Source organism: Pseudomonas matsuisoli, assembly GCF_014647635.1.
In the GTDB taxonomy this organism is placed as follows: Bacteria; Pseudomonadota; Gammaproteobacteria; order Pseudomonadales; family Pseudomonadaceae; genus Pseudomonas_P; species Pseudomonas_P matsuisoli.
The window spans coordinates 189,845-247,515 of the sequence record NZ_BMPO01000005.1 but is presented as its reverse complement, the minus strand read 5'-3'; the positions used below and the strand labels follow the sequence as shown (position 1 = coordinate 247,515).

50 protein-coding genes and 3 pseudogenes (2 of these 53 running past the window's edge) are annotated in these 57,671 nt (G+C 59.8%); 18 read left to right on the top strand and 35 right to left on the bottom strand.

From position 1 onward, the window contains the following. Together IEY47_RS12755 and IEY47_RS12750 are read left to right on the top strand one after the other, a co-directional pair. On the top strand, positions 1-190 hold the 3' portion of the coding sequence (locus IEY47_RS12755) for an acyl-[ACP]--phospholipid O-acyltransferase (RefSeq protein ID WP_188983625.1). It extends 3,278 nt beyond the left edge of the window; only the last 190 of its 3,468 coding nucleotides appear in the window; its start codon lies off the left edge, out of view; it ends in the stop codon at positions 188-190. A 420-nt stretch (positions 191-610) separates the two neighbouring features. Then, positions 611-829, top strand: a complete 219-nt coding sequence (locus tag IEY47_RS12750; protein WP_188983624.1) for a hypothetical protein — start codon at positions 611-613, stop codon at positions 827-829. Positions 830-1,007: 178 nt separating this feature from the next. On the opposite strand, the gene IEY47_RS12745 is transcribed toward IEY47_RS12750, so the two are convergent. From IEY47_RS12745 to IEY47_RS12665, 18 genes and pseudogenes are all read right to left on the bottom strand, one after another. After that, positions 1,008-1,409 carry a hypothetical protein gene (locus tag IEY47_RS12745; RefSeq protein ID WP_188983623.1) on the bottom strand — a complete coding sequence of 134 codons (402 nt, stop codon included), beginning with the start codon at positions 1,407-1,409 and terminating at the stop codon, positions 1,008-1,010. Between the two features lie 482 nt (positions 1,410-1,891). Next, positions 1,892-2,326, bottom strand: a pseudogene (locus IEY47_RS20815) (methyl-accepting chemotaxis protein); the annotation flags it as partial. Between the two features lie 153 nt (positions 2,327-2,479). Continuing rightward, positions 2,480-3,154, bottom strand: a pseudogene (locus tag IEY47_RS20810) (PAS domain-containing protein); the annotation flags it as partial. A gap of 171 nt (positions 3,155-3,325) precedes the next feature. Beyond that, positions 3,326-4,258, bottom strand: a complete 933-nt coding sequence (locus IEY47_RS12735; protein ID WP_188983621.1) for a 2-hydroxyacid dehydrogenase — start codon at positions 4,256-4,258, stop codon at positions 3,326-3,328. Between the two features lie 146 nt (positions 4,259-4,404). Beyond that, the gene (locus IEY47_RS12730) at positions 4,405-5,007 is read right to left on the bottom strand and encodes a TetR/AcrR family transcriptional regulator (RefSeq protein ID WP_188983620.1); all 603 of its coding nucleotides are present in this window, start codon (positions 5,005-5,007) and stop codon (positions 4,405-4,407) included. A gap of 457 nt (positions 5,008-5,464) precedes the next feature. Further along, positions 5,465-6,265, bottom strand: coding sequence for an HpcH/HpaI aldolase/citrate lyase family protein (locus tag IEY47_RS12725; protein ID WP_188983619.1), 801 nt, complete (start codon positions 6,263-6,265; stop codon positions 5,465-5,467). A 59-nt stretch (positions 6,266-6,324) separates the two neighbouring features. Beyond that, positions 6,325-7,515, bottom strand: coding sequence for an MFS transporter (locus tag IEY47_RS12720; RefSeq protein WP_188983618.1), 1,191 nt, complete (start codon positions 7,513-7,515; stop codon positions 6,325-6,327). A gap of 57 nt (positions 7,516-7,572) precedes the next feature. Then, the gene (locus tag IEY47_RS12715; protein WP_188983617.1) at positions 7,573-8,967 is read right to left on the bottom strand and encodes an MFS transporter; all 1,395 of its coding nucleotides are present in this window, start codon (positions 8,965-8,967) and stop codon (positions 7,573-7,575) included. Between the two features lie 91 nt (positions 8,968-9,058). Further along, on the bottom strand, positions 9,059-10,390 hold the full coding sequence (locus IEY47_RS12710) for an amidase (RefSeq protein WP_188983616.1): 1,332 nt from the start codon (positions 10,388-10,390) through the stop codon (positions 9,059-9,061). Between the two features lie 69 nt (positions 10,391-10,459). Next, on the bottom strand, positions 10,460-11,227 hold the full coding sequence (locus IEY47_RS12705) for a GntR family transcriptional regulator (protein WP_188983615.1): 768 nt from the start codon (positions 11,225-11,227) through the stop codon (positions 10,460-10,462). Positions 11,228-11,229: 2 nt separating this feature from the next. Continuing rightward, a complete protein-coding gene (locus IEY47_RS12700) occupies positions 11,230-12,414 on the bottom strand; it encodes a CaiB/BaiF CoA transferase family protein (RefSeq protein WP_188983614.1) in 1,185 nt (394 codons plus the stop codon). Then, positions 12,411-13,562: an acyl-CoA dehydrogenase family protein gene (locus IEY47_RS12695; RefSeq protein ID WP_188983613.1), complete on the bottom strand. Its 1,152-nt coding sequence runs from the start codon at positions 13,560-13,562 to the stop codon at positions 12,411-12,413. The genes IEY47_RS12700 and IEY47_RS12695 overlap by 4 nt, the downstream gene beginning before the upstream one ends. Before the next feature lie 39 nt (positions 13,563-13,601). Next, the gene (locus IEY47_RS12690) at positions 13,602-14,993 is read right to left on the bottom strand and encodes an MmgE/PrpD family protein (RefSeq protein WP_188983612.1); all 1,392 of its coding nucleotides are present in this window, start codon (positions 14,991-14,993) and stop codon (positions 13,602-13,604) included. 11 nt (positions 14,994-15,004) lie between these two features. Continuing rightward, positions 15,005-16,276, bottom strand: a complete 1,272-nt coding sequence (locus IEY47_RS12685; protein WP_188983611.1) for a TRAP transporter large permease — start codon at positions 16,274-16,276, stop codon at positions 15,005-15,007. A gap of 16 nt (positions 16,277-16,292) precedes the next feature. Continuing rightward, entirely contained in the window at positions 16,293-16,877 is a 585-nt protein-coding gene (locus tag IEY47_RS12680; RefSeq protein ID WP_229779412.1) for a TRAP transporter small permease, read from the bottom strand. Beyond that, entirely contained in the window at positions 16,877-17,866 is a 990-nt protein-coding gene (dctP, locus tag IEY47_RS12675; protein WP_188983610.1) for a TRAP transporter substrate-binding protein DctP, read from the bottom strand. The genes IEY47_RS12680 and dctP overlap by 1 nt, the downstream gene beginning before the upstream one ends. Positions 17,867-18,054: 188 nt before the next feature. Further along, positions 18,055-18,570: a MaoC family dehydratase gene (locus IEY47_RS12670; protein ID WP_188983609.1), complete on the bottom strand. Its 516-nt coding sequence runs from the start codon at positions 18,568-18,570 to the stop codon at positions 18,055-18,057. Positions 18,571-19,374: 804 nt separating this feature from the next. Then, entirely contained in the window at positions 19,375-19,995 is a 621-nt protein-coding gene (locus IEY47_RS12665) for a DedA family protein (protein WP_188983608.1), read from the bottom strand. A 437-nt stretch (positions 19,996-20,432) separates the two neighbouring features. Here IEY47_RS12665 and IEY47_RS12660 point away from each other — a divergent pair, with 437 nt between their 5' ends. Beyond that, on the top strand, positions 20,433-21,998 hold the full coding sequence (locus IEY47_RS12660; protein WP_188983607.1) for an alkaline phosphatase D family protein: 1,566 nt from the start codon (positions 20,433-20,435) through the stop codon (positions 21,996-21,998). A gap of 90 nt (positions 21,999-22,088) precedes the next feature. On the opposite strand, the gene IEY47_RS12655 is transcribed toward IEY47_RS12660, so the two are convergent. Further along, positions 22,089-22,301, bottom strand: coding sequence for a hypothetical protein (locus IEY47_RS12655; RefSeq protein WP_188983606.1), 213 nt, complete (start codon positions 22,299-22,301; stop codon positions 22,089-22,091). 249 nt (positions 22,302-22,550) lie between these two features. Between IEY47_RS12655 and IEY47_RS12650 the strand changes: the two genes are divergently transcribed. After that, a complete protein-coding gene (locus IEY47_RS12650) occupies positions 22,551-22,853 on the top strand; it encodes a DUF6482 family protein (protein WP_188983605.1) in 303 nt (100 codons plus the stop codon). Positions 22,854-22,911: 58 nt separating this feature from the next. Here the strand turns inward: IEY47_RS12650 and IEY47_RS12645 are convergent, their stop codons facing one another. The 5 genes from IEY47_RS12645 to IEY47_RS12625 all read right to left on the bottom strand — a co-directional run bounded on the left by IEY47_RS12645 (position 22,912) and on the right by IEY47_RS12625 (position 29,151). After that, positions 22,912-23,625, bottom strand: coding sequence for a substrate-binding periplasmic protein (locus tag IEY47_RS12645; RefSeq protein ID WP_188983604.1), 714 nt, complete (start codon positions 23,623-23,625; stop codon positions 22,912-22,914). A 13-nt stretch (positions 23,626-23,638) separates the two neighbouring features. Further along, a complete protein-coding gene (locus tag IEY47_RS12640) occupies positions 23,639-24,961 on the bottom strand; it encodes a GGDEF domain-containing protein (protein ID WP_188983603.1) in 1,323 nt (440 codons plus the stop codon). A gap of 3 nt (positions 24,962-24,964) precedes the next feature. Continuing rightward, complete coding sequence (locus tag IEY47_RS12635) at positions 24,965-25,723, bottom strand: substrate-binding periplasmic protein (RefSeq protein ID WP_188983602.1); 759 nt, start codon at positions 25,721-25,723, stop codon at positions 24,965-24,967. 409 nt (positions 25,724-26,132) lie between these two features. Further along, a complete protein-coding gene (locus tag IEY47_RS12630; RefSeq protein ID WP_188983601.1) occupies positions 26,133-28,169 on the bottom strand; it encodes an NADH:flavin oxidoreductase in 2,037 nt (678 codons plus the stop codon). Between the two features lie 85 nt (positions 28,170-28,254). Next, positions 28,255-29,151, bottom strand: coding sequence for a glycine betaine ABC transporter substrate-binding protein (locus IEY47_RS12625; RefSeq protein ID WP_188983600.1), 897 nt, complete (start codon positions 29,149-29,151; stop codon positions 28,255-28,257). 168 nt (positions 29,152-29,319) lie between these two features. On the opposite strand from IEY47_RS12625, the gene IEY47_RS12620 reads away from it, so the two are divergent. Beyond that, positions 29,320-30,243, top strand: a complete 924-nt coding sequence (locus IEY47_RS12620; protein WP_188983599.1) for a LysR substrate-binding domain-containing protein — start codon at positions 29,320-29,322, stop codon at positions 30,241-30,243. Between the two features lie 202 nt (positions 30,244-30,445). After that, positions 30,446-31,588: an alpha/beta fold hydrolase gene (locus tag IEY47_RS12615; RefSeq protein ID WP_188983598.1), complete on the top strand. Its 1,143-nt coding sequence runs from the start codon at positions 30,446-30,448 to the stop codon at positions 31,586-31,588. Positions 31,589-31,815: 227 nt separating this feature from the next. Here the strand turns inward: IEY47_RS12615 and IEY47_RS12610 are convergent, their stop codons facing one another. Further along, positions 31,816-33,072: a D-mannose isomerase gene (locus IEY47_RS12610; RefSeq protein WP_188983597.1), complete on the bottom strand. Its 1,257-nt coding sequence runs from the start codon at positions 33,070-33,072 to the stop codon at positions 31,816-31,818. Next, on the bottom strand, positions 33,065-33,925 hold the full coding sequence (locus tag IEY47_RS12605; protein ID WP_188983596.1) for an SDR family oxidoreductase: 861 nt from the start codon (positions 33,923-33,925) through the stop codon (positions 33,065-33,067). The genes IEY47_RS12610 and IEY47_RS12605 overlap by 8 nt, the downstream gene beginning before the upstream one ends. 305 nt (positions 33,926-34,230) lie before the next feature. On the opposite strand from IEY47_RS12605, the gene IEY47_RS12600 reads away from it, so the two are divergent. Next, positions 34,231-36,513, top strand: coding sequence for a YgiQ family radical SAM protein (locus IEY47_RS12600; protein ID WP_188983595.1), 2,283 nt, complete (start codon positions 34,231-34,233; stop codon positions 36,511-36,513). Positions 36,514-36,806: 293 nt separating this feature from the next. On the opposite strand, the gene IEY47_RS12595 is transcribed toward IEY47_RS12600, so the two are convergent. From IEY47_RS12595 to IEY47_RS12570, 6 genes are all read right to left on the bottom strand, one after another. Then, a complete protein-coding gene (locus IEY47_RS12595) occupies positions 36,807-38,153 on the bottom strand; it encodes an amidase (protein WP_188983594.1) in 1,347 nt (448 codons plus the stop codon). A gap of 8 nt (positions 38,154-38,161) precedes the next feature. Continuing rightward, positions 38,162-38,845, bottom strand: a complete 684-nt coding sequence (locus IEY47_RS12590; protein ID WP_188983593.1) for a DUF2848 domain-containing protein — start codon at positions 38,843-38,845, stop codon at positions 38,162-38,164. A gap of 35 nt (positions 38,846-38,880) precedes the next feature. Then, a complete protein-coding gene (locus IEY47_RS12585) occupies positions 38,881-40,167 on the bottom strand; it encodes a TRAP transporter large permease (RefSeq protein WP_188983592.1) in 1,287 nt (428 codons plus the stop codon). Beyond that, positions 40,164-40,784 carry a TRAP transporter small permease subunit gene (locus IEY47_RS12580; protein WP_188983591.1) on the bottom strand — a complete coding sequence of 207 codons (621 nt, stop codon included), beginning with the start codon at positions 40,782-40,784 and terminating at the stop codon, positions 40,164-40,166. The genes IEY47_RS12585 and IEY47_RS12580 overlap by 4 nt, the downstream gene beginning before the upstream one ends. Before the next feature lie 62 nt (positions 40,785-40,846). Beyond that, positions 40,847-41,884, bottom strand: a complete 1,038-nt coding sequence (locus tag IEY47_RS12575) for a TRAP transporter substrate-binding protein (RefSeq protein WP_188983590.1) — start codon at positions 41,882-41,884, stop codon at positions 40,847-40,849. Positions 41,885-42,310: 426 nt separating this feature from the next. Beyond that, the gene (locus tag IEY47_RS12570) at positions 42,311-43,213 is read right to left on the bottom strand and encodes a LysR family transcriptional regulator (RefSeq protein ID WP_188983589.1); all 903 of its coding nucleotides are present in this window, start codon (positions 43,211-43,213) and stop codon (positions 42,311-42,313) included. A gap of 312 nt (positions 43,214-43,525) precedes the next feature. On the opposite strand from IEY47_RS12570, the gene IEY47_RS12565 reads away from it, so the two are divergent. From IEY47_RS12565 to IEY47_RS20800, 9 genes and pseudogenes are all read left to right on the top strand, one after another. Further along, complete coding sequence (locus IEY47_RS12565; RefSeq protein WP_373293580.1) at positions 43,526-44,542, top strand: branched-chain amino acid aminotransferase; 1,017 nt, start codon at positions 43,526-43,528, stop codon at positions 44,540-44,542. A 364-nt stretch (positions 44,543-44,906) separates the two neighbouring features. Then, positions 44,907-45,506 carry a hypothetical protein gene (locus IEY47_RS12560; protein WP_188983588.1) on the top strand — a complete coding sequence of 200 codons (600 nt, stop codon included), beginning with the start codon at positions 44,907-44,909 and terminating at the stop codon, positions 45,504-45,506. Positions 45,507-45,588: 82 nt separating this feature from the next. After that, positions 45,589-45,981 (top strand): hypothetical protein, encoded by a 393-nt coding sequence (locus tag IEY47_RS12555; protein ID WP_188983587.1) that lies wholly within the window; start codon positions 45,589-45,591, stop codon positions 45,979-45,981. A gap of 95 nt (positions 45,982-46,076) precedes the next feature. Continuing rightward, on the top strand, positions 46,077-47,594 hold the full coding sequence (locus IEY47_RS12550) for an RNA-directed DNA polymerase (RefSeq protein ID WP_188983586.1): 1,518 nt from the start codon (positions 46,077-46,079) through the stop codon (positions 47,592-47,594). Between the two features lie 427 nt (positions 47,595-48,021). Then, a complete protein-coding gene (locus tag IEY47_RS12545) occupies positions 48,022-48,819 on the top strand; it encodes a restriction endonuclease (RefSeq protein ID WP_188983585.1) in 798 nt (265 codons plus the stop codon). A gap of 89 nt (positions 48,820-48,908) precedes the next feature. Then, positions 48,909-49,343, top strand: coding sequence for a hypothetical protein (locus IEY47_RS12540; RefSeq protein ID WP_188983584.1), 435 nt, complete (start codon positions 48,909-48,911; stop codon positions 49,341-49,343). Positions 49,344-50,003: 660 nt separating this feature from the next. Then, positions 50,004-50,597, top strand: coding sequence for a cupin domain-containing protein (locus IEY47_RS12535; RefSeq protein ID WP_188983583.1), 594 nt, complete (start codon positions 50,004-50,006; stop codon positions 50,595-50,597). A gap of 255 nt (positions 50,598-50,852) precedes the next feature. Beyond that, positions 50,853-51,623, top strand: a pseudogene (locus IEY47_RS20805) (PAS domain-containing protein); the annotation flags it as partial. Positions 51,624-51,716: 93 nt separating this feature from the next. Next, a complete protein-coding gene (locus IEY47_RS20800; RefSeq protein WP_373293587.1) occupies positions 51,717-52,166 on the top strand; it encodes a methyl-accepting chemotaxis protein in 450 nt (149 codons plus the stop codon). 192 nt (positions 52,167-52,358) lie between these two features. Here IEY47_RS20800 and IEY47_RS12525 read toward each other — a convergent pair whose 3' ends face one another. Next, positions 52,359-53,225: an aldo/keto reductase family oxidoreductase gene (locus IEY47_RS12525; RefSeq protein ID WP_188983581.1), complete on the bottom strand. Its 867-nt coding sequence runs from the start codon at positions 53,223-53,225 to the stop codon at positions 52,359-52,361. Between the two features lie 95 nt (positions 53,226-53,320). Between IEY47_RS12525 and IEY47_RS12520 the strand changes: the two genes are divergently transcribed. Further along, positions 53,321-54,244: a LysR family transcriptional regulator gene (locus tag IEY47_RS12520; protein ID WP_188983580.1), complete on the top strand. Its 924-nt coding sequence runs from the start codon at positions 53,321-53,323 to the stop codon at positions 54,242-54,244. An 18-nt stretch (positions 54,245-54,262) separates the two neighbouring features. Here the strand turns inward: IEY47_RS12520 and IEY47_RS12515 are convergent, their stop codons facing one another. Continuing rightward, the gene (locus tag IEY47_RS12515; protein ID WP_188983579.1) at positions 54,263-54,604 is read right to left on the bottom strand and encodes an FKBP-type peptidyl-prolyl cis-trans isomerase; all 342 of its coding nucleotides are present in this window, start codon (positions 54,602-54,604) and stop codon (positions 54,263-54,265) included. Between the two features lie 88 nt (positions 54,605-54,692). Between IEY47_RS12515 and IEY47_RS12510 the strand changes: the two genes are divergently transcribed. Next, on the top strand, positions 54,693-56,657 hold the full coding sequence (locus IEY47_RS12510; RefSeq protein WP_188983578.1) for a UvrD-helicase domain-containing protein: 1,965 nt from the start codon (positions 54,693-54,695) through the stop codon (positions 56,655-56,657). A 445-nt stretch (positions 56,658-57,102) separates the two neighbouring features. On the opposite strand, the gene IEY47_RS12505 is transcribed toward IEY47_RS12510, so the two are convergent. Next, positions 57,103-57,671 carry the 3' portion of a glutathione S-transferase family protein gene (locus tag IEY47_RS12505; protein WP_188983577.1) on the bottom strand. 130 nt of this gene lie beyond the right edge of the window, so the window shows 569 of its 699 coding nt (coding positions 131-699); its start codon lies off the right edge, out of view; the stop codon is at positions 57,103-57,105.

The following is a 57,671-nucleotide window of genomic DNA, read 5'->3' as shown; positions in this document are numbered from 1 at the left end:
GTTGCTGCACGAGCAGCAATTGGATACCGCTGCGCTGAAGCGCGCGTTACTAGAGGCCGGCCACAATCCGCTGATGTTGCCGAGCGAATGGCTGAAGGTGGATGCGCTACCGAAATTGGGAACCGGCAAGGCCGATATCGCTGGAGCGAAAAAGCTGGCTGCGGAGAGCAGAGTGGTAGAGGTGGAGTGAGGTGAGCGGGGCGGTTGGACAGATGTGGCAACCGTCCCCACCTTGGATCTATGTGCAACCGCGGGCGACTAAAGTCGCCCCTACAGAGGGCATCGATGACCTGCTCAAAACTAATAAATCATTCCAATTAAAGAGTTATAGACGTTAAAGCGGAAATTTCAGGCGTCTCGAGTTTTTCTGTAGGGCGGCCGGGCGGCGATCCGCTTTAGCCGCGAAGGCGACCGAGGTCGCCCGACCTCAGGTGCAGGTGTGACCATTCAGTCAATGCGCACAAACGTAGTTTTGAGAGAGCCCTACAGGGTAGTGGCGTTTTTATGGCCGGCTGTCATTGAAGGCGTTTTGCGAGTTAAAGACGCAGCATGTTGCGCCGACACACTGGACAGGCAGTTGCTGCCTCTATTTCGTTCAGGAGTTCAGGACATGAAAGGCGTCAATACGGTTGGCGGTTCCATTGATATTCATAGGAACCTGCTCGATATCCTGGCAGACCAGGTCATGTCCACGCTCACGTTGCAATCCGATCCGAACGCCCCAAGTGATTGCCAGCTGACGGGCGAAAGCTTTTTCTTTTCCAGCCGCCAGCTTCCTTGTAGCTGCGAAGAGTGCAAGGCCTACCGGCGCGTGCTTGCCTCGCTCTGAGTCTTTCTCCCGCCCGCCCGAATGAGTGGACGGGCGTTTCCACGCTTTCCATCTCAAATGCCGTGGCGCCGCCTCGCATACACGGCGGTTGGCCGGTCCTTTTGTGTAAACGGTGGAAGACCTCTGGGATTCCACCCTACGTTTGCCATTTCGAGGCCGACGATTTGTCCGTTTGGCCCTAGGCGTCCTTCAGCAAATCGTTGGCGTTCAGCAGGGCGTAGGCGATTTCTGGATTGCGCTCGAGTCCGCGGCGAATCGCTGCAGGGATTGACTGACGCGTCTTGCGGCATAGCCCAGGGCGCGGTTCAACCCCAATGTTGATGCCGCGCATGCTGCGCACTTCGGTGAAGCCTGGGGCGATATGCACGCGTATGCCGAGCTGCTCGTAGATCCGTTGCTGCATGCGTTCGAGATCGGGCAGGTCTTTCAGGTTTTCCAATCGTTCGAGCAGCCGTTTCTCCTCCTGACGCGTGAGCTTGAGGACGCGCAGGTCGATACCGGGCAGGCTATCCAGCTGATCGCGTTGGCAATCACAGGCGCCGGGCGGGCAGGGGCTTCGGGAGGGGGCGGTTGCGCTCATGGCTACTGATCATAGCGAGGCAAGGCGTTGTTGTCCGCTTGGGAAGAGGAAGGCCGGGCGAGTTTTACTGCCATTACTGGTATCGGTAACCCCCTCCATAGTTACGCCGCCTTCGGATAAGACGCTTGGCGTAGCGCGCTGTCTCGCAGGGTCACTGTAGGGGTGGCCGGGCGGCGATCCGCCTTAGCCGCCAAGGCGACTGAAGTCGCCCCTACACGGGGCATTAGGCGTACGTGGGTTTCGCCCCGCTTACGGTGCTCGATGCGTTTGACGATCCGGGCCAATGCGCAAGTTTCGCGGTGTTGCGGCGTCACTGTAGGGGCGGCCGGGCGGCGATCCGCTTTAGCCGCCAAGGCGACTGAAGTCGCCCCTACACCGAGCAGGCAACGTACGTGGGTTTACCCGGTTCACTCTATTGCGTGGTACGCCCGTACGAGGACAAGAGCGGAGCTTCCCGACAGTCAAAAGCACCGCAGCCCTGTTTAGCCTGAGTACTGATTGGCGAACTGGCTGACCGCGTTGACCACGGATTGCGCCCCGCTTTGGATCTCCTTGATCACTTCACCCGCCTCGGTGGACAGCGCCAAGGCCTGGTCGGCTTGCGTGCGGCTTTGCGTGATCACTGAAACGGCGTCGGCGGCCATGTTCTGGTTCTTCTGGATGACCCCAACGATTTCCTGCGCCGCCGTCGACGTGCGGGATGCCAATTGACGAACCTCGTCCGCGACCACGGCAAAACCGCGGCCTTGCTCACCGGCGCGTGCGGCTTCGATGGCGGCGTTCAAGGCCAACAGGTTGGTCTGCTCGGCGATACCGCTGATGGTCTTGATGATGCTGGCGATAAGCGCGCCTTGCTGGTCCAGCGCTTCGATCGAAAGGCTGGCCTTCTGCATCTGCTCGGCTAGCTGTCGAACCGTTTGTAGCGTTTCATTGATGACTTCCGTTCCGCGCTGAGAGGTCGCGTCGGTCTGCTGGGAGGTCGAATAGGCGATCTCGGCGGCTTCGGCTACCGCACGTTCCTGATTCACTTGGTCGGTAATGACTGTCGCGAACTTCACCACCTTGTAGAGGTTGCCCTGAATGTCGGAGACCGGGTTGTACGAGGCCTCTAGCCAAACGTCGTGCCCACGGCTATCAATCCGCTTGAATCGATCGGCAACGAACTGGCCGCTGCCCAGTTTTCCCCAGAAATCCTGATAGGCGCGCGAGCTGCTCTCCTCGTGTGTACAGAACATTCGGTGATGTTTGCCGCGAATCTGCTCGAGGGAATAGCCCATTGCCCCCAGGAAACGGTCATTCGCCGTCAGAATCGCTCCGTCCATGCCGAACTCGATGACTGCGGTCGAGCGCAGCAACGCGCCCACCATATTCTCGTGCTCACGCGAGTTCTCGATGGTCTGGGTGACGTTACTGCCGTACATGGCATACGACTCGATACTGCCGTTTTCGTGGATCAGTGGGACGAGCACGATGCGCAGCCAGGCCTCTTTGCCATCCTTACGCAACATACGCAGCGCACCGCTGAAGGTATTCCCTTTTGTCAGGGCGTCGGTGATGCGCCGATGGTGCTCATCCCGGACGACGTGCTTGGGCACGAAGTCGTTCAAGTGGCGACCCGATACATCGTTGAGGCTATAGAACAGCTCCTTCTCGAACTCACGGCTGATGGCCGTGAACCGGCCTGACGCATCGAATTGAGCGGTCAGCAACTGGTCGTTCAGTAGCTCGCGTGCGCGATCGTACATGTCGAGGCGTTCTTGCAGCCGGGCGATTTCGTCCTTGGAGCGAGAGAAGAACATAGCGGTCACCGATGCGGTGTTAGTTGATATGTCGGGTTATCGGCTACGACCTGAAATGCTTAAGCCAAGCAATCCACTCAAGCATTCCGTTGATCGGCAGGAGTGCCATGCCCAGCGCTAGACTGGCGTCAACACCGGCTCGCCTTTGAAGTGCCGGCCGATGTTTTCGATGAACAGGCTCAACGACTGCTCCAGCGCCTGCGGCGAATTGCCCCCGACGTGAGGTGTGAGCGTAATGTTGTCGAGATTGATCAAGTCCTGGGGCGGGTTCGGCTCGCTTTCGTACACATCCAGCGCGGCGCCTAGGATAGTTTTGTTGCGCAGTGCGACGGCCAGGGCTTCGGTATCGACGACGCTACCGCGCGCGACGTTCACCAGGTAGCCGTGTGGGCCGAGTGCTTCAAGCACGGCGGCATTCACCATATGTTCGGTTGCAGCGCCTCCGGGAATGGCGACGACCAGGCAGTCTGCCCAGCGAGCAAGCTCGACGACATCGTCAAAGTAGCGGTATTCGCTTTCCGGTTTGAAGGTGCGTTTGTGATACGCAATGTCCATATCGAACGCGGTGGCGCGCTTGGCAAGCTGCTCGCCGATCGAACCGAGGCCGAGCAACCCGAGGCGCTTGCCACTGACGCTGTCCGTCATCGGCAATTTGTCCCGCCAGACGCCTTCGCGGCATGCCGTATCCAGGCGGCGAATATCGCGGATCTGCGCGAGCAGCAACGCCATGGCGTGGTCGGCGACACACACCGCATTACTACCTGCGCCATTGGTTGTGGTGATGTTGCGATCACGCGCGGCGTCCAGTTCCACCTTTTCATAGCCGACGCCCAAGGTAGCGATGAATCCGAGCTTGGGCATCCGCGCCATTTCGGCCGCCGTTAGCCCCACGGTGCCAATAGTCAAAACCGCCTCGACCTCGGCACCTTGCTCGTCGACGGCCTTGCGACGGCTTTCCGAGTCGGGGGCATAGAGGGTGTCGTAGCGTTCGGTAATGCGGGCAAGACTTTCGGCGGACAGCGGATTGAGTATCAACAAGCGCGGTTTCATGCGGACTAGACCTCCAAAGTGACCTCCGACCGAGTCTAGGTCGACTCGTGCACGGATGCACGGGGTGAAATGCCCGGATGGCATTTAGCGCGCACGGTTTATGAGTAATTGCTACGTACCGACGCTCAGGAGCGGTCGCAAATCGGCTAGGCGTTTGCACTTTGCGAAGGCCGTAGCCACTGCCTCAGGATCAATTGCTCAAGATCCACTTCCCACCCATCGAGCCGCCGGACTTCCTGCCAGCGTGGTTTCAATTGAGGCGTGCCGTTGAGCAGGCCGATCATATGCTCCGTCATGCCTTTGGGGTTTGGGTGGGCGGGGTTGGCGGGTAGCGCCTCTTGCAATAACGCAGCGTATTGGCGTTGCAGCTCGATGATCTCGTTGCATTGCTCGCGCGGCAGGTGCCGGGCTTCGATAGTCGCAAGGAAGTACCAGGCGGCGTGTTCGGTCTGGTAGTCCAAGTGGTGCCGGATCAACGCCCTGAGCGGCTTGGCTGGCCGGGGCTTGGCGTAGAGCACCTGCCGCGCGCTTTCGATCAGCTGGTCGTAGCCGTCCTCGATGAGGTCACGCAGCAGGCTTTCCTTACTGTCGATGTGCGCGTACAGCGAGCCCGCGCGAAGCCCGAGTTCGGATGCCAACTGGCGCAGCCCGACGGCGTGGTAGCCCTGCTCTGCGAAGCAGCGCAGGGCGATGTCCATCAAACGTGCGCGGACGGGGCGGGTTTCGTCACGGGGGATGGCGGTGAGCATCAGGGGCGTCCTCCAAACGGATTTATTTTTGTAGTCGTCGGCGATTCAAGGTGGATCGTGCACGATCTTCGACAGCATTGCCGATGGCTAGGTTTATAGAAGGGCTGTGCAGAAGTCGTCGGGGTTCGCGAGTGCGGTGGCAGGATCGGCCTGGCTTTCGCCATGAAAACTATGTTGACCTTGCCATCGCATTCGCGGGCAAGCCCGCTCCTACAAAATAAAGCTGCGTACTTACCGTTGAGCGTATTTTCAGGAAAGAGTGGGCGGCAATCGGCTCGGTCGCGAATGCGGCTTCAACAATAAATGCTATGTCAGTCACAACATCCATTCGTGCGGCAACTCAATACCTGTAGGAGCGGGCTTGCCCGCGAGTGCAATGGTAGGGACGACGTGATTTTTTTGGCGGAAACCGCTTCGCTGCTAAACACATCGTCGCCCGGCTCAATCTACACACGCATCAAACAGCACTCTCCAAAATCCGCCGAGCCCGCAGAATCACCGGCAAATCAATGAGCTTGCCATTGAGACTGACAGCGCCGACGCCTTTGTGGGATTCGAGGGTGTCGAGCACGGCCTTGGCCCAGCTGACCTCGCTGTCGGCGGGGCGGAAGCCATCGTTGATCGGTGCGACCTGTTTCGGATGCACGCACAGCTTGCCGCCGAAGCCCAGCAGGCGCGCGCGTTTGACGTCTTCTGCCAGAAGATCGAGATCGGAGAGGTCGATGGTCACGCCATCGACCGGTGGATTGATCCGTGCCAGTGCGGAGGCGATGACGAGCCTCGAGCGGGCGAACAGCAGTTCGTCACCGTCACCGAGAATGCCGGTGTCCACCTGGAAATCCACCGAGCCGAACGCCAGACGATCGACCTTGGGTGCGGCGGCGACTTCTTCGGCGTTCCAGACGCCACGGGCCGTTTCGACGATGGGCAGGATGCGCAGAGGGTCGGGCAGCCGCTCGGACAGCGCCGTCAATTGCGCGGCGGATTCCGCCTTGGGCAACGAGACACCGAGCAGGCCGGGTTCGCCTAGCAGGCTGCAATCGCCCTGGTACCATTCGGTATCGCTGCCATTGAGGCGCACCCAACCCTTGCCGCCGCCTTTCAACCACTCGCGGATGGCTTCGCGCGCCGACTCTTTCTTGTCAGGAGTGACGGCGTCTTCGAGGTCGAGGATGACGACATCCGCGCCGGCGGCGCAGGCCTTGTCAAAACGTTCGGGACGGTCGCCGGGGACGAACAGGTAAGAGCGAGCAGGCATGAGACTTCTCCACATTGTTGTTCGAGGCGCCCCGGATTAGGCGTCTCGATTTGTTCTCTTCAGTTGGGCGCCACCGGGCGCATTGCGATACGAGCCAGCATCAAGCCGATAACCAGCAACAGGGCGCCGAACACGCCGTAGCCCAGCGCCAGGGAGCCGCTGGACTCCGTCAGCAGCGCGAACGTCGGCGGGCCAGCTACCACGCCAAAATAGGTGAAGAACAAGGTACCGCCGGTGTATTGACCGGCACTCCCTGCGGGGGCAAGTCGTGCCACTTCCGCAAGGTAAATACCGTTCCAGCCGATGGCGGTGGCGCCGAAGAAAATGCTGACGAGCACCACGATCGCCAATGGCCAGCTCGGTGTGAACGCCGCCGTCGCCAGGGACGACAGCGCCATGGCCATTGCCAACAAGGGAAGCAACCGGCGCGGCGCCAGCCAGCGATCACCGACCCAGCCCCATAGCAGACGGCCGACCATGCCGCCGCCCTGGGCGAGCGACAGAACGAGGCCCGCCGTCACTAATGCCAATCCGTAGGAGTGCGTCAGGTAGGTAACGAGATAGGTCGTCAGGCACAGCTGCATGGCGCCGAAGACGAATGAGCAGAGCGCCAGATTGCGGATGCTCGGATGGGCGAAGATGAGCGCCAGCGGCTGGAACGGATTGTTTGTAGCGCGGAAGTCGGGGCGGCGATCGCTGTCCAGATCAGCACGCGTAGTTTGCGCGATGCCGGCCATCACCACGCATGCCAGCCCGACGACAAGGACCGCGCCTTGCCAGCCGAAACCATTGACCAGGCTCGGCACCAGCGCTCCAGCCAGCACACCGCCCAGCGGTACGCCGGTCTGTTTCAACGAAAACATGAAGCCCATGCGGTTGGCCGGTGTGGTACGCGCCAGGATGTGCGAACTCGCGGGCGTCACCGGGCCGTACCCCGCGCCCAATAGCACTGCACTAATCGCCATGGTCGGCAACGTGCCGATGGCGGCAAACGCGAGCCCTGCGGCGGCCGATAGCAGGCAGATCTGACTCACGCGAATGGCGCCGAGGCGAGGAATCCAACGGCCGCTGAGCAGGCTGGAGATCATCGCCGCCAGGTAGATGAGCGCCACGTAGAGCCCGACCAGCGATGCGCTACTGCCTATGCTTCGTGCAGCCTCCGGCGCCAACACCGGTAACGTGAAGGATGCCATCGATACCAGCGCCTGGATCGCGAGGGTGATAACGAGCGGGCCAAGGCTAGCGTTCATAGGTTGCACCCTTACCTTCGCACAACGGACGCGTCACCTGGCGTGGACGGACCTGCCTCATCGCTGTCCTTCCGCCTTCGTGGGTAGCTCGGGCGCTCGCCCGGTATCGGCCTCGTCTGGCGTCACAGCTTCCAGCGAACTCTGGTTCGCATCCACGCCAACGACCAGGATCGACGCGATCATCGCGAGCAGGCAGACGAACACCATTAGCAGCACGCCAATGATCCCGAATTGCGCGAACAGCACCACGGATAGGTACGAGGTGATCATCGAGGCCAGTCTTCCGCACACCCCGGAGGCGCCCGTCCCGCGCAATCGCAGATGGGTTGGGAACAGCTCAGGGATATAACCGTACAGGCCGAACGTCACGATGGTGTAGATGCAGGTGACAAGTACGAAACCAACGCCGGCAATGCTTACCGGGCTCGACATCATTGGATAGAGCGAGCCGAGGATGATCGTGAGAACGGAAAACCACACCAGCCCCTTAGCCCGGCCCAAACGGTCTGCGACCAGGAAGCCGACGATCGCACCGGCGGGTGCGCCGAACGACATCAGCGTGGTGAACATTAGCGATTTGACGATGGTGTGCCCCTGCTCGACGAAGAACGTCGGCAACCAGGCGACGAACCCATAGACCGCGACGTTGACCGCAATGGATACCAGGGCTGCCGCCAACATGCGCGGCCAGATGGTGCGGCTGAAGAGGGCGCTGAAAGGCGCCATGGGTACCGTTAGGTTCTGCGTCCGCGGGCAGTCCGGCAGCGGGCCGTGCTGGGCTTCCACCTCGGCCTCGATAGCCGCGACGGTCTCCTCGGCTTCCTTGAGTCGGCCGCGGGACTCAAGCCAGCGTGGCGACTCCGGCATTCGGTGGCGAAGAATCCAGATGATCGCCGCCGCGACACCGGCGATGGCGAACATCCAGCGCCAGCCAAGCGTAGGGATCACGACGTAACCGATCGATGTCGCCAGCACGAGGCCCGAATTGATGCATAACGCCAGTAGCGATATCCATCGCCCTCGATAACGTGGCGGGATGAATTCGCCCAGTGTACCGGCCGCAACCACCAGTTCCGCACCGAGGCCGACACCCATGATGAAGCGCAGGACGATGAGCGTTTCGATATTCGGCGCAAAGCACGCCGCGATCGACGCCAGCCCGAAGATGAGCAGGTTGAACTGATAGGACGCGCGCCGACCCAGGTGGTCGCCCACGATGCCCGCCATGGCCGCGCCGATGAGCATGCCGAAGAATCCGGCTGACACGAAGAGGGCATTTTGTTGGAGCGTCGAAAACCCTTCCTTGAGCATCGCCGCGCTGACGCCACCGGCGATGTAGACGTCATAGGCATCGATAGCCGCACCGGCGGCGATGAAGCCAAGAATCTTCCAGTGAAAACGCGACAAGGGGAGCCGGTCCAGGCGGGCTCCGGAACTGACGGGGGTGGTCATGGCGTCTCCGGCTTATTGTTTTTGAACGGAGTGAGTGTTGGGTTCTGGTCCAGGCCGGCGCTGCACGCTCATGACCTGGCGGTCACTGACGTCAGCGCTCCATAAGTTTTTCGAGCAACCATTCGTCTCGGTTGGGCGCGGCGATCAGTTGAAGGCCGCAGGGCAGGTTCTCCACTGTTCCGGCAGGAATGCTCATGGCGGGCAAGCCCAGCAGGCTCCACACGCTCGTCAACGTGTTGATCGCGTCCCGGGTGTGGTAGGTCGTGCCATTGATGGTGACCTCACTCGTTCCGAAAGGCGGCGCGACGATGGTTGTCGTCGGCAGCGCGATCAGATCGACCGTATCGAAAAGGCCGAGGGCATCAACGAGCAATTGCGCTGCCTCTTTTTTAGCCTTGACGTAGCGCCAGGCCGGTATCGACGCACCGGGCTGCAGCCGGTCGTATTGTTCACGGCTGAACGTGTCCTTGAATGACGTCATGCGTTCTTCGTGTACGGCATAGGCCTCGGACAGCAGGATCGTGCCGAACACCTCGCGGGCGCGCCGGAAAAGGTCCGCTACCGACAGCGTGGTCACTGTTGCGCTGGCGAACTGCTGCTCTAATGTGTTTCGACACGCGGCGCTGATCTCGGGGGTGACTTGGATGAGCTCCGTGGTATCGACCCAGCCAATTCGGCGGACAGGCGGACCCAGTGGTTCTGCCGAACGTTCGCCCGCTAGCGCGGTGAACAGCAGCGCGGCATCTTCGACCGTTTTTGCCAGCGGCCCGACTTGGTCGAGTGTGTCGGAAACCGGGAATACACCCTTCAGCGAGGTACGTCCGTACGTTGGTTTAAGGCCCACGATGCCGCAGAAGGCCGCCGGAATCCGGACTGAACCCGCCGTGTCAGTGCCTACCGCGAGCGGGACCATTCCCGCCGCTACGGCTGCGGCACTGCCCGCGCTGGAACCGCCGCTGACCCGGGCGAGATCGTGCGGGTTGTGCGCACCTCCCTGGTGGGAGAATTCGCCGGTCGGGCCGAGGGCGAATTCGCTGGTCACGGTTTTGCCGATAATGACCGCGCCCATCTCTCTGAGCGTCGCAACCAAGGGCGCATCGTGTGCAGGTTGGTGCGTCGCGAAGAAGTGCGAACCGTAGGTAGTTGGTTGATCGCCCGTGTCGATGTTGTCCTTGATGGCAACCGGCAGCCCATGCAGCGCGCTACGACGCGTGCCATTGGCGAGCTCTTCGTCGAGTATTCGCGCAGCGTGCAACGCGCCTTCGTGATCGACATGCGTGAACGCGTTGACCTGTGCATTGAGTTCGTCGATGGATTGCAGCGTGCGGGTCACCAGCTCGGTGCTGGTGATTCGTCCGGCTTGGATCTCACCGCTCAGCCATACGGCTGACAGGTTGGCGAAGTATCCCGTTGGGTGCGGCATCTGTGACCTGGCTCCTCGAATGATGTCGGCGACACTTACCGTGAAACGGGGCTGGACGGCATCGCCGCCTCAGGCATCGTGCCCCGGCCAGCGTAGGTGCTGGGTAATGGAGTAGCTGAACCGCTCACCGGGGTGGAGGCTTATCGCTATTTCCAGCAGTTCGGCATGAGCACCGTAGTAGCGGCGGATGATGGATAGCCCAGCAGCGCCAGGCTCCACCTTCAAAAGTTGTGCGTCCTCTTCGCCGATGTTCACGGCGGTAATGTCCTGCCGGACGTCGAGTACGCGCGTGTTGTAGCGGCGTTCGATGAGGCTGTAGATCGGATCGCGACCATCGCCCAGGTCTTCTGCGACGCCGCGATAGGCGCGCGCGATGTAAGCGTCGGTAAGCGCCACCGGTTCGCTGTCGCCTTCCCGGTGGCGCAGGCCGCTGACGCACAGCCATTCCTGCCCGACCTTGAGGTCGAGCAGTTCGGCAAGCGTTTCGTCGACGACGACGTCCTTGATGCTGTGCACTTCCATACGCACGTCACGCACGTACTGGTGCAAATCCGCAATGTCCTCACTGGCCTGTACATAGCGTCGCGCGACTTGCGTCGCTTTCACGCGACTGCCCACCCCCTGCTGCTTGGCGATCAGCCCCAGCTCACTGAGGCGACGAATTGCCTCGCGCACGGTGTGGCGGCTGACGTTGAACTGCTGACAAAGGTCATGTTCCGTCGGCAGCAGGCTGTCCAAGGGGTAGCGGCCGCTTCTGATGTCGTCCATCAGCGCTTGCGCCAGGACGAGGTAGCGGGGCTGACCACCGGACAGCGGGGAGGACAGGCCTTGGTTCATTGTTACAGTGCTCCTGCGCGTTTCCTGGCGCCCTCGCTGTTGTGGCCCAGCGCGCCGAGGATCGACTGGTTGTGCGCGCCCAAACGCGGCGCTGGGTTCGTTGGCAGCTGCTCGCCTGGGCAACGGATCGGACAGGCGAGCGTCTTGATTTTACCTCTGACCGGGTGATCGCCTTCTACGATCAATCCTTGCTGTTGTACGAACGGATTATCCAGTGCCTGACCGATGTCGTTCACCGGTGCCGCTGGCACTTGCCCACCAAAGTGCTCCAGCCAGTAAGCGGTGGGTTGAGTCGTCAACACCGCATCCAGGTCTTCGGTCAGCTCGTCACGGTTGGTAAGGCGCGCCTTGAAGTTGCAGTAGCGCGGATCGGTGGCCCATTCCGGTTTACCGATGAGGTTCGCCAGCACGGCCCAGAACTTTTCTTTGTTGCACATGATGAACATCCAGCCGTCTTGCGTTTTATACAGTTGGCTGGGCGTCAGCGACGGGTGCCCGGAGCGCGGGGTACGGGTGGTCATCGCCCCTTCGTTGAGGTACCAAGTGCCGAGGTAGTTGACGTTGTGCATGGCCACGTCGAACAGGCAGACGTCCACATCGCGTCCCTGACCGGTAGCGCGGGCACCGACGAGGGCGGAGACCAATGCCAGCGCCGCGGTGGTGCCGGTCATCATGTCGATGATGGACAGGCCGAACCGCGCAGGAGGGCCGCCAGGTTCGCCGGTCAGCGAGCAGTAACCCGCCTCGGCTTGCATCAGGTAGTCATAACCTGGCCACGCCTTGCGCGCGCCTTCGCGGCCATAGGCGGAGAGGTGTGCGCAGACGAGCGCCGGATTGTGTTCCTTGAGTTGTTCGTAGGTCAGCCCGAGCTTTTCCGGCAGGTCGCCACGCAGGTTGTCGTACAGAGCATCGGCGGTCTTGATCAGTTCGATGAGCTGCGCCTTGTCGGCTGGGTTTTTCAGGTCCAGCGTCACGCTCTTCTTGTTACGGTTGAAGGACTGATAGAAGTGGCTGTCGCCCTCTTCGAAGAAGTAGGGGCCGACCTGACGGCCGACTTCGCCGCCATCGTTGGGGTTCTCGATCTTGATCACTTCCGCGCCGAGATCAGCGAGGTGCTGGGTGCCGAACGGGCCAGCGCCGTATTGTTCGACGGCGACGATGCGCACGCCTTCCAGAGGCAGACTCATACCGGATTCCTCTCGATCAGTTGCTTGGCGATGATGATGCGTTGCAGCTCGTTGGTGCCTTCACCGATGGTGAGCAGCGGCGCGTCGCGGTACAGGCGCTCGACGTTGTATTCCTTCGAATAGCCGTAGCCGCCATGGATGCGCATGGCCTCCAGTGAGTTCTCGACGGCCGCTTCGGTGGCGAGGTACTTGGCCATACCAGCCTCCATATCGCAGCGCTCGCCCTTGTCATAGGCCTTGGCGGCAGAGTCGGTGAGCAGGCGTGCGGCTTCCACGCGCGTGGCCATCTCGCCGAGCTTGAGCTGAATGGCCTGGTGCTCACAGATGGGTTTACCGAAGGTCTTGCGGGTCTGGGAATAGGCGACCGCTTCGTTCAGTGCGGCGCGGGCGACGCCGACGCCGCGGGCGGCCACATTGATGCGGCCCAGTTCCAGGCCGGACAGAACCTGCTTGAGGCCGACGCCTTCGACGCCGCCGATCAGGCAGTCCACCGGTACCTTGAAGTCCTCGAACACCAGTTCGCAGGTGTCGATGCCGCGATAGCCGAGTTTCTCCAGTTTGCGTGCAACCTTGAAACCGGGGCCTTTTTCTGCGATCAGCCAGCTCATGCCTTTGTGGCGTGGTTGCGCGGTGGGATCAGTCTTCACCAGGAGCGCGACGACATGGCCGTGCAGGCTGTTGGTGATCCAGGTCTTGGCACCGTTCACGACGTAGTGGTCGCCTTCGCGGCGCGCGGTGGTGCGGATCGCTTGCAGGTCGGTGCCGGCGTCCGGCTCGGTGAAGCCCACTGACCCGCGCATCTCGCCCGTTGCCATCACCGGCAGGTAGCGTTGTTTCTGCTCTGGTGTGCCATGACGCTGGATAGCCGATGCCATGATCAGGTGCGAATTGATGATCCCGGACAGCGACATCCAGGTGCAGGAAATGCGTTCGACGATCTTTGCGTAGGTGGCGGTGGAGAGCCCCAGGCCGCCGTATTCCGGGTCGATGATGCAGCCGAAAAGACCCATCTCCTTCATCTTCTCGACCATCTCTTCGGGGTAGATGTCGTTTTTTTCCAGCTCGTGGACGAAGGGTTTGGCCTCGGTTTCCAGGAAGCGGTCCAGGGCGTCGAGAATCATGCCTTCCTGTTCGTCGTATTCGTTCATCTGAAGTCTCTCTCGCTTGTTCTTGTAGGCGGATGAGCGTCAGGCCGGAGCGGCCAGGGCGCGGGAAAGGTCACGTGCGCTGATGCGGTCGAGACCGAGCACGGCCTCGCGGATCTGCTCGACGCGGTGTGCCGCGACGGCGGTGGCGGCGTTGTCGCGGTACTTGGCGACGATGTCGTCATTGGAGAGCGGGCGATCGGCGGCGCCGCGGTTGATTGCTTCACGATGGCGCAGCTCGCGACCGTCCTTGAGGGTGACGATCACCTCGCCCGAGTAGTGGCGCGGGAAGCCGGAATTCGGGTCGACCTCGTAGTGGATCTTCTCCATCAGCGCCAATGCGGCTGGGTCGCCAAAGGCTTCGGGCTCCAGATCCGGCAGGCCGAAGCGTCCGCGCAGCAAGCCGCTAGCGATGGCGTAGGGCACGCTGAACTGAGCTTCGTAGCTATTGGCTGGTTTACGCTTGGCCGCTTCCGGTTCGCAGACGATGCCGACGGTTTCCTTCGGTACCAGGGCCGTGATGCGCTGGATGTCCTCGATCTTCACGCCTTGCCCATGCAGCAGCACGGCGGCGTCGGAGACGGCATGGGTGAAGTGGCAGGCAGGCACGGGTTTTACGGCGACTTCGCCGACTTCCCAGGTGCTGCCGAGGTTTTCCGTCGCCAGGCTGTAGTCGCATTCGGCTTCGCGCTCGCCGAGGTGACTTTTGAACAGGCCGAAGCGGCCTTCGTACACGGCGTTTGGCCCAGTGAAGCCGTGGCGCGCTAAGGTCGCCGCGGTCAGCCCAGCAACCCCGGACCAGCCGGGATGCATGCGCTTGGTCCAGGCGCCGTCCTGCAGGAATTCCAGGCTGCCGGACGCCGTGCTCAATGCGATGCCCTGGGTCATCGCCAGTTGCGCGGCGGTCTGGCCTTGCAGCTTCCCGGCGATCAACGCACAACCGAAAGCGCCAACGAGCCCGGTCGGGTGGAAACCGACTTGGTGGAAACCACCCTTGGCCACCGCGCCAATGCGCGTGGCCGCTTCCATTCCGAGGATGTAGGCGGTGAGCAGATCGCGGCCGCTGGACTGGTATTTCGCCGCGATGCCCAGTGCCGCCGGGAAGCAGCTGGCGGTGGCGTGGATGACACCACGGCCATGGGTGTCGTCGAAGTCCAGGCCATGCACCAACGTGGCGTTTAGCAGGATGGCGTCGCGCAGCGACAGCTTGGCGCCGAGCCCGATGACGTCGCTATCGCCTTCGCCCAGTTCGCGTGCGGCGGAAAGGGTGCGTTGGGCAAATTCATAGCGCGTCGAGGCCAGGGCGATGCCGACCGCGTCGAGGATCAGGTGCTTGGCGCGCTCGCGGGTGATTTCCGGAATATCGTCGTAACCCAGCGATGTCGCGAAGTTCGCCAATGTGACGGCAATAGGGGTTTCAGTTGAGGCAGTCATTGTTGTTGTCCTCAGTTGACCAGTGTCAGAGAAATGGCCGGGATGAAGGTGATCAGCGCAAGGCCCACCAGTCGCACGCCATAGAAGGGTGCGACACCACGAGCAACCTCATGCACCGGCTGTTTGGTGATGCCGCCCATGACGAACAGGTTGAGGCCGATCGGCGGCGTCAATGTGGCGATTTCGACGTTAGCCACCATGATCACGGCGAAGTGGATCGGGTTGATTCCCAGGTGCGTGGCGATGGGAAAGAGCAGCGGTGCAGCAAGTACGATCATGGCGATGCCGTCGAGGAACATGCCCAGGATCAGCAGGATGATGTTGGCCATGATCAGGAACTGCCAGGCGCTGAGGTCCATCGCGGTGACCATTTGCACCAGGCTCGCCGACACGCCCATACGCGCCAGAGCGAAGCCAATCAGGCTGCCGCCCATCACTACGGCGAAGATCATCGTCGTTTGCAGCAGTGAATCCCGTGCCACATCCCAGACGCCGCCGAGGGTGACGCTGCGGTAGACCACCAGGCAAAGTATCGCTGCGTACGCAGCGGCGAAGGCCGAGACTTCGGTCGGGGTCAGGAAACCCGTATAGATGCTGCCGAGGATGAGCACCGGCATCATCAGTGCCGCGCTGGCACTTGGCAGCTTGCGACCGAACGCGCCCCAGTTCGCACGCTGAACTTGCGCGCCATAACCGTTCTTGCGGGAGAAGAACATAACGGCGGCCATTAGCAGACAGGCTTCCATCAGGCCAGGGAGCACGCCCGCGATGAACAGCTGGTCTACCGGCAGACCCACGATAGAACCGATCAGGATGAAGCCCAGCGACGGCGGAATCATCAGCCCCAGCGTGCCGCCCACTGCGACGATCGCCGCGGAGAAGCGTGGAGGATAGTTTTCCTTGGTCAGCCCACCCACGGTGGAGGCCCCAATGGCGGCAGCCGAGCCGACGCTAGAGCCAGAAACGGCCGCGAAAAACACGCTGGCGATCATCGCCGTCAACGCCAAACCTCCGCGTACCGCCTGGACGACACTGCCGACGAGTTGGATGAGCAGCTCGGCGATATTGCCGCGCATCATCAGATTGCCGGCGAGCACGAACATCGGGATCGCCATCAGTGGGTAACTATTGACGGATTTGAAAGCGGTTTGCGCGATCACGGTCGTCGGCACACCAGCCACGAACAGGATCAGGCCTGTGGTGACCAGGCCGAGCGCGACCGCAACGTGAGTACCGATGGCCAAAAAGCAGAGCATGGTCACCAGTGCGATGAGCATGAGCATGAGAGATCTCCTGCCGTCAGAGTTTCGAGCCGGTGATTTCACCGTTGCCGAACGGGTCTTCACCCTTCAGCGCGATGACCAGGCAGCGCAGGTAGTAAGTCAGGAACAGCAATGCGCCGATCGGCATGACCAGAAACAGCACCCAGAGCGGAAGATCCAGGTTGGATTCGGTCATCATGCCCATCGTGTAGTAGCGGTGAACCTGCGGCAGCGACGCATAGAACAGCAGGCCGCAGAACGCGACGCCGATGGCACTGGCCAGCACATGGCACAGCTGTTTCAGCTTCGGCGGGAGGCGGTCGACCAGCAGCTCGGTGCGTATGTGGTTACCGGCATTACCCGACACGCCGAGTGTGAGAAAGAACGCCCAGACCATCAGGTAACGGACGCCTTCCTCGGCCCAGAACGCGCTGCTGTCGAAGGCCGCACGGGCAATGCCCTCGACGATCATGATCGCCGTCGCAAGCAGGAACATCACCGTTGCGATATTGAGCAGGACCTTGCGCTCGAAGATCAGCCAAAGGTTGGTTTTAGGGACAGGCTTGGGCTGCGTGGGATCGGCACGTGTCTCAAGACGGCTTTTCATGATGTGGGTCGCCATTACAGGCACCTCTTCTCGATGTCATCCATGGCGGGTTTCACATCGGGATGCGCCTCGAAGAACACCTTTTTGTTGTCTTCGGCGATCTTCTGGTAGCCGGCGGATTCTCCCTCGGTGGCGGTAGTGAAGGTCGCGCCACCGGCGACCATCTTGTCGATGAGCTTTTTGTCCTCGATCACCACCTCTTTCCACTGCTTGGCGACGATCTCGTCCATGCTGGTGGTGATCGCTTTTTGGTCTTTTTCCGGCAGCTCGTCGAACCACATCTTGTCGACGACGACGGCGTAGGTCGTCAGGGAAAAGTTCGGCACGTAGTACGAATGCTTGCCGGTCTGGCCGATCATCTCTGCCCAGCCGCCTGCGGAGGTAAAGATGCCATCGATAGCGCCTTGGCCTAGCGCGGTGCTCATTTCCGATGCGGCCATTGAGATTGGGTTGGCACCCAGCGAGCGGATGGTGTCGAGGAACACGCGACCGCCGATAACACGAATCTTCGTGCCTTTGAAGTCGCTCATCTGCTTCACATTGACCTTGCTCATGATGAAGAACAGGTCAGCGGCGCGAAGCAGGCCGAGAATCTTCAAATTGCGCGGCTCGACGTAGGATGACATCAGCTCGGTTACGCCCTTGGCGTAGCACTGATTGCCCATCAGGTCGTCGGTCAGCGTGAACGGCAGGTTGATGGCGCCCAGGCGCGGGTCGATGGTCTCGATACGCACCGACACGGGCCAGACCATCTGGACGGCACCGGTACCCAGCGCCGCGAGTGCGTCCTGGTCGTTGTAGAGCTGGGAGGCGGGGAAGACTTTCACGTCGATGTCGCCATCGGTGCGCTTGTCGACGAGTTCGGCGAACTCATTCATGTAGCCCGTCTTCCAGTGGCTGGCGGCCACTTCATTGGGAAGAACGAGTTCGGAGGCACCGGCAGTGCCCAGTGATAACGCAAGGGCTGCCGACGTGGCAGCGATCAGACGCTTTAGCGTGAACATGGTGTTTCCTCGTATTTGTTTTTGTTGAGGAATTGCAGTGCAGCGAGAGCGGGTGGAGAAGTTCTCTGATCTAGCGAGCTAGAGCCATGCAAGGCGAAAACTGGCGAGGACGCGGAGTTTACGAGTGGTAAATGAGCAGTCCGAGCCGGTTTTCAACGCCGCAGGGCCGACGCGCAGCAGATCAGGATTTAGTAGCCAGCGGCTTCGTCGAGGGTATTGCCCTCGCGCATCTGGATCAGCACGTTGCGTTCGAACGTCATGAAGACGGTGCCGTCGGCTTTGGTGCCGGTGGTCTTCACGGAAATGATTCCTTGGTTCGGGCGGGATTTTGAGGCGCGCTTGTCGAGCACTTCGGACGCAGCGTAGATGGTGTCACCGGGGAAGACCGGAGCGGTGAGTTTGATGTCCGTCCAGCCCAGGTTGGCGATGGCCTTGCCGCTGACGTCAGGGACTGTCATGCCCAGCACGATGGCGACGGTCAGGCCGCTGTTCACCAGCGGTTTGCCGAACTCGCTCTTGGCGGCGTAAGCGGCATCGCAATGCATCGGGTGCAGGTTCATCGTCAGCAGCGAGAACTGGATGTTGTCCGTCTCGGTGATAGTGCGACCGGGGCGATGTTCGTATACGTCGCCGATCTCGAAGTCTTCGAAGTAACGACCGATCTGGCCACGATACCGCTGCTCGCCAATCTGCTTGACGCTCATGGATGGAACTCCTTCTTGTTGTATGACGCTCATTGTCGTCAGGTTATTAGGTTGTCCGGACAACAATGTAGAAAGGAGATCGACTAGGCGTCAATGGGATCTAGGAGAGACGAGGCGACGGGAGCACGAGAACGACGCGGCATGTTGCCATTCAGAGGCTCTACGGCGGTGATGAAAGGCAGGATTACCGTTCGTCGAGGAGGGCGTTTGGGGAGGGAAGCCGAATTGTTTAGCTATGTGCGAGGCAACAGTGATCTGCGCTTCCGTTGCGGTGATGCGATAGACGATTGCGACGTGGGATAGGTCTATTGTGGTTTAACGCTGTGACTTGTTGCGGCCGCGAGACCGCATTCGCGAGCAAGCTCGCTCCTACAGAAAAGCGAGCACTTGTGCAGTCGCGACTCCGCATTTGACTGCACAAGTACCTGTAGGAGCGAGCTTGCTCGCGAAGACGATAGTTGCTTCAAAACGTCTGCAATGGCCACCCCAGACCTATAACGGCACATTTCGCTGGAGAGGCAGCGAGATCATGTGAGTAGAGGATCGCTGTCTGCGGAGACAGATCACCTTTACCCGGCGGACTGCATTCGCGGCCAAGGCCGCTCCTACAAAAAAGCACGTCGAACTCATCGCTACCGGCGGCGCACATGGCCTGTTGTAGGAGCGGCGGGGCGGCCATCCGCCTTGGCCGCGAAAGCGGTAGTGGGTTCACGATGTCTATTCAAAACCGTTTGAGGAGGCTTGGTCGACGCCCTCTACGCGGGTTTCACCTGCCCTATGGGAGCGGGTAGTGCGCCGGCGACTTCAGCCCCGATTCCGCTGTTTGCGCTCATCCAGTGTCTGCCGCACCAGGCGGTACAGGTAAACCAGCACCACGATACCCACGACGACCTTCGAACCGGGGTCGAGATAGACGGCGACCTGATCGTAGTTGGCGTGCAGCAGGTAACCGGCCATGGTCAAAAAGCCGGTCCAGAGCCCGGAGCCAAGCAGGGTGTAGAACGTGAACGTCCAGAACGGCATACGCGCGATGCCCGCGGGGACGGAGATCAATGTGCGAATGGCCGGGATCAGGCGACCGAAGAACACGGCCGACTTGCCGTGGGCATGGAACCAATGCTTGGCCTTGTCCACATCGTCTTCGGAAATGGTCAGCCAGCGGCCGAACCGACGCGTAACCACGCGAACGCGTTCCTCGCCGAAGAACTTCCCTGCGTAGTACCACGGGATGGCGCCGATGTAGGAGCCCATGGTCCCGGCGAATACGACAAGGAAGAAGTTGAGATCACCGCGCGCGGCGAGAAACCCTGCAAGCGGCATGATCGCTTCAGAAGGGATAGGCGGAAAAATGTTCTCCGCCAGCATCAAGCCGAAGATGCCCCAATACCCGCCGCTCTCCATCCAACTGATGATCGAATCGAACAAGGCCTTTCCTCCGTGACGGTTTCGTTGAATGCCTGCTGCAGCCCTGCGTTCGAGCTATCGGCGAATGATGACTGCGATAGGAGTCGCTGGCGTACGGATAAATCCGTAGGGGAAACATTTTGCGAAACACGGTGGTTCAGATGGTCAGCGTGCATGCGCGGTGCAGGGGCGAAAGCGCACGAGTTTTAACTTGTGGGAGCGAGCCATGCTCTCGATGGATGGTGGTCTATCGCAAAAAACATCGCGGGCATGGCTGGACGCAGCCCGGCTGAACGCAGCCCGGCTCGCTCCCACATAAAGCGTTAGATCCCTGGCGCGGTTCCACCCTACGACTCTCCCGCGTGTGACTTTAGTGGGCTCTGTTCTCCGCCGTGTCACGAAACGGTCAAACGGATTTCTTAAACCGGTTCGCTCATGTTCCATCCGGAGATTAGCCAATGAGCGATAACACTATCAGCCGTCGTCGGATCATCCAGGCAATGGGGGCGGGGCTGCTGTTGCCCGGTGTTGCCCCTGCTTTCGCAGTCGGTCCAAACGGACGGCCCAAGATTACCGATGGTATCCAGGCGGGAGATGTCACAGGAGACCGCGCGCTTATCTGGAGCCGAACCGACCGACCCTCGAAAATGATCGTGGAGTGGGACACCAAGGAAAGCTTCAACGACATACGGCGCGTTGTCGGGCCGACAGCCACCACGGCAACTGATTTCACTTGCCGTGTCGATCTACGTGGCCTTCCGCAGGGGCAGTCGATCTTCTATCGCGTGAGTTTCGAAACGCTCGATGACCATCGCCTCAGTTTTCCGGTACTCGGCCAGCTGCGCACTGCACCGGCGCAGCGAAGGAACATTCGTTTCGTCTGGAGCGGAGACACGGTGGGGCAGGGGTTCGGCATCAATCCGGACATCGGCGGCATGCGCATCTACGACGCGATGCGTCAGCGTCAGCCAGATTTCTTCCTGCACAGCGGCGACACCATCTACGCCGATGGCCCGATACAAGCGGAATTGACGACGGTAGAAGGTAAGGTCTGGCGCAACATCACCACGGAGGCGAAGAGCAAGGTCGCGGAGACGCTCGACGAGTACCGAGGCAACTATCGCTACAACCTTCTGGACGACAACGTGCGCCGCTTCAATGCCGAGGTGCCGCAAATCTGGCAGTGGGATGACCATGAGACCACCAACAACTGGTCCGACAGCAAGGTGCTGGATGACCGCTATCGCGTGAAGGACATTCACGTCCTTGCAGCCCGAGCACGTCAGGCTTATCTCGAATACGCGCCGATGCGCATGGCTGGAGGCGACGACGCGGGGCGGATCTATCGGCGCGTTTCTTATGGGCCCTTGCTGGATATCTTCGTGCTCGACATGCGGTCCTACCGTGGCCCTAACAGTGCGAACCTGCAAACCCAGGCGGGGCATGAGTCGGCGTTTCTCGGCGCAAGCCAACTGGCTTGGCTCAAACGCGAACTCGAAGGATCGAAGGCTACCTGGAAGATCATCGCCGCTGACATGCCCATCGGTTTGCAAGTACCGGATGGCAAAGGAGAAGACGGCCGAAAACGCTGGGAAGCCATTGCCAATGGTGACGATGGTGAACCTAAGGGGCGTGAACTGGAGATCGCTGATCTACTGGGCCATATCCGCCGCAAGCAGATCCGCAATACCGTCTGGTTGACCGCTGATGTGCATTATTGCGCCGCGCACCACTATTCGCCGGAGCGGGCAGCGTACAAAGGTTTCGAGCCATTCTGGGAGTTCGTGGCCGGGCCGCTGAACGCGGGCGCATTCGGCCCCAACGCGTTGGACGGCACTTTTGGGCCCCACGTTAGTTTTCAAAAAGCGCCACCGAAGGAAAACAGTTCGCCACTGTCGGGTTTTCAGTTTTTCGGTGAGGTGGAAATCGATGCCGAGAGCGAAGCGCTAACGGTCTCGCTGCGGGATTTGAATGGCGCCGCAGTGCACACTCAAGTGCTGGAAAAGGCGAGCGCAGTATCGTGATTCGCATGCCTAGCCCTGCACATTCACGTGCAGGGCTAACGCTTGGCGCAAGGTTTGAAGCGTATTGCCCGCGACGCTGAATAGGCGGGCTCAGAAGCCGCTGTTCAACACGATCATCATCGAAAAGCTGATCGGCAACCCCACAAGCGCAGCAATCAGGCTGGCGTCGAACAGGCGCCTGGCCCACTCGCGAGCGCGCACGCGGCGGTTGCGGCTGAGTTCCAGCGTCATGCGGGTGCAGATGAACCAGCCCACGAGGATCGTTCCTGCAATCGGGACCAAAAGAATCAAGGTCTTGAACACGTCATATCCCTCCTATCCTTGACGTCGACGCGGGCAACCCTGTGATCCCACAGGCGTTACCGAAGCGCACCATTGAAAGAGGCATTAGGGTGCCAACATGCTATCGCTCGGGCAACGGCTACGCAGAACCCGAGCGCAGAGATCGGACGAACGAAGCGGGAAATGCCGTCCGTCTGGCAGATTGTCTGAGCATCCGCGGTTCGCCTCGGGTCAACCTCTTCAATCAGCCTGAAGAAGTGGAGCCATACAATGACCCTCGATGAACTCAAGAAAATGGCCAAGAACGGTGAGGTAGCCGAAGTCCATCTGGTTTCGGTCGAAGGCGGCTCCTATGCCGTCCACGGCGTCGTGGGTGAGCAATCCTTCGCGGTCCGCGACGCGGATGGGGAGACGTTACATGTAGCATCCATTGACGAGGCCAAGAAGCACCTGGCGAGTATCGCTGACGTGCCCTCGTTCCTCATTCAGCCTGCGGTTTACGACGAGATGGTCGGACAACCCTCTGAGTCGGTACATTCTCGCGAGCCCGTTTCTCTGCGCAAGAACATGTAAACGTTCGCGTCTGATGCGCCGTCCCAGGCTTATTTGCCGCCCACCGCGAATAGCTCGCCTAGGGCGCGGGAAGCGCCTTACGTACTTGTTCAAAAGCCTGCCTCGTACGCTCGACGATGGCGTCCGACGTGCTCACGCTGTACGCCAGATAAAGCTGCGTCGATAACGCGTCGAGCGAAAACACGGGTTGCAGGATCGAGAAGTCCACATTGGCTTCCACGGCTAGCCGTCGTGCTTCGCGCTCCGGTAGAGGCAACAAATCGACCTGACCATTGACCAGTTTGCGAAAGCTGTCGCTGTTCTGTGCGGAGAGCACCAGTCGCTCGAACCCCTGCTGCTCCAGGTACTGATGACGCATGTCGTCACGGATCACGCCGACGCGGTAATGACTTGCCTCCTCGAGCGCGCCCACATGGATGTCTTCCCGGTCCGCCAGCTTATAGAACTGCGGTCGGGTGTCGTCCATCTTGCCGACCCATTTGAAGAGGTGCTCGCGTTCCGGTGTGCGGGCGATCACGTAGATGAGTACGTTCGGTTCGCGCAACGCCATGTCATACGCGCGGGCCCATGGGTAGAGGGTCACTTCATAGTCGGTCAGCCCCGCCTTCTGCAGGGTCGCTTCCACTACGCGGGTCGCCGGGCCAGACACCTTGCCGTTCTCGAGATAGGTATAGGAGCTCGACTCGGTCACCGCGAGAATGCGTTCGGCATGGGTGGGACCGGCGATGAATACCGCCAGCAGGCAAAGCATGGGAAGACGATTGGGGCGCATGACATTCTCCTTGTCAGCAAGCGACACGATTGCGGCCGCTGTGCTTGGCGCGATACAGCGCCTGGTCGGCCTGACTCAGCAATTGATCAAAGTGGTCCATGGCTTTGGTATCCAGCGTCGCAAGGCCGATGCTCAGTGTGACGTGATCGCTCACCAGGGATGCGGAATGGGGAATGGCCCGCTCGGCGAGTGCCGACGTGGCGCGTTCTGCAACCCGGGCCGCTTCTTCAAGATTTAGGCCCGGCAGCAGTACGGCGAACTCCTCACCGCCCAGGCGCGCCACGACTTCGCCTGCACGGGCGAAACTCTGCCGCAGGATGTCGGCGACGTCGCGCAGGCAGCGATCGCCTTGGGCGTGGCCGTAGAGGTCGTTGTAGGCCTTGAAGAAGTCGATGTCGCACATCAGCACCGCCAGTGGCTGTTCGCTGCGCACGGCGCGCCTGAATTCCTTTTCCTTCACGTCATCGAACTCACGTCGATTGGCAAGTCCGGTGAGCGGGTCGCTACGGGAGAGTTCTTCCAGCCGCTGGTTCGCCTCGCTGAGCTCCGCCGTCCGCGCATCGACGAGTTCGGCCAGATGGTCACGGTGGGCAGCAAGATCGTGTTCGTACTGGCGCTGCCGGTCGAGGTGATCGGCCAGTTTGTCCTGCACGTCATTGACGCCGGCTTCTAGCAGGCTTAGCTCGTCGCGGCGTTTGGGGGAGCGCTGCAAGCTGAGCTTTGCCTTGAGCGTGTCCGGAGAAAGACGATTCAGGTGCCGCGCGATGTGCTGGACATGGACCGTCACCGAATGGTTGAACATCCACATGATCAGCCCGGCCAGCAATAACGACTGCACGACCTGAGTGACCAGGATATTAGTGATCTCGTGGTACAGCCGCTCGCGCAGTACGGTTTGGTTGGCATCGATTTCGAGCGTGCCGACATGCTCGACGGCGCCCGCATAGGGCGAAAAGGTCAGTTCGCGGCGTAACGAAGGCGATTGCTCGAACACGCGGGAATCGGCAGTCGAACGAACGATGACCTCCGCTTCACGTCCTGCTCGAAAGATCCTCAGCGATACGCGGCCCACGGGCGTTGCGCCGGCGACGCTTTCCATTTGGCTCTCGAGTGATTCGGTATCCATTTCCCAAATGGCCTTGGAAAGGGTGCCTTGGAACACCTGGTCGATCAGCGCCAGCTCGCTGCGGATGTTGGCCAGGTTGTTCTGCCAGGCAAACCAGCTACGCAGCCCAACCGTCACGCAGGTGAACAGCAAGCAAAACCCCAGTGTCGCGACCACCAGGCGACGGCCGAGCGAGTTATTCGGTTTCTGAAGGGCGTGTTTATCGGGCATGGGTTACAGCCACTTCTCGGTAATGGCATCGAATACGCCGTTGTCATGCAGGCGCTGCAGGGCCTTGCGGAAATGCTCGACGGTCTCGTCCGGCGTACGGCGGCTGAAGGCGATCTTCAATCCATCCGCGCCGCCAAGTTTGGGGATTTGCAGCACTTGGCGCAGGGTAAGTGCCGGATTGTCCTGAGCGGCACGCGCCAGGTAGGCCGCATTCAGTTCGTTGGATATCCATAGATCGACCCGGCCTTGCTGCAGCTTCTGGTAATTCAGTTCGTAGCGCGTGCTGGATTGCAGGCCACTGCCGGTCTGAAAACCATTGGCTATCAAGAACTGCTCGCCGACATCCTGTTTGACGGTAGCGATCTGGTAGCGGCGTGCATCTTCGAGGGTACGCAGTTGAATGTCGCTAGTACCGTTGCTGTAGAGCGCCCAACGCGACGAAGCGACGACACCGACCCATTTGAACAGCGGTTCGCGCTCCGGCGTTGGCGTGATCGAGTAAATCATGACGTTCGCATCGTTCAGGGCGATGTCGTAGGCGCGCGCCCACGGCATGGACTGGATGCTCGCTTCTACGCCCGCTTCCTCCAGCAATGCCTGGACAATTTCCGTGCTGAGTCCGGTGAGGCGCCCATTCACCGTCATGTTGTACGGCGGTAGCTCTTCGGTAACGACGCGAATCGATTCAGCTGTTGCGGCTAAGCTCCAGCACATGCCCGCAAGCAGATAAATCAATCTCAAATGAAGTCGGATCGAAGTCATACAAGCCCATCTGGCGGCTCGCAATCAGGGTTGCGTTACGCGTGCTGATCGCGGGGGAGAAACTGACAAGTGTATCGGCCCATCCATCGCGGACTTGAACCGGGCCGACACAAGGTCGCGCTTGTGTAAGTCGACCAGTATGCACTCCGTCGCAGTGGGGATAGTGTAGGACGGATAAAACGGCGTCTATTCTTTCCCTGTGGGAGCCATCCCGCCGCCGAGGCGCCGCGCGTCACGCAGCAAACAGGAGGCATGGCGATCCGTGGGAGCGGATCGCAGCCCGGCTCGCTCCCACAAGGTTAACGACTCTGCTTGTGTTTTTTGCTTATGAATCGATGGGATATTTTTTGTTTGATAGGAGCCGGCCCACGCCAGCTTCTGCCCGTGCGCCCTTTTTTGTGAACGGGATTCAAAGGGCCAGCGTGAGTCGCATGCCGTCGTAGATGGCGGCATGGATATCACGGCTGTTGATCGCATCGCCTATACGGAAAAGCTGGAAGCGCCCGTCGGGGTTACGCTCGATGCGCTGTGGTTCGAGCGCCACGAAGGCTGCCTGATCCAGCTCTCCAGCGTTGGTTGAGTAATTACGCAACGCGAAGTACAGGTCGTCCAGAGGCAGCGTGCCATGCTCGACGACGACGTGATCGACGATACGTTCTCGGGTGAGTTCACCGTAGTCATCGTGCAGCGTCACTTTCAGGCGGCCGTTTTCTCGTGCAACCGCCTTTACGCGATGGCCCAGTGTCTGGCGCACATCGTGCCGGGCGAACGCGCGCAGGTACGCGGGCATGTTCAGGCCGCCGACGTCCGGGCCCAGGCTGCGTTCACTGGTCACGAGCTCCAGCGATACGCCATCCCGTTCGCATAGGGTTTCGGCCGCGCTCATCGCCTGATGGCCGCCGTGGTAGTCGAAGACGAGCACGTCACCGCTTGGTTTGACGTCTCCGCTAAGCACGTCCCAAGTGCTGGAGACGAGTTCGTTTCCAGCGTCGAGAAATTCAGTGTTGGGCAGCCCTCCAGTGGCGATGATGACCACGTCGGGCGCTTCGGCCAGCACCTCGTCTTCACCTGCGAAGCAGTTGTAGCGAAAGTGCACGCCAAGGTGCTCGCATTCGCTGACGCGCCATTCCACGAGGCCTAGCAGTTCTCGTCGGCGCATGGGCATGGCCGCAACCCGTACTTGGCCGCCGGCCTGGGCGGCGGCTTCCAGAACGGTGACGTCATGGCCACGCTCCGCCGCGACCCTTGCGGCTTCGAGGCCCGCAGGCCCGGCGCCGACGATCAGCACCTTGCGCGGGGTGGCGGATTTCTCCGTGATTTCGTGAGGCAGTAGCGCTTCCCGCCCGGCTGCCGGGTTGTGCAGACAATGGGCCTGGCCGGAAATGTAGATTCGGTCAATGCAATAGCTGGCGCCTACGCACGGACGAATGCGGTCCTCCTGCCCCGCGGCGACCTTGGCGACCAAATGTGGGTCGGCGATCTGGGGACGGGTAAGGCCGACGAGATCGACGAAGCCCTCACGCAGGGCATATCGCGCCGTGGCCACATCGCTGATGCGTGCCGCGTGCATGACCGGAATCGTCACCGTTCGCTTGACCGCGCCTGCCAGCGCCAGGTGCGGCGCGCTCGGTGTGCCCATGCCGGGAATCGCCTTCGATAGCGTGACCTCGCTGTCGATACGCCCCTTGATCACACTGATGAAGTCGATGCCGTGATCCTGCAGGGTTCGGGCGATCATCAGGCCTTCTTCCTCGCCTAGACCTCCGGGTGTCGCATCGTCCACGACCATGCGGATACCGACGATGAAATCCGAGCCAACCGCCTTGCGCACGGCGCTGACCACTTCGAGCGAGAAGCGCATCCGGTTTTCCAGACTCCCGCCCCAGGCATCGTCGCGGTCGTTCGTCGGATACCAGAACGCATCCAGCAAGTGGCCGTAGGCCTCCATCTCTACGCCGTCGAGGCCGCCCTCCCGGCAACGCAGCGCGGCACTGGCGTATTGGTCGATTATCCGCGCGAGATCCCATTCTTCAGCCTTTTTGGTGAAGCTACGGTGCGCAGGCTCGCGGCCGTGGTTGGGCCATATCAGCGGCAGCCAATCGCCGGTGAAGTTGCTTCCTCGCCAGCCGAGGTGGGATATCTGGCACATCAGCGCACTGCCGTGCTCGTGTACGGCGTCGCTAAGGTCACGGAACCACGGAACGATCTCGTCCCGGTAGATTTCCAGGTTACCGAACGCGGGTGGGCTGTCTGGCGCTACGATGGCCGAACCGCCGAACATGTTCAGGCCAACGCCGCCGCGCGCTTTTTCCACGAGGTAGTCACGGTAGCGACGCTTAGGCATGCCGGCCTCGCTGTAGGCGGGTTCATGGGAGGTGCTGACCACCCGGTTGCGAAGGTGCAGGTGACGGATCGAGAAGGGCTGAAGAAGTGGATCGTTGTGCATGGCGGCGGTTCTCGCGTGCAAACGGGGGCCTGATTCGAGCGAGCGAAGGCAGGTGTCCGGAGGAAAACAAGTGGCTGTGGTGCGCTTAGCGCTGAGCAGCCACGGGCTTTGGCTGGAACATCGCCGCGAAACGAGGTTTATGGGCCCGGTAGTAGTCGTCGATCACTTGTTCCTTCGGAGCACTCTGGGCTGCAAGCTGCATGCTCTCGAGATCCGCTAAGGGAATCGAGTACTGCGCAAGAAAGCCCGCAACCTCCGGTTCATCGGCCTTGAAGCCTTGGCGGGCGACCATGTGAATCTGTTCGGTACCTCCGAATACCTGCTTCGGATCTTCGAGGTAACGCATCTTCCATCGGGTGAACATCCAGTGCGGATTCCACGCGTTGAGGATGGCCCAGTCGCCCTTGTCAGCGGCTTTGCCGAACTGGGTCGCCATACCGGCTTCGGACGAAGGGACGACCTTGTATCCCTTGAGTCTGTACGCTTCGATGGCGGTGCCAGAAAGCACGTATTGGGACGTGCCAGGTGATGCCGCAAGGATGGTGCCGTCGAATTTTTCCGCCACGCCCGGTTTGTTCAGGTCCTCGATGGAGGAGACCTCTTCCTTGGGAATGAAATCAGGAATGGCCCAGCCGATCCGGCCTTCGTAGAGCACGCCAAGGTCTTCGAGCTGGCTGCCGTACTTGTCCCAGTAGGTCTTGTGGGTGGCGGGTAGCCAAACCATGGGAATGACATCCACGCTTTCGCTCATCAGGCCCTGGAACTGGATACCGATTTCCGCCATGACCAACTTCACGGGGCGCTGGGTTTGTTCTTCGATAACTTTTGCAGCGAGCTTGGCGGAAATTTCCGCATCGTCCCAGGCGACCCAGCCGATGGTGATGGGCTTGCCGCTGTCGGCGTGAGCGAGCGGGGCGATGCCCGCCGTGGTGAATGCGATCGAGGCGATCGAGGCGTACGTCCAGCGTTTCAACAGGCTCATGGCGTTCCTCCCGAGATTTTATTGGTATTGCTTTTGCTACAGGCAGGAGATGCTTCAGGTGTTTGTTACCACGATGGTCGGGGGTCTCGGCCCCCTCCACTTCATAAAGCCATGCGGATCGTGTGGACGACAAACGACTAATCAGCCGCTTTCGGATTACTTCAGGTAATGGAAAAACTTCGGCGACGACTACCTTCTCTGACCGGTCTCGTGGTCTTCGAGGCCGCTGCGCGCCGCCTCAGTTTCACTGCGGCTGCACGAGAAATGTGCATTACGCAGGCCGCCGTGAGCCGCCAGGTGCGCCAACTCGAACAGCACCTCGGGCAGTCGTTGTTCGTGCGTGAGCACCGCGCCGTGAGCCTGACTGCGGCTGGCCAGCGGTTGTACGAGGCGGTCGGACAGAGTCTCGAGCGCGTCGCCCAGGCCGTCGAAGACATCGGAACCGGCAGCTACGGGTCGCTGACCGTCAGTGCGACCATCGCGTTCTCGACCTTCTGGCTGCTACCCTGGCTGGAAGCCTTTCGTTCCGAATATCCCCAGATCGGCATTCGTCTGATGGCGCTGGACCGGGAGGTCGACATGCGCGGCGAGACCATCGACATCGCATTCATCAGTGGAGACGAAGGGCAGGGACCGAGCATTCGCATGCAGCGCTTGTTCGATGAGTCCATCGTGCCGCTGTGCCGGCCTGATTTCCTGAAAACGCCTTTGCAGGCACCCACTGATCTGCTCCAGTGCCCGCTGTTGCATCTGGATCGTGAGCACTGGCGTTATTTCAGCTGGCCCGTCGTAGGGTGGTCCGACTGGTTCGAAGTGGTGGGCTATACCGGTTCCCTGCCCACCGCCGGGCTGTCGTTCAACAACTATTCACAGTTGATCCAGGCTGCATTGGACGGCAAGGGAATCGCCCTGGGCTGTACCGGCATGTTGCAGGACTACATCGCTGATGGTCGTCTGGTTCGCCTGTTCGAACAGGAATACCGCAGTGCACGCGGCTATTACCTTGCGTTCAATGAAAAGGGCGGCAATCCGTCCGCGATGCAGTTGTTCTCCGATTGGTGGGCACGAACCGCTCCGCTAGACGGCGCGTGAGCGAAAGTTACCTCTCAAGTAACTGGACCCGCTCTGATCTGAACGCCATCTGCGCGATGGCGCGTCTTTGGGGTCTAGATTTTCTGCGGTAACGCCATGACGCTTTCGGCCACAAAGATTGTGCCTGTTTGAAGGCACAAAACGAGAGCTCGGACAGTCCATGACGAAACGCCGATCGCACCGACAACAGAGGAATACCGACATGAACCTGGCACAGAACGCACTTGCTACCCTGGCGCTATCGACCCTTGCGACGGTCGCCTGTGCCCAGGAGGCCAGCAGCGATTGTCCCAGCGTAGACATTGGAAAGTGTTTTACGGACCTTTCGACCGGGATCCGCATGGCGTACGTCGAAACCGGACCGAAGGATGGACCCGCATTGATCCTGCTGCACGGGCTCACGGGCAGCGCGCGCTCGTGGGCGGACACGATGGCCGCTATCCAGCAGAAAGATCCATCTCTGCATGTCATTGCGGTCGACCAGCGGGGCCACGGGGCGGCGTCGATGCCCGACCCGAACGTGTGCGCGGCTGACCCGAAGGCGTGTTTTACGCCGAAACATTTCGCGGATGACCTGATCGCCTTCATGGATGCTAAAGGGCTGGAGAAGGCCGCCGTCGCTGGCAGCTCAATGGGCTCGTTGATTGCGCAGGAACTGGCCCTTACCCACCCGGAGCGGGTAACTGCCACGATCCTGTTGGGCTCCACGGCGGCGTCGAAGGACAATCCCATATTGAGCTACTACCTTCTGGATGACCCGGTTCATGGCGCCTGGGCAGAAGGATTACAGGCCAAAGGCATCACTTCTCCAGAGGCAATCTACAACGCAACGCCGCAAGATGCCGATCCAAACATCCAAACGTGGCTCTCGGAGGTCTGGGTCGTCTCGCTTTTTGCCGATCCGGCTTTGCTCCAGGCGGTCAGCAACGAGACGGCGCAGGTGAAGATGGGCACATGGATCGGCGCGACCGAGGCGCTGCTGGCCTACGACAACAGCGGGCACCTTGGTGATCTGAAGGTGCCGACTTTGGCGTTGTGGGGCACGCAGGACACGGTGTTCCCGCTAAAGCCAGACCAGGAAATGCTACAGGAAGCCCTTGCTAGCGCGCGCGGGCAGGGCACGCCGACCTACTGGAAGCAATACGGTGTCGAGCCGTTGCCTGATAACGGGCTACAAGTAGGTGATTTCGGTCACAACCTTCAATGGGAAGCGCCGGTCCCCCTGGCTGACGACATCGTGGCATTCCTAAAGACAGGAGAGCCCACGCGCGATGCGGTAAGAATCGGCAAGGGCTCGAAAGTGGAGGTCACCCCGGACGCCGCAATGATCGTTGGTGGCAAATAGCAGATAGGCAACCTGACGCGTCAGCTTATAAGTGTAGGCGCGACTTCAGTCGCCAAAGATTGCGGGTTGCACAGCGCCCCCGGTAAAGCCGCGGGTTTTACCCGCCCTCCGGCTCTTGTAGACCGGGTGCCAACCCGGATGCTGCAATGTCATGCCAGCAACGGTGCCAAGGCTTATGCGGGTTTAACCTGCCCTACGAGACGAGGGCGTCGTAGGGCAGGTAACCGTTACCGCTCCAACTTTCCGCTGCCTATTGCCAGCGCCATCCCCGGCGCCAGCGGCAAGCGCGGCACCAGTGTGGTCTGGTAGGCGTGGTACAAGTCGCCCTTACCGGACCAGATCCGCTCCTCCGGCGTATTGGTTGGGCTCAATTCGTGATGCCAGCTGCCATCGGCGCGGTCGATGAGATAAGCGTCCGCGTAATCCCAAAACCGGCGATACCAACTCTCGTACTGCGCCTCACCCGTACGGCGCGTGAGCGCCGCCGCCGCATTGATCGCTTCGGCCACGGGCCAATGCAGGCGCTGGCGAACTACGGGCTGCTTCGCCCAATCGACGGTATAGACGATGCCAGCGTTACCGTCAGCGGCCCAGCCGTAGCATGCGGCGGCCTCGAACAGCGCCCGAGCATCCCTGAGTAGCCATGGCGGCGTTTTCATCCGCGCACGTTGGCGTGAGGCTTCGAGATGCAACAGCAGTCGCGACCACTCGAACGCGTGGCCGGGTGTCAGCCCGTACGGACGGAACTGATCTTCCGGGTTATCGGCGTTGTATTCGGGGAGCGGTTGCCAGCTTGCATCGAAGTGCTCCGTCACCAAGTGGTCGGCAAGCTCTCGGTGGCGATGGATCACGCACTCGGCGGCACGCAATGCGCGGTCGAGCCATTCCGGTTGGTCCAGCGCATCGGCCAGCGCCAGCATGGCTTCGACCCCGTGCATGTTGGCATTGGCGCCGCGATAGGCCTCCGGCTTCTGCCAGTCCCGCGAGAAAGACTCACGCAAGGCGCCGTCTTGCTCTGACCAAAAACGCTCCCGCAACACGCTCGCCGCATCGTTCAACAGCGTATCCGCGCCGGGGCGTCCCGCGATGGACGCCGAGCTTGCGGCCAGCGCGACGAAGGCATGCAGGTAGGCTTGCTTCTCAGCTGATTCATTGCCCGCGGTAAGCGGCTTGGCGAACCAGCCACCATGTTCGTGATCCTGCAATGGGCCCGTGAGTGCGGCGATGCCATGGTCGATCAATGTTGCGCAGCCAGGTATGCCTTGCAGGTGGGCGAGGGCATAACAGTGGGTCATCCGGGCGGTCGTCATGGTGTCGGCCGTGGCGCCTTCCGGCAGACGACCGACGCGATCAAGGCTCGCATACCCGTCGGCGACGCGGCTTGCGCGGGAGAACAGCTGCAAGCGCATGCCCTCTGCAGCGAGCCACGCCTGGTGGTCAACGCTGGCGAGCCAACTGCCAGTCGGTAACGAAGATTTAGCCATTAACCACCTTCCCACCGTTCACGTGGATCGTTTGCCCGCTGACGTACGACGAATCGTTGCTGGCGAGGTAAACGTATGCCGGGCCAAGTTCGGACGGTTGACCCGCGCGCCCCATGGGCATCTCGCTTCCCAGTGACGCCACCTTCTGAGGATCGTGCTGACCGATGCTGGCGGGCTGCAATGGCGTCCAGATCGGGCCTGGCGCGACCTGATTGACGCGAATGTCACGCTCGATCAATTGCTGGGAAAGCGAGCGAGTGAAACCGTCGATAGCGCCCTTGGTGCTGGTGTAGTCCACCAACATCGCGTTGCCGACGAAGCTGTTGATCGACGTCGTGTTGATGATCGAGCTACCTGGGCTGAGGTGTTCCAATGCCGCGCGGGCCATGTAGAAGTAGCCGTGGATGTTGATGGCGAAGGTCGTTTCCCACTGCTCATCGGTGATGTCTTCGAGGCGCGTCTGTACCACTTGGTGGCCTGCGTTGTTCACCAACACGTGCAGCCCGCCTAAGCTCTTGACGGTCTCGTCTACCGCGGCCTTGCAGAAGGCGCTGTCGCGCACGTCGCCAGGAATGATGATGCAACGTCGCCCCTCTGCCTCGACAAGCCGTTTGGCTTCGGCGGCATCGTCGTGCTCATCGAAGTAGACGATCGCGACGTCCGCGCCTTCGCGGGCAAAGTGGATGGCAGCGGCGCGACCGATACCGCTGTCGCCGCCCGTGATGAGCGCCACCTTGCCGGCCAGTTTGCCGCTGCCGCGATAGTCCTCGCGAATGAACTCCGCAGGCGGGTTCATTTCGGTTTCCCGGCCGGGCAGACGGTCTTGTTTCTGGGGAGGGAAGTTGTTGCTCATGGACGTCTCCTTAACGAGTTAAAACCTATGTGTGGTTAGGGAGGGCGGCGAGTGACGAAGGTCCGAATGGCTGACGGGCGGTGGTGGTGATGCAAAGCAAAAGCGATCGCCCACAAGTGGGCTCCTACAGAAGAGCAACACCGCGCCTTTGTAGGAGCCCACTTGTGGGCGATCGCTTTTCGGTCGGTTGTCGCGCCTCGAATCGCACTCTCGAACCCCCCCAAATTCCCGAGCAACGGAATCGGAATTGGTCAAAATTTGTGCTAATCTCCGCGCCCCCGTGAAGCCCTGTCTGATCAAAAAATATGCAAGCCGCCAAGCAGCTGTACGACTATCCCAAGTACTGGGCCGAATGCTTTGGTCCCGCGCCGTTCCTGCCGATGAGCCGGGCGGAGATGGACCTGCTCGGCTGGGATTCGTGTGACGTGATCATCGTCACCGGCGACGCCTACGTGGACCATCCGTCGTTCGGTATGGCCATCATCGGGCGGCTGCTGGAAGCGCAGGGCTTCCGCGTCGGCATCATCGCGCAGCCGGACTGGCAGTCGAAAGACGACTTCATGAAGCTGGGCAAGCCGAACCTGTTCTTCGGCGTGGCCGCGGGCAACATGGATTCCATGATCAATCGCTACACGGCGGACCGGAAAATCCGTTCCGACGACGCTTACACGCCGGGCGGTTCCGCCGGCAAGCGTCCGGACCGCGCATCCATGGTCTACAGCCAGCGTTGCCGCGAAGCCTATAAAGGTGTGCCGATCGTGCTCGGGGGCATCGAGGCGTCGCTGCGCCGCATCGCGCACTACGACTACTGGCAGGACAAGGTTCGTCATTCCATCCTGATGGATTCGAAGGCGGACATCCTGCTCTACGGCAACGCCGAGCGTGCCGTGGTGGACATCGCACAGCGGTTGTCCGCGGGCGAGCCGATCGAAGCCATCACCGATATGCGCGGTACGGCCTTCGTCCGCCGCGACACGCCCGAGGGCTGGTTCGAGATCGACTCCACGCGTATCGATCGTCCGGGCAAGATCGACAAGATCATCAACCCGTACGTGAATACCCAGGACACCCAGGCCTGCGCCATCGAGCAAGAAAAGGGACCGGTAGAAGACCCGAACGAAGCCAAAGTCGTGCAGTTGCTGCCGAGCCCGAAGCTGACGCGAGACAAGACGGTCATCCGCCTGCCGTCCTACGAGAAAGTGAAGTCCGACCCGGTGCTCTATGCCCACGCCAACCGCGTGCTGCACCTGGAGACCAACCCCGGCAACGCGCGTGCAATGGTGCAGCGTCATGGCGAGCAGGATGTCTGGTTCAATCCGCCGCCCATTCCGCTGACCACCGAGGAAATGGACTACGTCTTCGGGCTGCCGTACGCCCGTGTGCCGCATCCTGAGTACAAGGGTGAGAAGATCCCCGCGTACGACATGATTCGCTTCTCGGTGAACATCATGCGTGGCTGCTTCGGTGGCTGCACGTTCTGCTCTATCACCGAGCACGAAGGCCGCATCATCCAGAACCGCTCGGAAGACTCGATCATTCGTGAGATCGAGGAAATCCGCGACAAGGTTCCGGGTTTCACTGGCGTCATTTCCGACCTCGGCGGGCCAACGGCGAACATGTATCGCATCGCCTGCAAGGATCCGGAGATCGAGAAGCACTGCCGTAAGCCGTCGTGCGTATGGCCGGGCATCTGCGAGAACCTCAATACCGATCACTCGTCGTTGATTCAGTTGTATCGCCGCGCGCGTGATCTGCCGGGCGTGAAGAAAATCCTCATCGCCTCCGGCCTGCGCTATGACCTCGCGGTCGAGTCGCCCGAGTACGTGAAGGAGCTGGTGACGCACCACGTCGGCGGATACCTGAAGATCGCGCCGGAGCACACCGAGGAAGGGCCGCTGGGCAAGATGATGAAGCCCGGCATCGGCAGCTACGATCGCTTCAAGCAGATGTTCGAGAAGTACACGAAGGAGGCGGGCAAGGAGCAGTACCTGATTCCGTACTTCATCGCGGCGCACCCGGGCACCACCGACGAGGACATGATGAACCTCGCGCTCTGGCTCAAGCGCAATGGCTTCCGCGCGGACCAGGTGCAGGCGTTCTACCCGTCACCGATGGCCACCGCCACGGCGATGTACCACAGCAAAAAGAACCCGCTGCGCAAGGTCACTTACAAGAGCGACGAGGTGACCATCGTCAAGGGCGAGCGTCAGCGCCGTCTGCACAAGGCCTTTTTGCGCTACCACGACCCGAAGAACTGGCCGATGCTGCGCGAGGCGTTGCAGGCCATGGGCCGTGCCGATCTGATCGGGCCGGGCAAGCAGCAACTCATTCCGGCAACCCAGCCGGTGGGCGATGGCGGCTACCAGAGCGCGCGCCGCAAGAACTCGACGCCGGTCGGCAGCAAGAAAGTGGGGGCGAGCGGTCGGATTCAGACCCAGCACACCGGTCTGCCACCGCGCGCATCGGACGGCTCCAAGCCCTGGGACAAGCGTGAGCAAGCCAAGGCCGAAGCGTTCGCGAAAAATCAGCAGGACAAGCGCAAGCCCAAATCAGGCAAGGGATCGAAGCGCCCGGTCGCACCTCGCTAGCGCACCACCAGCCGGCTAGTTCCTTCGCTTACGCGCAGGAGCCAGCCGGCCACGAGTTTCCTCGAAATCCCAGCATTTACCCCTATTCACCCAGCGAGGGCAGCGGTTGCGCCCTCCTGTAGGAGCCCACTTGTGGGCGATCCAGGTATCTCCGCGCCTTACACCCTCTTTCTGCTTGGCACACCTAGCCCAAACACGTGGCCGGTGGAATTCCACCTAGCGAGGACGGCACATAGGCGACTGAAGTCGCCCCTACAAAAGAAGGGCGCCGCGCCGCTGTAGCATCAAACCAGCTACGGTCTCAGGGCCGCTTCGATCGCCAACCCGATCGACAACACCTGGTGATCCTTGCCGCCAGCAGCCGCGAGCATCAGGCCTACCGGTGCCGTGCCCGGCGCATGGCACGGCAGCGAAAGCGCACAGCCATCCAGGAAGTTGATGAAGGTCGGGTTGCGCAGCATCAGTCCGTTGGTGCGGAAGTACAGCGCTTCATCGTCGATCAGCGCCTGAATGGAGGGCGCTACCTGCGGCACCGTCGGCATGAGCAGCCCATCGAATGCGTCGATGCGCTTCTCGGCGGCGTCGATCCAATCCTGGCGCGCCGCGATGAGGTCGAGCAGGTGCGCCGCCGACATCTTCTCGCCCAAAGCAATACGCGACACCACACGGGGATCGTATTCATCCGCGCGCTCGGCAATGTAGTGCCGGTGATACGCCCAGGCTTCAGCGGCAGTGAAGCTGCCATTGGCGTTCAGCGCGGGTAGGGCATCGAACTCGGGAATGTCGAGCAGCATGACGCGCGCACCGGCCGCCTCGAGCGTTTTGCAGGCGGCCTTGAACGCGGTTTCCACGGTCTCGTCGAGGTCATTGAGTACGACATTGCGCGGAACGGCGAACGTGCAGGTCTCCAACGGTTTCGGTGCGATCGGTGTATAGCGCTCTCCAGCCATGATGGCATCAAGTATCGCGCAGCACTCGACCGACGCCGCGAGCGGCCCAATCGAGTCCAGCGCTTTGGAAAGCGGCAGCACGCCGTCCATGGGGACCCGGTTAGCGGTGGGTTTGAAACCCGTCAAGCCGCACAGGGCCGACGGGATTCGCACCGATCCACCGGTGTCCGAACCGATCGCCGCGAACGCCATTCCATCGGTGACCGAAACGGCAGCGCCTGACGAAGAGCCACCGGGGATGCGGCCGGTCGCGCGATCCCAAGCGTTGCGCGGCGTGCCGTAATGAGGGTTGATCCCCAGCCCGGAGTACGCGAATTCCGTCATGTTGGTACGCCCCATGATGACGGCACCGGCCGCGCGCAAGCGTTCGACGACAACCGCCGTACGCTCGGCGATGGGCGCTTTACTGAGCAGCGTCGAACCGGCCGGTGTCGGCTGGCCGGCGATGTCGAACAAGTCCTTGACCGAGATGGGCACCCCTTCGAGTGGCGAACGCGCCAGGCCAGCAGCACGAAGCCGGTCGGAGGCCTGTGCGCTGGCGAGTGCGGCATCCCGGTCCAGTCGAGTGAACACGCGGGCGCCTTCACCTTGTGGGTCAGCGGCGCGCACCAGTGCCGCTTCGGTCAAGCCAACCGACGTCGCGCGTCCCGCGTCGAGGTCGGCAGATACGGTATTTAGAGTGGGCAGCATAGGGGGCCTCAGGCAACTTCCGGCAGGATAGTCAGTGAATAGCGATGGCGGATGCTGCGCTGGCGGCGTGGATCGTACAGCTCCATTTCGAAGACCACGGCCGGGCGAATACCACCGATAACCGCGACAGTGCCACAGGTCATGCCGTCGCCATCCGCCAAGGCAGCGCCGCCGTTGTAGCGTTGAACGAGATCGGTGACCGTGCGCAGGCTAGCCAGCGTGCCGTCCTGATAGGCCACCTCTTCGCCGTTTTCGACGATACGTGCACGAATCTGCAGCTCGTCCCAGTAATCGATGACTTCGTCCAGGCGCCACGCGGTACGCGCGACCGGCTTGATGCACAGCTGCTTGGACAGCGCCACGCTGTAGGCTTCGAGCTTACGGTCGGTGTGGTCCGAGGCAATGCTCAGGTATTGCACGCCATCGACGGTGAACACGAAGGCCTCCACTTCCCCGGAGGACTGGTCGCCCACGACCTGCACCACGTCATCCTGCACGAGTTGGTTGCTGGCCACGCGGTAGAACAGCGGCACGGCGCTCGGACGTGGGACGCCGATTTCCGCCAGCTCCTGGATGTGGTGCTCGATGGCGTCCATGTCACGGCCCGCCCAGCCGGCGATGATCAGGTTATGGATGTCGGCGTGAAGCGGTTGGCTGCCGGCTTGGGTTTCGAGCGTGAAGTCGAGTTTCATGGAAATGTCCTCAGGTTGAGCGCATCACGCGCGGGTCATGATTGGAAAACGGAAGGCAGCCACAGGGCGATCTGTGGAAACAGCGCCAGGAGCCCGACCATGGCGAACAGGCACAGCACGAAGGGCAGGCTGCCAACGATGACGGCTTGCATGGAGCCGTTCTTGCGCAGGCTCTGCACGACGAACAGGTTCAGGCCTACCGGCGGCGTGATGAGCGCGGTTTCCACCAGTACGATGATCACGATGCCTAGCCAGATGGGGTCGAACCCCATGGCGATCATGATGGGTGCGACGATCGGTATCGTCGTGATCATCATCGACAGCGTTTCCATGAAGCAGCCGAGTACGACATAGAAAACGACGATCGCGAGCAGCATCGTCCACGGCGACAGGCCGAGACCCACGATGGAGTCGGTGAGCAGGGTAGTCAGCCCAGTCGAGGACAGAATGAAGTTGAGGAACGCGGCGGCAATGACGATCAGCATGATCATGGCGCTGGCGCGCATCGAGTTCTCGACCACCTCTTTGAGCATTGCAATGCTCAGGCGGCGAAAGAAGGCCGCGAGGATCAGTGCCCCCACCACGCCCAGCGCGGCAGCCTCGGTGGGTGTCGCAAGGCCCGCGTAAATCGAACCCACCACGAGCAGAAAGATGCCCAGCGGCGGCAACAGGTGCACCAAGCCGGTAACACGCTCACGCCAGCTTGCCGTAACACGCTGCCCGCCCCATGAAGGTTTCAGCACGCAGGCGACGACGATCACCAACATGAAAAGCCCGGCGAGGAGCAGGCCCGGGACGATGCCGGCCAGATACAGCTGCGGAACGGAAGAGTTGGTCAGTACGCCATACAACACGAGGTTGATCGACGGCGGCAGGAGGATGCCAAGCGTGCCGCCTGCGGCGATGCTGCCCAGAAACAACGGTTCGTTGTAACCGAAGCGCTTGATCTGAGGCAGCGCGACGGTGCCGACCGTCGCGGCGGTAGCCACGCTGGAGCCGGAAGTGGCCGAGAACAACGTCGACGCGCCGATGTTGGCGTGCATCAGCCCACCCGGCAGCCAGGACAGCCACTGGCTCATCGAGTTGTACATGCGTTCGGCGAAGCCGGCCCGCAGCAGAATCTCGCCCAGCATGATGAACAAGGGAATCGCGACCAGCAGGAATTCGTTGTTCGACGCCCAGGCGAGCTCGCCCATGGCGCGCGTCAGCGGCAGGAAGGAGTAAAGCGGGTCCAGGATCAAACCCAGCAAGCCGAGCGCTGCGGCGACCGGGATGCTCAACGCGATGAGCGCGAGCAGCAAAATCAGAGCGACGGTGATCATGGCTGCCGGCCCCCATTCACGAGACGCGCGCCCGTGGCGGCTTCTTCATCGGCTTCTTCCTGCGCGGAGCGAATGCCACACAGTGCTTTGAGCGTTTCGATGTCCCCGGTTACCAGCGCGGTGCTGGCCCTGATCAGCATCAACGCAAGGACTACAGCGAACCACGCAAAGCCTGCGACCCACAGCGTTTGCGGTATCCACAGCGGTGTCGCCAGCGGCGTGTTGGCGGCGGAGTTTTGCGTCCAGGAGGTCATCGCGACGTCGTAGGCGAAGTAGGTGAGATACACCGCGAACACCCCCAGCGCGATCAGGGAAAGGAGGTCGAGTACCGCGCTGACCCGCACGGGCAGGTACTGATAGACGACGTCGACTCGGACGTTCGCGCGTTCCAGCACCGTAAAGGCGAGTGCCCACGTGGTACTGATCGCGAACGCATAGGAGGACAGTTCGTCCGAGCCACCTACGGTCACGGAGAAGACGCGTCGGACGACGACGTCATAGGTAATGAGCAATACGCTGGCGAGCGTCAGAGCGCCTGCCAGCCAGACAGCCGCGCGTGACATGCAGCGCGCGGTCGCCAGCAGCCTTGATAGCAAGGCAATAGCCTGGGAATTCATGGTCGGTTCTCCGGCCAGGGAACAACGAGAGATCGAGGGCCGGGCGGCCCCCCGACGGTGCGTCACTTATTCGCGGTGACGTTCAGCAGTTTGCCGACGGTGTCGTTGAAGTCGCTCACGCACTGGGCTGAGCAACGAGCGGCCCACTTGTCGATCACGCTTTGGCGAATGTCAGTGAGCTGCTTCATGTCCGCTTCGCTGGGCTGGACCAGTTTCATCTTGCCTTTCACCGGGTTCGGGCAGGCTTCGGCACCGGTGTTGCAGTCATAGCCCTGCTGCGTCTGCTCGGCAGCGGCGTCCCAGATCTGGTCGACCATCTCGGCGATGTTGTCCTGCAGGAAGGTCTGCACCTTCGGGTCCAACGCATCCCAAGTCTTCTGGTTCACGGCGTGGATCTGCTCGTTCCAGTTGATCGGCAAGGCGAAAAGGTGCGTCGACACCTCGTACCACTTGGCTGAGTAGCCGGACAGGGAGCCGGTGATCGCGCAGTCCACGACCTTGTTCTGCAACGCCGGTACGACCTCGCCGAACGCCATGGTCACGCTAGAGCCACCCACTGCCTCGATGAACTCGGCCTGGGTGCGGCTGCTGGTGCGAACCTTCTTGCCTTTCAGGTCCGCCAGGCTGTCGACCGGCGCGTTACAGAACAGGACCTGCGCGGGATACGTGGAAATCCCCAACAGCTTGATGTTGCCGGTGGCAGCGTAGTGCTTGGCGTAGACCGGCTCGAAGGCCTTGGTCACGTTGCGCGCCGTGTCGCGATCGGGCGCGAGACCAGCCAGGTCGATGGCTTCGTTGATGGGGTTGTCGCTGGCGAAGTAGGAGAGCGTCGCCGTGCCGAAGGGCACCACACCCTGGGACATCAGGCGCAGCAACTCGGGGCCCTTGAGGCCCATTTCGTTGAAGCCCTTGATCTGAGCCGTGATCTGATTGTTGGAGCGTTCCGGAATGGTCTCGGTCCAGAACGGTTTTTCGTAGTCGGTGAACGCTGTGAGATTGCTAAGGCCCCCGACGATTTGCAGCTGCGTTTTCGGCAATTCCTGTGCATGCGTAGTGGCCGCAAGCAGCGTGCCGAAGAGTGTGACGGCTATTTTTTTCATGGTTACCGATCCTCTAACGGTGCGGGATGTAAGAGGCATCCAGGAACCCGCGTTCCCTGAATGCCTTATGGGTACCAACCGTGCGTCGGGGGCCGCTTTGGTGGTTTGGAGCAGGTAACGGCGGCAGGTGTCGCCAGTGATCCTCCTACAGAACGCCTTGGAGCCATAAGGCTTACCGAAGGCGCATAGGCTGTGATGTCGAATGTGCCTGCATTTCATGCCGAACCTGAGCAGGTGTCTATTCGGATGTTCGCATTAAGGCTGATAAGAGATTCGAATCAGCTTAGGCGGTTTTTGGCGCTGTATGCGAAGCGCGAATGTAGGGGCATCGTGGGGGTTACGGGGCACGCGGCCTATTGCAGGGCGTTGGATTTGTATTCGAACGCCAACGCGCCGCGGGCGGATCGACGTCCTGAAAGACGGACGTCAGGTCGCGCCGTAGCCGTGACTTTCTGCGATCTGAACCGCAAGTCGCGCGATCTCGGCCGCGGCGTAGCTGTCGCTTCCATTGATCCAACTGGCCGTGAACGACAGATCGGGCAAGGGCGCCGACTCGACGTCGATGATGCGCAGCCGTTCTTCGGCGAGCTCCTTATCGAGAAAGCCCGGCGCGATGACGCTCACGCCCACGCTGTCCAGCGCCATGCGCACCACCATGCTCAACGAGGCCGAGCCGTACATGCGCGGTGTCTTGACCCCACGTTGGACCAGCATGTCGCGTACCACCTGATAAGGTTTACTGCTGGAGGGATAGGTGATCACGGGCCAGCGCGCGATGTGCTCCAGCGAAATCGGTTCCGGTCCAAGGTCCAGCTGCGGGCTTGCCACCCAGGCAAGGGGATAGCGGCACAGGGGAAGGTTCTCCACATTCGGCTCGCCAAGCGGCCCCATCAGGAAGGCCAAGTCGATCTGGCGGTTGAGCAGGTGGGAACGCAGGATCGGCGTCGTTTCGACTTCGATCTCCAGAACAAGGTCAGGGAACGTGTTGCTCAGCCGTTCCAGCAACGCCGGCAGCCACGTCTGCACGATCGTTTCTGCCACCCCGATCCCGAGCCTGCCGCTGACGGCATTTTGCGCCCGGGCCACGAGCAGCATGTCGTGCTTCATCTGCACCATGCGTTCGGCGTGCGGCAGCAGCGCTTGGCCTTTAGCGGTGAGCTTGAGTCCACGTTTGTCACGGTCGAAGAGCCGCACGCCGAGGCCGCTTTCGAGCTGAGCGATGCGTTGCGAGACCGCCGGCTGACTCGTGTGCATCTTGTCCGAAGCCGCACGGAAGCTACCGAGCGTCGCGATCCAGTAAAAGGTTTCGATGCCACGGAGTTCGATCATGCGGAGGGCGCGGGCAATGGGAAGGGCGTCATTCTGGACATTCGGTCACCGGGTGCGCAACCGGCGACCTTATCGCTGCGTTGACACCGAAATTGAGCGGGCACGCTCTATTATCTGGATGGCCAGCAGCCGAAGGGCTACTGCACCTGCGTTTTTATGTGGAACTGTCCGGTCTTTCCCGCCCAAACGTTGTTTATCCTCGAACACATCCATCAGCAGCATTGGTTTCCCACCCACCGGCCCTGTTAGTATTTTCGGCCTGTGCGGCGCGAGGCCGTCCGCATCACCTTTATACGTCGTGGGAATTGCATCGTGAGCAGCGAAATAGACTGGAGCAAACTGGGGTTCGATTACATCAAGACGGACAAGCGTTTTCTGGCGGTCTGGCGTGACGGCGCCTGGCAGCCGGGCACACTGACCGAAGACAACGTGCTGCACATCAGCGAAGGCTCCACCGCGCTGCACTACGGCCAGCAATGCTTCGAAGGCCTCAAGGCCTATCGCTGCAAGGATGGCTCGGTCAACCTGTTCCGCCCGGACCAGAACGCCGCGCGCATGGCGCGTAGCTGCGACCGCACCCTGATGCCCTCCGTCCCCACTGACATGTTCATCGACGCGTGCCAGCAAGTCGTCCGCGCCAACGATCGCTTCATTCCTCCCTACGGCACCGGCGGCGCGCTGTATCTGCGCCCGTTCGTCATCGGCGTCGGCGACAACATCGGCGTGCGCACCGCCCCTGAATTCATCTTCTCCGTCTTCTGCATCCCGGTCGGCCCTTACTTCAAGGGCGGCATGAAGCCACACAACTTCCTCGTCTCCGGCTACGACCGTGCCGCACCCAACGGCACCGGCGCCGCCAAGGTCGGCGGTAACTACGCCGCCAGCCTGATGCCCGGCCTGGAAGCGAAGAAGCGCGGTTTCGCCGACGCGATCTACCTCGACCCGATCTCCCACACCAAGATCGAAGAAGTCGGCTCCGCCAACCTGTTCGCCATCACCGAAGACGGCAAGTTCGTCACGCCGAAATCCAACTCCGTACTGCCCGGCATCACGCGCCTGTCGCTGATGCAGCTCGCCAAAGAGCGCTTGGGCCTGGACGTGATCGAAGGCGACGTCTTCATCGACAAACTCGACGCCTATAAAGAAGCCGGCGCTTGCGGCACCGCTGCGGTGATCACCCCTATCGGCGGCATCGAACACAACGGCAAACTCCACGTCTTCCACAGCGAGACCGAGGTTGGCCCGGTAACGAAGAAGCTCTACAACGAGCTGATCGGCATCCAGACCGGCACCATCGAAGGCCCTGCGGGCTGGATCGTGAAGGTTTGATCTGACGGGCGATACGCCATGTAAAAAAACGCCGTGAGCCTTCGGGCCACGGCGTTTTTTATTGGGTGGTGTTTGGGTGATGGGGAGGGGAGCGAGCCACCGGATATCGAACTGCGCTCAAACCTAAAGCTGCGGTCTTTGCAGCCGATTACACCTGATAACAGTGCTTTGGTCCGCTTGCCGGCTAGGCAAATAGAGGGTGGCGTTTAGGTGATGCATAACCGCCAAATGCCTTTGTGGCATCTTCCAAGGCCATCGAATTGGGTATTGGTCGTTACGCCATCGAATATTATCCATCAGGCATGTCCGGCGTGTTATGCGTCAGGTGACGTCTAATTTTAGTTGGCACTCCAAAGGAAAAACCATGGAGCTAAGCATTCAAAATTTTAAGAAATGGACCCTTGGGGTAATAGGAACTATTCTTCTAGGAGCAATAGGCAGCGGCGTATGGGAATGGGTTCTATCTGATCTTTTTAGCTGGCTCGGCAATAATTTTATTTTATTTGCAAGCAGCATCTCCCAAACATTCGTCGAATCCTTATACAAGGAAGTTTGGCGTGGACAGAACTTTCCATATTTACGTGAAACTTACATTCTTACCTTTGTTATATACATAATGCTTCCCTTTATGCTCGGAGTTTTCAGCAGAGGGTCAAGTAACCGCAACACCACCACAGCAAAAAAGACAAAGCCAAAGCTGTACATTGCAATCGTCATGCTATGTTCTATAGCTGTCATGATGACCATTAAAATTTGGCAAACCTCATTTACTGAGCGCGTAGCCTCCACCTTACAAGCAAATACACTAATTCTTGCCCCTTTCATTACAGACGTAGAGCTCATGGAGCTTAATTCAAGTTTTGCTAGCGTGGATTCTGAATCCACCGCAATCGAATTAAAATCTAAACTAGAGTCTCTGTCTGTCAAACACAAAATAAAACTACACGACATGAGTTTCATGTGACTCTAAGAGTTGGCTAAAGTCGTCCCATTCGCTCACTCGGGATCGGCATAGCCGGCCTCTTAGCTAAACGTTAGAGGTACCCATGCTAGAAACATTTATTGCCGTGATTAGCGGACTAACAGCACTCGGGAGTTTATGGTTCACGGAAAGGCAATGGCGCAAAATAAATAAGAAAATAGCTATGCTCACGGAGCCAGGAGCCGCCATTGACGTTTTGCCAGCTTGGTACACGGCTCGAATGATGCAAGATCAATGGTATTTCGGTTTGCGAACAGTCGATGGTCATGTAATCGCTATCAGTAACATAATCGCAATCTCCGATGATGGAAAATGGATGGATGTAAATTTACTGACCGATGATGAAATCCCTAACTGTAAGAAGACAAGTTTCATAACTGCTGTCGCAGATGACAGAAGAGCTGCATCTATTCAAATAGAAAAAATTGTGTTTGCGTATGACATTGTTGCGAGTTAGCTGTGCTTCTAAAAACTGGTTCAAATTGCTCGCTCCGCTCACTGGGACGGGCTAGCCCCGCCCCTTAACTAAACGTTAGCTGTTACGGGAAATACATGGCGATCCTGTCAGAAGAGTCACTTGACTTTGCCAAGGCTCACATCGAGAAGTACTACGACTCCGACTTCTTCCCGAAAGCGTTCGAGTTCGAGGCGTTATGGCACCACTGGCCCCAGGTCAAGCAGGAGCTTCAAAGCAAGAATATATCCAAGTTCTTGGTCTCGAACCCATATAACTCGACCATACAGAAAGCACGTGGTGGTTACCGCGTAGTGCACCAGCTAGAACCGATGGAAGCCGTTGCGTACACAGCCATGGCCTATGAGGTTGGCTCATCAATAGAAGAGAAGCGCGCGCCGGCTACGAACCGAATCGCGTGCTCGTACCGGATTAAAGTCGCCAACGGCAGTCTTTTTGATGGGGGTTCTGGATGGGGTGACTTCAAAGATAAAAGCCTGGAGCTAGCTAACGAAAACGATTTCGCAGCGATAACGGATATCTCCGACTTCTACAATCAGATCTATCTTCACCGCCTTCAGAACGCGATCGAAGCTGCGAACACCGCTCACAAATCGCTCGCTTCAGATATCGAGGACTTTCTCTTGGCGCTGAACAACAAGGCATCGCAGGGCGTGCCCGTTGGACCTGCGGCCAGCGTCGTTATGGCCGAAGCGGTAATGATCGACATTGACGCCTTCATTTCGCAATGTGGGGTGGATCACACCCGATATGTGGACGATATTCGAATGTTCAGTAATTCGGAAGCCAAACTTGCTGGAGCACTCGAAAAGCTAACGCTTTACCTCTACGAGAATCACCGGCTGACACTCGCTACTGACAAGACTAAGCTCATGCCGACGGATGAGTTCGTTGAAAAGCACCTCCACAATCCATACTTGGACAACAAAGATGAGCTCATGGAAGAGCTTGACAATATCAGTCCCTACGGAGGGGATGACGCTGATGAGGATGATAATTTCAACGAAGGAGATATTGGCGGCACACTAGCCGAAGCGTTAGATAGGATCCTCAAGTTTGACTACATAGATCTGGGGCTAGCACGAAGCATCATTCGGACTGCGCGTCGAAACAAGACGCCGAACCTGGTTCCTGTGCTGCTCGAAAACTTTGCATATTTTACGCCGGTCAGCCCTGATCTGTTTCTGTACCTTGAGGAAGTTATGGATGCTTTAACTTCCCCCATGATCAAATCGGGTCTTGAGAAGGTCTGCGATTTGCGAGAGTCCAACTGCGCGCTTGTCCGCCTTTGGTTGGAGCATTTCATCTCATCGCACGCCAGCCTCCTAGCAAGTCAAAGGCTGAAGCGCTTTGTTATGACTGGACCGAATATCGAGAACAAAGCCCGTGCGGCAATCACTCTTGGCGACATAGCGTGGGTCCGAACTCACAAAGCCCAGATTTATAATGTGGGGGCACGCGCTAGGCGGTCTATCATCAACGCAGCCCGTGTATTGCCAAGTGACGAGCGCAACCCATGGCTCGGTCTAGTTGCTCAGAACGCAGCACTGCCATTGGATAAATGGCTGGCCAATTGGGTTAAGGCTACAGCGTGATAACTAACAAATCATCCAAGCCGATGCTGCTTCGCAGCGCGGATTAATTTAAGCGTCAGGCAAGCACAAAGACATGGAATCCAAAGTTACCTTTCGACTAGCCGATATAGCACCTCAGCTTATTGCGTATGGCGAACCTGAAGCAGCCGAAAAGCTCATGCAGCTTGACGACTGCTCACTTCACAAGATTGGAGTCCTCGCATTTGATAATTATCTTGTGCCCAAAACAATTTTATATAAGGCCGTCTGCTTGGCAGTCGTCGAGTATCTTGAAGGCACAAAAAGAGAGTTGCGTAGGAAAAAGCGGGTGTTCCCAAAAGGCTCAGCGTAATGCCTAACAAGTGGTTCAAATCGCTCGCTACGCTCATTGGGGCGGGCTAAAGCGCGCCCCTTAACCAAACGTTAGCCACACCTTGAGATTTTGGCGATGTCAGAAGAGTGGTTCCAATTTCAGGAGCGGATAAAAGATCACTTTTTGTCTTTGGGCGCAGAGGCTCGAACAAACGCTCGTATACAAGGTGTCAGAACATGTCACGATATTGATGTCTATGTACAAACCAGATATCTCGGGGAAAATCTGGTATGGCTGATCGAGGCAAAATTCTGGAAAGCAAAAGTAAAAAAGAATCAGGTACTGGCCCTCAGGGCCATTGTTGAGGATATTGGCGCTGATCGGGGCTTCATTGTTTCTATGGCGGGCTTTCAGAAAGGTGCCATTGAGGCGGCGAACAAAACCAACATAAAACTTAAAACATTCGACGAGCTGCTCTCTGATACAAGAGAGTTTGCAGAGAGCGAGATCCTTAGGGCTTATCGAGAAAGAGTAAATTTACTTGAGGATAGATACTGGTCGCATTCCAAGCGCACGAGAATTGAGTACGGCCTTCGACATGACATCATTGACACTGTTTTCACTTTCACTGGTCAAGAACTTCTGACAACTGCTAGAAGCGCGATAATGGCGGCAGAGGATAGAGATTATCCTATTGATCTACAAATGGTGTTGACAGAGCGCAAAGGTGAAGCCACAGCGGACAGCTTCCAGCAGCTATGCAATTGGCTCAATTTGAACCTAAATCACTTGGATGAGCGTCTGCTCAATGCAGAATGGCGCATGCACGAGAATGGAGACTATCGACCAAATACTGGCAGAACTAGAGCGCGAGACTCTTACATTACTGAATTCATGGCAAAGGCAATGATGGGCAAGCTTGAGGAGAAGTAGCGGCTAACAACTGGTTCAAACCGTTCGCTACGCTCAGTGGGACGGGCTAAAGCCGCCTTTTAACCAAGCGTTAGCGCTCGAGGAAAGTCATGCGCACATTGCAAGAATTATGTGAGGCCATCCAGAGTCACGAGACTTTAGAGGGTGTCGTAACTGCTTGTTATGCCCCAACAGATTCGCCCAGGAAGATCGGTTCACTCAAAGAAATTGATGATTTCCTTTTGTCCTGCGGTTATACGTCCTTGGGAGTCAAATGGATTCCATTAAACCGTTCCGAGGCAATCAAGCATCTGCAGGAAATGCTAAATATCAGTCTTGCCTACGGCACTGAAATGCTCAGCAAGGAAGAATCAGAAAGGTTGGCGCAGGAGTTCTCTAATTTCTTCAGCTCAGAAAATTCGGTGTGGTTCACCAATGGCAACCGATATGGCTGGAACCCAGTGACCAAATCAACTTTTGAGAATGCAACAGTTGTACTTGATGAAACCAATATTGCACTTGTCCTTTTTGAGGATGAGGATTGAGCGCTAACAATTGGTTCAAATCGCTCACTGGGATGGGCTAAAGCCTGCCCTCTAACCGAACGTTAGGCCGCTAGAAATGCGAAAAAAACCGAAATTTTGGCATAGAGTTTGGGGCACTGAAGGATGTCGGCTCCGGGTTCATGCCTCAAATTCATTTAAGGAAGATTATCAATGAACGATGCTAAAACGTGCCCGAAGTGCCAGCAATCCATGAGTCGCGGCTTCGTTGCTGATCGGGCCGAGCTATATCATCTCAGTTTGTGGGTCGAAGGAGAGCCAGAGGTGTCATCGTGGAAGGGCTTAAAGGTTCTGCCCGAGAAGAGCTTGGTCATCGCGACGTATCGCTGCATCTCCTGTGGCTTTCTTGAATCGTATGCACCGCGATGATCCGCATGCCAGCAGTGCAGCCTAGCTCTTTTATCAAGGGGAGCTAAGCCTTCGCTTAACCGAGCGTCAGTCCCAAGATGAAGACCTGCGAAGTTATTAAATTTCGAGGCGATCGCTTTTCAAAGTCGAACGTGGTTAATCAACGCGATCCTTGCATACGGTTGATCTGCCCCGGAGCCTGCCGACAAGTAGTTAGCACTGCACGCCGATCATGCAATGAACCTCCACCGGATCGATTACCTCGAACCTGAAAACGTCCCTGGGGGGTGATGCATGAGTCTGGATCGACGAGCCTTCAATGCTGTGCTGTTCGCTTTGTCATTGGCACCCAATGTCGCGGCGCTTGGAGCCCCTGCTCGTAACGAGAAGCCGGAGCAGCTCCGTTTCAAGGATGACGGCAAGATTCCCAACAGCCCGTATCCCACGCTGGTCTATCGAGATCTTCCACTGGAGGGCGACAAGGCCGCTGCGTTCGAGAAGCTGTTTGCCGCCAACGGCTGGCCGCCACAGTGGCGCTACGGGATTTTTACTTACCATCACTATCATCCCAATGCGCATGAAGTCCTCGGCGTGGCTTCTGGCAGCGCTCGCGTGATGCTCGGCGGCGAGTCAGGTCAGGAGGTCAGTATCGCGGCTGGCGATGTGCTGGTGCTTCCAGCGGGTACTGGTCACTGCTGCCTGGAAAGCAGCGACGACTTTCTCGTAGTGGGCGCCTACCCCGAAGGGCAAGCGGACTACGATACGGAGCGTGCCGACGCCAGCGTCCATGCGGCGTCGCTGGCGCGTATCGCGCAGGTGGCAATGCCGATGGCGGATCCCGTGACGGGGAAAGACGGCGCATTGCTCGCGGCTTGGCGTACCGGCTGAGCCTTAGCAGGGTGACGTGCGGAGCCGATCATTTCACGGCTGAGTGATCTGAGCCGGGATATCGGCTGAGGGACCTCAAGTCCGGACGGACCTCGACTTGCTCACGGGATTCGACGGATGCGGGGCGGAATCGGTCGCTGTCACCGCCGGTCGTCGCCAAAGCGGGGTACGCGTAGAAAAACACGGGCAGGGTCCTCCAGTTCGCGCATTACAGGCCGATACGCAGGGACGGATACATACCCTTGAGTGCTAGCAATGTTCGGGAACAAGCTCAGACAGGAACTGGTTGAGAAAGAAGAGGAACTGGCCATCTTTCGTCAGATTCAGGCCGGCCTTGAATCTGAAATGATCAAGTTCACTGTCGATACCACCCACAAGATAGTGCAGTGCAATGCCCGGTTCGCGGCCCTCCTGGGGTACCCGGTCGATCAGGTAGTGAACAAGCCGCTGGATACGTTCGTCGCCGAATACGTCAAGTCACTGCCTTGCTACGCCAACCTGCGCAATGCCTTCAATACCGGTACGTCCGTATCGGACAAGTATCGATTTCTGAAGGCGGACGGCTCCCTCGCCTGGATCCAAGCGCATTGGCAGCCGATCAAGGATGCCAAGGGCAAGGTGGGGTCGTTCATGTGCCTGGGCACCGATGTCACCAAGGCCACCGAACTCGCTCGCGAAAATGAAGACGTCATCGCTGCGCTGCAGCGATCCACCGCGGTCATCGAATTCAAACTCAGTGGGCATGTCATCGCGGCAAACGAGCAATTCCTGCAAGCGATGGGCTACAAGCGGGAACAGATTCTCAACAAGCACCATTCGATGTTTTGCGTGCCTGGTGAAATATCCGAAAGTGACTATGCGGCGTTCTGGCAACGCCTGAACAGCGGCGAGGTGATGGCCGGCCGCTTCAAGCGCAGGGACAGCTACGGCCGGGACGTATGGCTGGAAGCCACGTACAACCCCGTACGCGATACGCAAAACCGGCTCTACAAGATCGTCAAGTTCGCCACCGTCATCACCGACGAGGTCAACCGCGAATTGCAGGTCAGTAACGCCGCGTCGACCGCCTACGAAGTCTCCAGGGACACTGACTCGACCGCGCAAACCGGGACCGATGTCGTGCAGAAGACCTTAAGGGCCATGGAGCAGATCACCCAGGAGATGACCACCGCCACGGCGGGCATCGAGGCATTGGGCAAGCAGTCCATGCTGATCAGCACAATGGTGCAGACCATCGGCGGCATCGCCAGCCAGACCAACCTGCTGGCGCTGAACGCTGCAATTGAAGCCGCCCGTGCGGGCGAGCAGGGTCGAGGCTTTGCCGTGGTCGCCGACGAGGTCAGACAACTGGCGAGCCGCACGAGCAAGGCGACCGAGGAAATCGTCGTCGTGGTCGAACAGAACCAGCGTCTCGTGGAGAGTGCCATCGCCAATATCGCGGTCAGCCGCGAGCAGGCCCAGAACGGCCTGACCCTTGCTGGCCGAGCAGGCGAGGTGATCCTCGATATCCGGGAACGGGCCAAGAAGGTCGTGGAAGCGGTAGGGCAATTCGCCAGTCAGATAAAGTAGTTACTGCGACCACGTCCAGCGCCGGTGATCTGCACATCGCCGGCGCAAGCATGCTTGAGCGGCCTGAAATGTTTTGCCCGCAACCGCATTGCACGGATATGCACTAGGCCTTTGACCTCGCGGCTCATCGGCAAACGCGTAATCGCGCTATGCAGAGCCTCTGATGAGGCCCGCATATCGTCGTGAGGGCGCTTAGGCAGCCGCCAACCCATTTAACTTCGCCATCACCTCGTCTGGCAGGATCAAGTCGGCAGCCGCGAGGTTCTGCCGCAGGTGTTCAACATTTGAGGTCCCGGGGATCAGCAGGATGTTGGACGAGCGCTTGAGCAGCCAGGCGATGGCGACCTGCATCGGCGTTGCATTCAGCTGGGCAGCGACTTCTTCGAGCACGCTGGACTGCAATGGGTTGAAGCCACCCAGCGGGAAGAACGGGACGTACGCGATACCTTCAGCCGCGAGGCTGTCGATCAGCGGCTCATCGTGACGATGCACGATGTTGTACAAGTTCTGCACACAAACGATCGGAACGATGCGGCGTGCTTCGGCTACTTGGGTCGCCGTGACATTGCTTACGCCGATATGGCGAATCAGGCCTTGCTCGCGCAGTTCCGCCAGCGTGGTGATGGCCTCCTCAATCGAGCCTTCAGCAGGTTCGTGCACGCCATGCATGCTGCGCAGGTTCACGACGTGCAGCTGTTCGAGGCCCAGATTGCGCAGGTTGTCGTGCACTGCGGCGGTGAGTTCGGTAGGCGATAACGCGGGTATCCATTCTCCGTTCGGGCCGCGTCTGGCGCTGACCTTGGTGACGAGGGTCAAGTCGTCGCTGTAGGGGTGTAGCGCTTCACGGATGAGTTGATTGGTGGTGTGAGGGCCATAGAAGTCGGCGGTGTCGATATGGTTCACGCCAGCATCGACGGCGGCGCGCAGCACGGCAAGCGCGCCATCGCGATCCTTTGGAGGGCCGAAGCCAAAGGGGCCCGCAAGCTGCATCGCTCCGTAACCGATGCGTTTGACGGCGCGTTCGCCGAGGGTAACGAAATCATCTGTCGTCGTAGTCATGTGCGTTCTCCGTAGTAGGTGTAAACCACCTTAGGCCTGCCTGCGCTGTGCAACAATCCGATGCAGTTCGGACAAGCTGTGCGGAGAGGCGGACAATGAATATCGACTTGAATGACCTGCGGGCTTTTCTCGCGGTCGCCAATGCGGGTGGTTTTCGTGATGGAGCGCGACGCAGCGGTGCGAGTGCTTCGCGATTGAGCGATGCCGTGCGCCGGCTCGAAACACAGCTTGGCGTGCGGTTGTTGCACCGCAGTACGCGCAGTGTCGTGCTGACCGAGGTGGGGCGTCATTTGCTCGAACGTGTTTCGCCCGCATTGGCCGAGGTGAGTGATGCGCTGGACGTGGTCAATGGCTTTCGTGATAGCCCCGTCGGCACGCTCAAGCTGAACGTGCCAGTCGTGGCTTCCAGGCTCGTGTTGCCCAGGATTCTGCCTGGCTTCGTAGAGGCCTATCCCAATATCCAGGTGCAGATCACCGCGGAAGACAGCTTTGTCGATGTGCTCACCAGCGGCTGTGATGCGGGCATCCGCTATGGCGAACGGCTGGAGCAGGACATGATCGCCATACCCATCGGGCCCCGCGTTCAGCGCTATGCGGCTGCAGCGTCACCGGCTTATCTGACGCGTTGTGGTCATCCGGCTCATCCAAATGATCTGCTCGAACACGCTTGCATGCGTGGCCGCTTTTCCAGCGGCGCGTTGGCCACATGGGAGTTCGAGCGCGACGGTCAACGCGTGGAGTTCGATCCGAATGGCCCACTGGAGGTGCGTTTAGGGGGCGGGGCGGACCTCATGGTCGACATGGCATTGGCCGGAAGTGGCATCGTGTTCTTGTTCGAAGACTGGTTGCAGCCGTATTTCGATGACGGCCGCCTGATGCCCGTGCTTGAGCCCTGGTGGGTCAGTTTCTCCGGGCCGTTCCTGTACTACCCCGGACGGCGCTTGCTGCCTGGGCCGCTTCGGGCGTTCGTCGACTATGTAAAAGATGTGGGTCCCGACCTGTTCTCGCCTCGGCAATAGTTCGTTAATTAGCGGCGCTCAATCCTCTCGGGTAAGCACTTCCAGCAGCTCGATTTCGAAGATGAGGTTCGAGTTCGGCGAAATATGCGCACCTACCTGGCGCTCACCATAAGCCAGGTGGGCGGGGACGAAGAGCTTGCGTTTGCCGCCGACCTTCATGCCCATCAGGCCTTGATCCCAGCCTTTGATGACGCGCCCCGTGCCGATCACACATTGGAAAGGGCGCCCCTTTTCGAGGGACGAATCGAACACGGTGCCGTCTTCGAGCCAGCCGGTGTAGTGGGTGGTGATGAGGGCGCCTTTCACGACAGCCTTGCCGTCGCCAAGTTGGAGGTCTTCGATTTGCAGGGTGTCGGTCATCGGTTGGTCCATATCGAAAAGCCGACATTCTGGGCCCTTCCGTTCAGCAGCGATATCATTCGCGCGCATTCATAGGCGGATCGGTTTTATGGCTTCGGTTTTCGAGCGCTACGCGTCACTGTTTCGCGGCACGCTCGCACGTTACTTCCCACGTACCCGTGCTTACCTCGATGAAAAGGGCTCACTACGTCATGACGGGATGGCGGCAGAGCGTGGGGCGGGGAAAAAGGCCAAGCCTGCCAAGCGCGCCAAGGGTGGCGGCAAGGTCTCTGCCAGCAAGTCGGTGTCGACCTCCGCGAAAAACGGTGAGCGGAAGCGAACGCCATCCTCTCGGAAGCCCTCCAATGCCGCTCCGGGTATCTATCCTGCGAAGCGGATGAGTATTGATGCCGCGCAGGTTCAGGCGATGCGCGAGCGCGTCGCCGCAGCAGTAGAAGCCGGTGTGATCGGTGCGCCCTCGGACGAGCAGTGGGCGATGATCCTGTCTCGGCACCATGCGACGCGCATCTTCGCGGGCGCCGGCTCTGGCAAATCGACCACGTTGGTGCTGCGTATCGTCTTCATGCTGTGTCATTTGAACCTGCCGCCTGAGCGATTGACCGTCATCTCCTTCACCAACGCCTCATGCGCAGAGCTGCGCGAACGCCTTACCCGGGTCCTTTCGTTCTGGAGTTTTGAGCTGGACGGCACCCAAGCCCGCTCGATGGTGCGAACGTTCCACGCGGCGATGGCTGCGATGGCTCGGGAGGTTTTGCCGCCTGCCGGCTGGTTCGAGCAGTTGGATGAAGTATCGAGCGACGAGCCGGACAACCCGCTCGCGGGCGGGCGCCTGAGGCCGCCCCAGCACAAGCTGCTAAAGCTGGCCTACGGACAGGCGTATGCCGCCGATGAGACGTTCCGTAGTCAGGTCCATACGCTGCTGGGCCTTCCCGCACCTGAACCGATCGAGGGAAAAGGCAAGCTAAAGGCGCCAGAGGATGTCTTCAAACTTGCCGGCGAATTCACCGCCGTACCCTTGTTCGAGGTCTTCTACCAACAGGCCGGGTTCATCGAAAGCATCGGGCTGAGGATCGACACGTTGGACGTCAAAGCGCTCGAATGCTCGCGCAAGGAACGCGTCTTTCTCGAAGCATTGAAGCGGTTCTGGCAAGCCTTTCAGACGCTGCTCGCGAAGCGCGACGTGCGCACGTTCAATGACGGCTTTCAGGCATTGACCGAGCGGTTAGCGAAGGGTGATGTGCCGCTCGCTGCGTTGCTGCCGTTCACGCATCTCGCGATCGATGAGTTCCAGGACATCTCGCCGCAGATCGTCCAATGGCTCCAGGCGCTACATCGGCAACTGGCGAAGCAGGGCGAGCCTGTCAGCCTGATGGCGATCGGGGACGACTGGCAATCCATCTACGGTTGGCGCGGCAGCTCGCCCGAGCTGTTCATGGATTTCGACCGGCATTTCACCAGCCGGGGCAAGGCTGGCAAAAGTTCTGTGCTGACACTTGCGACCAACTACCGCTCCATCGAGCCTGTCATCCGAGATGCGGAGAAAGTCCTGGCCGACGTGGCGTTCAAGCAGGAGAAGACCTGCCATGCGCACAAAAGCATGCAGCCGGGCGACCATGGCGTGAAAGTGATCGCCGGGTTCGATCTGGCGAACGGGCTACCTGACTTGATCGCACAGATTCGTGCGCAGTGCGACGAGGTCAGCGTACGCCCCGGATGTGATCGGACGGCGGTACTGGTGCTGGGCCGGCGTAACGAGCCACTCGCGGGCATTCGCAAAAAGCTGGATGCGGCATTGCCGGTCAAAGCGCTCACCATCCACCGCGCCAAGGGGCTGCAAGGCGAAGTGGCGATCATCGTCGACGATTGCCTGCCGGGCGAGAAACATCCATTGCGTAACGCGTTGTACGCACACAGCGGATTCTTTCGGAACAGTTACGACCAGGCAATGGCGGACGAGGCCTTGCGTCTAGGCTATGTCGCCATTACTCGCGGCGTGAGCCGTGTGTTTTGGTATACGCGCAAGCGGCAGGGTGCGGTGCAACGTTTGTCGTAGAGCGTAAGCGTAGCCGACGTTGAGGGGCTCCCGGGTTTCACCCGGTCTACGGTTTGACGGTGGCGTAATCCACCGTTCGGCGCGTACCGGTAATCAGTGGATCAATGCATGGAAACCGATGGAATCTTTCGGGATTGCGGCCTACGGGTTGCAGGTGCGGCCATTCGTTGCTTGCGACAGATTTCGTTTGTTAGGTAGATCGCATTCGCGGCCAAGGCCGCCCCTACAGAAAAGCGGATCGCACTCATCGTGAACGGTGGCGCGCATTGCCTTTTGTAGGAGCGGCGGGGCGGCCATCCGCCTTGGCCGCGAATGCTGTTTTTCAGCCACCTCGTCCACAACGGGTGGCCTCTGTGCTAGTCGCGGTGACCGGTAGAAACCCTTCGCGATTCCATAGGGCGGGTGGAACCCGCGTAACGCTGTTACGGGTGGTCCCGTTCTACGGTCAATACGCCAGCGACGCCTTTCGCGCGAATCCACCGTGAGCATCCAGCATGCGCTCGCGCCAGGCCGCGACGGGGTCTTCGCTTTCGAGAAGGTTTTGCGCGCTGCACACCCGTGCCCATTGGAAGGTGCCGGCGAGGATGTAGTCCGCGTAGGCCGGGGTTTCGCCAGCAAGATAGGGCTGTACCTCCAAGGTCCGGCGCAGGGGGGCCAAGGCGGTCCGGAACGCTTTAAGCCACTGTTCGCGCTCGGTACGTAGCGTTTCGAATGATGCGCCCAACATGGCCTCACGGGTCGACTGAAAATAATCACGATCGCCGCTGGCCAGAATGTTGTGGATGTCCGGCAGCAGCAGTCTCGCCAGCGGCGGGTGCACGACACCGTCGGTCCAGTTATTGATGAAGCGCGTCAAGGCGCGGGCTGTGTCTTCTCCGAACAACGAGGGGCAGTCCGGATACGTGCGCTCGAGGTATTCAGCGATGGCCCAGCTGTCGTTTACCGTCTGCTCGCCATCGACGAGCACAGGCACCTTGCCCTGACCGCTGAAGGCGATCGCCTCTTTGTCACTGA

What these genes read in the sequence shown, in the direction of transcription:
- IEY47_RS12750 (WP_188983624.1), top strand. Translation starts at nt 611, where the DNA reads ATGAAAGGCGTCAATACGGTTGGCGGTTCCATTGATATTCATAGGAAC.
- IEY47_RS12745 (WP_188983623.1), bottom strand. Translation starts at nt 1,409, where the DNA reads ATGAGCGCAACCGCCCCCTCCCGAAGCCCCTGCCCGCCCGGCGCCTGT.
- IEY47_RS12735 (WP_188983621.1), bottom strand. Translation starts at nt 4,258, where the DNA reads ATGAAACCGCGCTTGTTGATACTCAATCCGCTGTCCGCCGAAAGTCTT.
- IEY47_RS12730 (WP_188983620.1), bottom strand. Translation starts at nt 5,007, where the DNA reads ATGCTCACCGCCATCCCCCGTGACGAAACCCGCCCCGTCCGCGCACGT.
- IEY47_RS12725 (WP_188983619.1), bottom strand. Translation starts at nt 6,265, where the DNA reads ATGCCTGCTCGCTCTTACCTGTTCGTCCCCGGCGACCGTCCCGAACGT.
- IEY47_RS12720 (WP_188983618.1), bottom strand. Translation starts at nt 7,515, where the DNA reads ATGAACGCTAGCCTTGGCCCGCTCGTTATCACCCTCGCGATCCAGGCG.
- IEY47_RS12715 (WP_188983617.1), bottom strand. Translation starts at nt 8,967, where the DNA reads ATGACCACCCCCGTCAGTTCCGGAGCCCGCCTGGACCGGCTCCCCTTG.
- IEY47_RS12710 (WP_188983616.1), bottom strand. Translation starts at nt 10,390, where the DNA reads ATGCCGCACCCAACGGGATACTTCGCCAACCTGTCAGCCGTATGGCTG.
- IEY47_RS12705 (WP_188983615.1), bottom strand. Translation starts at nt 11,227, where the DNA reads ATGAACCAAGGCCTGTCCTCCCCGCTGTCCGGTGGTCAGCCCCGCTAC.
- IEY47_RS12700 (WP_188983614.1), bottom strand. Translation starts at nt 12,414, where the DNA reads ATGAGTCTGCCTCTGGAAGGCGTGCGCATCGTCGCCGTCGAACAATAC.
- IEY47_RS12695 (WP_188983613.1), bottom strand. Translation starts at nt 13,562, where the DNA reads ATGAACGAATACGACGAACAGGAAGGCATGATTCTCGACGCCCTGGAC.
- IEY47_RS12690 (WP_188983612.1), bottom strand. Translation starts at nt 14,993, where the DNA reads ATGACTGCCTCAACTGAAACCCCTATTGCCGTCACATTGGCGAACTTC.
- IEY47_RS12685 (WP_188983611.1), bottom strand. Translation starts at nt 16,276, where the DNA reads ATGCTCATGCTCATCGCACTGGTGACCATGCTCTGCTTTTTGGCCATC.
- IEY47_RS12680 (WP_229779412.1), bottom strand. Translation starts at nt 16,877, where the DNA reads ATGGCGACCCACATCATGAAAAGCCGTCTTGAGACACGTGCCGATCCC.
- dctP (WP_188983610.1), bottom strand. Translation starts at nt 17,866, where the DNA reads ATGTTCACGCTAAAGCGTCTGATCGCTGCCACGTCGGCAGCCCTTGCG.
- IEY47_RS12670 (WP_188983609.1), bottom strand. Translation starts at nt 18,570, where the DNA reads ATGAGCGTCAAGCAGATTGGCGAGCAGCGGTATCGTGGCCAGATCGGT.
- IEY47_RS12660 (WP_188983607.1), top strand. Translation starts at nt 20,433, where the DNA reads ATGAGCGATAACACTATCAGCCGTCGTCGGATCATCCAGGCAATGGGG.
- IEY47_RS12650 (WP_188983605.1), top strand. Translation starts at nt 22,551, where the DNA reads ATGACCCTCGATGAACTCAAGAAAATGGCCAAGAACGGTGAGGTAGCC.
- IEY47_RS12645 (WP_188983604.1), bottom strand. Translation starts at nt 23,625, where the DNA reads ATGCGCCCCAATCGTCTTCCCATGCTTTGCCTGCTGGCGGTATTCATC.
- IEY47_RS12640 (WP_188983603.1), bottom strand. Translation starts at nt 24,961, where the DNA reads ATGCCCGATAAACACGCCCTTCAGAAACCGAATAACTCGCTCGGCCGT.
- IEY47_RS12635 (WP_188983602.1), bottom strand. Translation starts at nt 25,723, where the DNA reads ATGACTTCGATCCGACTTCATTTGAGATTGATTTATCTGCTTGCGGGC.
- IEY47_RS12630 (WP_188983601.1), bottom strand. Translation starts at nt 28,169, where the DNA reads ATGCACAACGATCCACTTCTTCAGCCCTTCTCGATCCGTCACCTGCAC.
- IEY47_RS12625 (WP_188983600.1), bottom strand. Translation starts at nt 29,151, where the DNA reads ATGAGCCTGTTGAAACGCTGGACGTACGCCTCGATCGCCTCGATCGCA.
- IEY47_RS12620 (WP_188983599.1), top strand. Translation starts at nt 29,320, where the DNA reads ATGGAAAAACTTCGGCGACGACTACCTTCTCTGACCGGTCTCGTGGTC.
- IEY47_RS12615 (WP_188983598.1), top strand. Translation starts at nt 30,446, where the DNA reads ATGAACCTGGCACAGAACGCACTTGCTACCCTGGCGCTATCGACCCTT.
- IEY47_RS12610 (WP_188983597.1), bottom strand. Translation starts at nt 33,072, where the DNA reads ATGGCTAAATCTTCGTTACCGACTGGCAGTTGGCTCGCCAGCGTTGAC.
- IEY47_RS12605 (WP_188983596.1), bottom strand. Translation starts at nt 33,925, where the DNA reads ATGAGCAACAACTTCCCTCCCCAGAAACAAGACCGTCTGCCCGGCCGG.
- IEY47_RS12600 (WP_188983595.1), top strand. Translation starts at nt 34,231, where the DNA reads ATGCAAGCCGCCAAGCAGCTGTACGACTATCCCAAGTACTGGGCCGAA.
- IEY47_RS12595 (WP_188983594.1), bottom strand. Translation starts at nt 38,153, where the DNA reads ATGCTGCCCACTCTAAATACCGTATCTGCCGACCTCGACGCGGGACGC.
- IEY47_RS12590 (WP_188983593.1), bottom strand. Translation starts at nt 38,845, where the DNA reads ATGAAACTCGACTTCACGCTCGAAACCCAAGCCGGCAGCCAACCGCTT.
- IEY47_RS12585 (WP_188983592.1), bottom strand. Translation starts at nt 40,167, where the DNA reads ATGATCACCGTCGCTCTGATTTTGCTGCTCGCGCTCATCGCGTTGAGC.
- IEY47_RS12580 (WP_188983591.1), bottom strand. Translation starts at nt 40,784, where the DNA reads ATGAATTCCCAGGCTATTGCCTTGCTATCAAGGCTGCTGGCGACCGCG.
- IEY47_RS12575 (WP_188983590.1), bottom strand. Translation starts at nt 41,884, where the DNA reads ATGAAAAAAATAGCCGTCACACTCTTCGGCACGCTGCTTGCGGCCACT.
- IEY47_RS12570 (WP_188983589.1), bottom strand. Translation starts at nt 43,213, where the DNA reads ATGATCGAACTCCGTGGCATCGAAACCTTTTACTGGATCGCGACGCTC.
- IEY47_RS12560 (WP_188983588.1), top strand. Translation starts at nt 44,907, where the DNA reads ATGGAGCTAAGCATTCAAAATTTTAAGAAATGGACCCTTGGGGTAATA.
- IEY47_RS12555 (WP_188983587.1), top strand. Translation starts at nt 45,589, where the DNA reads ATGCTAGAAACATTTATTGCCGTGATTAGCGGACTAACAGCACTCGGG.
- IEY47_RS12550 (WP_188983586.1), top strand. Translation starts at nt 46,077, where the DNA reads ATGGCGATCCTGTCAGAAGAGTCACTTGACTTTGCCAAGGCTCACATC.
- IEY47_RS12545 (WP_188983585.1), top strand. Translation starts at nt 48,022, where the DNA reads ATGTCAGAAGAGTGGTTCCAATTTCAGGAGCGGATAAAAGATCACTTT.
- IEY47_RS12540 (WP_188983584.1), top strand. Translation starts at nt 48,909, where the DNA reads ATGCGCACATTGCAAGAATTATGTGAGGCCATCCAGAGTCACGAGACT.
- IEY47_RS12535 (WP_188983583.1), top strand. Translation starts at nt 50,004, where the DNA reads ATGAGTCTGGATCGACGAGCCTTCAATGCTGTGCTGTTCGCTTTGTCA.
- IEY47_RS12525 (WP_188983581.1), bottom strand. Translation starts at nt 53,225, where the DNA reads ATGACTACGACGACAGATGATTTCGTTACCCTCGGCGAACGCGCCGTC.
- IEY47_RS12520 (WP_188983580.1), top strand. Translation starts at nt 53,321, where the DNA reads ATGAATATCGACTTGAATGACCTGCGGGCTTTTCTCGCGGTCGCCAAT.
- IEY47_RS12515 (WP_188983579.1), bottom strand. Translation starts at nt 54,604, where the DNA reads ATGACCGACACCCTGCAAATCGAAGACCTCCAACTTGGCGACGGCAAG.
- IEY47_RS12510 (WP_188983578.1), top strand. Translation starts at nt 54,693, where the DNA reads ATGGCTTCGGTTTTCGAGCGCTACGCGTCACTGTTTCGCGGCACGCTC.